The sequence below is a fragment of the Agromyces binzhouensis genome (assembly GCF_042672355.1).
GTDB classification, from domain to species: domain Bacteria; phylum Actinomycetota; class Actinomycetes; order Actinomycetales; family Microbacteriaceae; genus Agromyces; species Agromyces binzhouensis.
Genome location: NZ_JBHXVJ010000008.1, coordinates 56,364 through 97,052 on the forward strand (window position 1 = coordinate 56,364; position 40,689 = coordinate 97,052).

At 68.1% G+C, this 40,689-nt stretch carries 35 protein-coding genes (1 of these 35 cut by a window edge); 18 read left to right on the forward strand and 17 right to left on the reverse strand.

Annotated features, from left to right (window positions below; translation table 11 throughout):
* Nucleotides 1–387, reverse strand: partial view of an ABC transporter substrate-binding protein gene (locus ACFVHK_RS14310; RefSeq protein WP_376929391.1) — the 5' portion only. The gene continues 1,269 nt to the left of window position 1, outside the view; the window shows 387 of its 1,656 coding nt (coding positions 1–387); the start codon lies at nt 385–387; its stop codon lies beyond the left edge, outside the window.
* A 176-nt stretch (nt 388–563) separates the two neighbouring features.
* On the opposite strand from ACFVHK_RS14310, the gene ACFVHK_RS14315 reads away from it, so the two are divergent.
* Complete coding sequence (locus ACFVHK_RS14315; RefSeq protein WP_376929392.1) at nt 564–1,220, forward strand: TetR/AcrR family transcriptional regulator; 657 nt, start codon at nt 564–566, stop codon at nt 1,218–1,220.
* A 202-nt stretch (nt 1,221–1,422) separates the two neighbouring features.
* Here the strand turns inward: ACFVHK_RS14315 and ACFVHK_RS14320 are convergent, their stop codons facing one another.
* Nucleotides 1,423–1,788, reverse strand: a complete 366-nt coding sequence (locus ACFVHK_RS14320; protein ID WP_376929393.1) for a hypothetical protein — start codon at nt 1,786–1,788, stop codon at nt 1,423–1,425.
* 147 nt (nt 1,789–1,935) lie between these two features.
* Between ACFVHK_RS14320 and ACFVHK_RS14325 the strand changes: the two genes are divergently transcribed.
* Nucleotides 1,936–3,129, forward strand: a complete 1,194-nt coding sequence (locus ACFVHK_RS14325; RefSeq protein ID WP_376929394.1) for a hypothetical protein — start codon at nt 1,936–1,938, stop codon at nt 3,127–3,129.
* 112 nt (nt 3,130–3,241) lie between these two features.
* On the forward strand, nt 3,242–5,695 hold the full coding sequence (locus ACFVHK_RS14330) for a hypothetical protein (protein WP_376929395.1): 2,454 nt from the start codon (nt 3,242–3,244) through the stop codon (nt 5,693–5,695).
* A 238-nt stretch (nt 5,696–5,933) separates the two neighbouring features.
* Here the strand turns inward: ACFVHK_RS14330 and ACFVHK_RS14335 are convergent, their stop codons facing one another.
* Nucleotides 5,934–6,485, reverse strand: coding sequence for a TetR/AcrR family transcriptional regulator (locus tag ACFVHK_RS14335; protein WP_376929522.1), 552 nt, complete (start codon nt 6,483–6,485; stop codon nt 5,934–5,936).
* A gap of 85 nt (nt 6,486–6,570) precedes the next feature.
* Between ACFVHK_RS14335 and ACFVHK_RS14340 the strand changes: the two genes are divergently transcribed.
* Complete coding sequence (locus ACFVHK_RS14340; RefSeq protein WP_376929396.1) at nt 6,571–7,440, forward strand: alpha/beta fold hydrolase; 870 nt, start codon at nt 6,571–6,573, stop codon at nt 7,438–7,440.
* A 14-nt stretch (nt 7,441–7,454) separates the two neighbouring features.
* Here the strand turns inward: ACFVHK_RS14340 and ACFVHK_RS14345 are convergent, their stop codons facing one another.
* Complete coding sequence (locus ACFVHK_RS14345; protein ID WP_376929397.1) at nt 7,455–8,369, reverse strand: alpha/beta fold hydrolase; 915 nt, start codon at nt 8,367–8,369, stop codon at nt 7,455–7,457.
* Between the two features lie 242 nt (nt 8,370–8,611).
* Here ACFVHK_RS14345 and ACFVHK_RS14350 point away from each other — a divergent pair, with 242 nt between their 5' ends.
* Nucleotides 8,612–9,253 (forward strand): hypothetical protein, encoded by a 642-nt coding sequence (locus tag ACFVHK_RS14350; RefSeq protein ID WP_376929398.1) that lies wholly within the window; start codon nt 8,612–8,614, stop codon nt 9,251–9,253.
* A gap of 12 nt (nt 9,254–9,265) precedes the next feature.
* On the opposite strand, the gene ACFVHK_RS14355 is transcribed toward ACFVHK_RS14350, so the two are convergent.
* Both ACFVHK_RS14355 and ACFVHK_RS14360 read right to left on the reverse strand, forming a co-directional pair.
* Entirely contained in the window at nt 9,266–11,047 is a 1,782-nt protein-coding gene (locus ACFVHK_RS14355) for an ABC1 kinase family protein (RefSeq protein ID WP_376929399.1), read from the reverse strand.
* A 37-nt stretch (nt 11,048–11,084) separates the two neighbouring features.
* Nucleotides 11,085–11,672: a PadR family transcriptional regulator gene (locus tag ACFVHK_RS14360; RefSeq protein WP_376929400.1), complete on the reverse strand. Its 588-nt coding sequence runs from the start codon at nt 11,670–11,672 to the stop codon at nt 11,085–11,087.
* 122 nt (nt 11,673–11,794) lie between these two features.
* On the opposite strand from ACFVHK_RS14360, the gene ACFVHK_RS14365 reads away from it, so the two are divergent.
* Nucleotides 11,795–12,796 carry an alpha/beta hydrolase gene (locus ACFVHK_RS14365; protein ID WP_376929401.1) on the forward strand — a complete coding sequence of 334 codons (1,002 nt, stop codon included), beginning with the start codon at nt 11,795–11,797 and terminating at the stop codon, nt 12,794–12,796.
* Between the two features lie 178 nt (nt 12,797–12,974).
* Here ACFVHK_RS14365 and ACFVHK_RS14370 read toward each other — a convergent pair whose 3' ends face one another.
* The 4 genes from ACFVHK_RS14370 to ACFVHK_RS14385 form a co-directional block, all read right to left on the reverse strand.
* Complete coding sequence (locus tag ACFVHK_RS14370) at nt 12,975–14,435, reverse strand: HNH endonuclease signature motif containing protein (RefSeq protein WP_376929402.1); 1,461 nt, start codon at nt 14,433–14,435, stop codon at nt 12,975–12,977.
* A gap of 380 nt (nt 14,436–14,815) precedes the next feature.
* The gene (locus ACFVHK_RS14375; protein WP_376929403.1) at nt 14,816–15,325 is read right to left on the reverse strand and encodes a hypothetical protein; all 510 of its coding nucleotides are present in this window, start codon (nt 15,323–15,325) and stop codon (nt 14,816–14,818) included.
* Between the two features lie 132 nt (nt 15,326–15,457).
* Nucleotides 15,458–16,396, reverse strand: coding sequence for an EamA family transporter (locus ACFVHK_RS14380; RefSeq protein WP_376929404.1), 939 nt, complete (start codon nt 16,394–16,396; stop codon nt 15,458–15,460).
* Between the two features lie 179 nt (nt 16,397–16,575).
* On the reverse strand, nt 16,576–17,409 hold the full coding sequence (locus ACFVHK_RS14385) for an alpha/beta fold hydrolase (RefSeq protein WP_376929405.1): 834 nt from the start codon (nt 17,407–17,409) through the stop codon (nt 16,576–16,578).
* A gap of 112 nt (nt 17,410–17,521) precedes the next feature.
* Here ACFVHK_RS14385 and ACFVHK_RS14390 point away from each other — a divergent pair, with 112 nt between their 5' ends.
* Nucleotides 17,522–18,070, forward strand: coding sequence for a CGNR zinc finger domain-containing protein (locus ACFVHK_RS14390; RefSeq protein ID WP_376929406.1), 549 nt, complete (start codon nt 17,522–17,524; stop codon nt 18,068–18,070).
* A gap of 97 nt (nt 18,071–18,167) precedes the next feature.
* Nucleotides 18,168–19,109, forward strand: a complete 942-nt coding sequence (locus ACFVHK_RS14395) for a LysR family transcriptional regulator (protein WP_376929407.1) — start codon at nt 18,168–18,170, stop codon at nt 19,107–19,109.
* 12 nt (nt 19,110–19,121) lie between these two features.
* On the opposite strand, the gene ACFVHK_RS14400 is transcribed toward ACFVHK_RS14395, so the two are convergent.
* On the reverse strand, nt 19,122–19,586 hold the full coding sequence (locus tag ACFVHK_RS14400) for an SRPBCC family protein (protein ID WP_376929408.1): 465 nt from the start codon (nt 19,584–19,586) through the stop codon (nt 19,122–19,124).
* Between the two features lie 118 nt (nt 19,587–19,704).
* On the opposite strand from ACFVHK_RS14400, the gene ACFVHK_RS14405 reads away from it, so the two are divergent.
* Entirely contained in the window at nt 19,705–20,058 is a 354-nt protein-coding gene (locus tag ACFVHK_RS14405) for a SpoIIAA family protein (RefSeq protein WP_376929409.1), read from the forward strand.
* Between the two features lie 162 nt (nt 20,059–20,220).
* Here the strand turns inward: ACFVHK_RS14405 and ACFVHK_RS14410 are convergent, their stop codons facing one another.
* From ACFVHK_RS14410 to ACFVHK_RS14420, 3 genes are all read right to left on the reverse strand, one after another.
* Nucleotides 20,221–21,684 (reverse strand): HNH endonuclease signature motif containing protein, encoded by a 1,464-nt coding sequence (locus tag ACFVHK_RS14410; RefSeq protein WP_376929410.1) that lies wholly within the window; start codon nt 21,682–21,684, stop codon nt 20,221–20,223.
* A 353-nt stretch (nt 21,685–22,037) separates the two neighbouring features.
* On the reverse strand, nt 22,038–23,348 hold the full coding sequence (locus tag ACFVHK_RS14415) for an Nramp family divalent metal transporter (RefSeq protein ID WP_376929411.1): 1,311 nt from the start codon (nt 23,346–23,348) through the stop codon (nt 22,038–22,040).
* A 150-nt stretch (nt 23,349–23,498) separates the two neighbouring features.
* Nucleotides 23,499–24,434 carry a dihydrodipicolinate synthase family protein gene (locus ACFVHK_RS14420; RefSeq protein ID WP_376929412.1) on the reverse strand — a complete coding sequence of 312 codons (936 nt, stop codon included), beginning with the start codon at nt 24,432–24,434 and terminating at the stop codon, nt 23,499–23,501.
* A 204-nt stretch (nt 24,435–24,638) separates the two neighbouring features.
* Between ACFVHK_RS14420 and ACFVHK_RS14425 the strand changes: the two genes are divergently transcribed.
* Nucleotides 24,639–25,655 (forward strand): LacI family DNA-binding transcriptional regulator, encoded by a 1,017-nt coding sequence (locus ACFVHK_RS14425; RefSeq protein WP_376929413.1) that lies wholly within the window; start codon nt 24,639–24,641, stop codon nt 25,653–25,655.
* Between the two features lie 389 nt (nt 25,656–26,044).
* Here the strand turns inward: ACFVHK_RS14425 and ACFVHK_RS14430 are convergent, their stop codons facing one another.
* The 3 genes from ACFVHK_RS14430 to ACFVHK_RS14440 are packed head-to-tail and all read right to left on the reverse strand — an operon-like array spanning nt 26,045 to nt 28,484.
* Nucleotides 26,045–27,109 carry a thiamine-phosphate kinase gene (locus ACFVHK_RS14430; protein ID WP_376929414.1) on the reverse strand — a complete coding sequence of 355 codons (1,065 nt, stop codon included), beginning with the start codon at nt 27,107–27,109 and terminating at the stop codon, nt 26,045–26,047.
* Complete coding sequence (locus tag ACFVHK_RS14435; RefSeq protein WP_376929415.1) at nt 27,099–27,767, reverse strand: hypothetical protein; 669 nt, start codon at nt 27,765–27,767, stop codon at nt 27,099–27,101. The genes ACFVHK_RS14430 and ACFVHK_RS14435 overlap by 11 nt, the downstream gene beginning before the upstream one ends.
* Before the next feature lie 45 nt (nt 27,768–27,812).
* Nucleotides 27,813–28,484, reverse strand: coding sequence for a class I SAM-dependent methyltransferase (locus ACFVHK_RS14440; RefSeq protein ID WP_376929416.1), 672 nt, complete (start codon nt 28,482–28,484; stop codon nt 27,813–27,815).
* Between the two features lie 490 nt (nt 28,485–28,974).
* Between ACFVHK_RS14440 and ACFVHK_RS14445 the strand changes: the two genes are divergently transcribed.
* From ACFVHK_RS14445 to ACFVHK_RS14480, 8 genes are all read left to right on the forward strand, one after another.
* On the forward strand, nt 28,975–29,934 hold the full coding sequence (locus tag ACFVHK_RS14445) for a hypothetical protein (protein WP_376929417.1): 960 nt from the start codon (nt 28,975–28,977) through the stop codon (nt 29,932–29,934).
* A 145-nt stretch (nt 29,935–30,079) separates the two neighbouring features.
* Entirely contained in the window at nt 30,080–30,229 is a 150-nt protein-coding gene (locus tag ACFVHK_RS14450) for a hypothetical protein (RefSeq protein ID WP_376929523.1), read from the forward strand.
* A gap of 819 nt (nt 30,230–31,048) precedes the next feature.
* Nucleotides 31,049–32,443: an AAA family ATPase gene (locus ACFVHK_RS14455; protein WP_376929418.1), complete on the forward strand. Its 1,395-nt coding sequence runs from the start codon at nt 31,049–31,051 to the stop codon at nt 32,441–32,443.
* A gap of 4 nt (nt 32,444–32,447) precedes the next feature.
* Nucleotides 32,448–32,993, forward strand: coding sequence for a hypothetical protein (locus ACFVHK_RS14460; protein WP_376929419.1), 546 nt, complete (start codon nt 32,448–32,450; stop codon nt 32,991–32,993).
* Between the two features lie 172 nt (nt 32,994–33,165).
* Nucleotides 33,166–35,781, forward strand: a complete 2,616-nt coding sequence (locus tag ACFVHK_RS14465) for an ATP-dependent Clp protease ATP-binding subunit (RefSeq protein ID WP_376929524.1) — start codon at nt 33,166–33,168, stop codon at nt 35,779–35,781.
* A 1,045-nt stretch (nt 35,782–36,826) separates the two neighbouring features.
* On the forward strand, nt 36,827–38,065 hold the full coding sequence (locus ACFVHK_RS14470; RefSeq protein WP_376929420.1) for an esterase/lipase family protein: 1,239 nt from the start codon (nt 36,827–36,829) through the stop codon (nt 38,063–38,065).
* The gene (locus tag ACFVHK_RS14475) at nt 38,059–38,340 is read left to right on the forward strand and encodes a hypothetical protein (RefSeq protein WP_376929421.1); all 282 of its coding nucleotides are present in this window, start codon (nt 38,059–38,061) and stop codon (nt 38,338–38,340) included. Before ACFVHK_RS14470 ends, ACFVHK_RS14475 begins: the two co-directional genes overlap by 7 nt.
* Nucleotides 38,341–38,583: 243 nt before the next feature.
* A complete protein-coding gene (locus ACFVHK_RS14480) occupies nt 38,584–40,674 on the forward strand; it encodes a bifunctional lysylphosphatidylglycerol flippase/synthetase MprF (RefSeq protein WP_376929422.1) in 2,091 nt (696 codons plus the stop codon).
* Nucleotides 40,675–40,689 lie beyond the last annotated feature (15 nt).

Consider the following 40,689-nt stretch of genomic DNA (forward strand, 5'->3'; position numbering starts at 1 on the left):
GAACTGGTCGAAGGTGAAGACGATGTCGTCACCGGTGAACTCGGTGCCGTCGCTCCACTTCACGCCGCTGCGGGGCACGACGGTCAGCTCGGTGTAGTCGTCGTTCCACTCGACCGACTCGGCGAGCCACGGGGTGGTGCCGAGGTCGCCCGTCGGGTTCACGAGCGCGAGCGGCTCGAAGATGACCTTGGCGTAGCCGTACTTCGAGGCGGACGAGTCGCCGAGGTACGGGTTGTGCGATTCGGTGGTGATCGCGCCGTCGGGCTTGGCGATCGTCAGCGCTGCGCCGCTCTCCGCCGGGGTGCTGTCGGTGTTCGCGCCGGCGCAACCGGTGAGCACCAGCGTCGCGGCGATGCCGACGGCGCCGAGGGACGTACTGAGCCTCATTGCTTCTCCTTCGTGTGGGGGCACGACACCGTGCCTGCCTGAAGGGGCGACGCCGGCGTCGAGTGGGTGCGGCGTTAACTTACTATCAAGTAAGTAAGTAACGCAATGCGCCGTTCTCCGCCCGCTCGGGCGTGCGTAGACTCGTGATCCGGCAGGCGAGGAAGGGGGTGCCACCGATGACGGAATCGACGGCGGCTCAGCGTCGGCAGCCGCGATCGCGCCCCGAGACCCTCGCGAAGCGGCGTGACATCCTCGACGCCGCGGTCGAGATCTTCGGGAGCAAGGGGTTCGCGGGCGGAACCCTCCAGGAGATCGCAGACCAGGTGGGCATGACCCACGCGGGGATCCTCCATCACTTCGGGTCGAAGGACCAGCTCCTCCTCGAGGTGCTCAGCCATCGCGACGAGACCGACGTGGCCGATCTCGAGGAGCAGCACATCCCCGGCGGGATGGCGCTCTTCCGGCATCTCGTGCGGACGGCGTTCGTCAACGCCCACCGCGCCGGCATCGTGCAGGCCTACGTCGTGCTGTCGGCGGAGTCGGTGACCGACGACCACCCGGGGCGCGTGTTCTTCCAGAAGCGCTACGAGACTCTGCGCGGCGAGGTCGCCCGCGCCTTCGAGGTCGTGTGCGAGGAGCACGGCGTCGCCGAGCCTGAAACGATCGAACTCGCCTCAGCGAGCATCCTGGCCGTCATGGACGGCCTGCAGGTGCAGTGGCTGCTCGACCCGGACGCGGTCGACCTCGGTCGCGCGTCGGAGTTCGCCATCGAGGCGATCGTCGACTCGGTGGTCTCGCCGTCGCCGTCGCCGTCGCCGTCGCCGCTCGCCTGACGCGCGCAGGCACGTGGGGGCAGGCCGCCCGGTGGTGATCGCGACACGCGCGATTATCGTCGCGGACCGCAAATCATGCCCGGCAGGCCGAGTGGCGAGTCGTTGCTCACAGGCGTCGGTTCGGTGGGCTACCCGCCGCCCACCGAGGGGGACACGAGGATCCGGAGCTGTCGCGGGTGCCGTGATCGCAGGCGCCGTGATTCTAGGTGGTTGGGGCGTTGTCGGCGGGGGTGCGCCGCTCCGCGGTCGATGGCAGGTCGTGGGAGGTGCTCCTTGTGTCCGGTGTCGACGTCGGCGCTGTGCCGTTGGTGTGCTCAAGGAGCGGGATGCCCAGGCTCATCTGGGCGGCGCGCGCGGGCGTGGTCGCCCCGACGGTGAAGCCGGCCGGCAGCTCCTCGCACGAGCCGCCCCCTCCAGGGGCGGCAGCTCGGGCGGCAGGCGTGCCACGCTCCAGAGCAAAGGACGCGCGGCGATAGGTGGCGAAGCAGGAAACCGGAGTGACTCGTTCCGGTGTCTTCTCTTTGTTTCCCTTGTTCTTCCTTTTCTTTTCTTTGTTCTTGGGGGGCATCGTCGTGCGGGATCTCGTCGCGGACTTGAGGTCCGCAGAAATGAGGACTTGTCATCTTAGGGAAGGCGGAGTAATTGTGGCCTCGAATTCCCCCTGCAGAGCCATCGGCGTCGGAGGCCGGTCTGATTGCCGCGCGGAGGGGGAATCGTGATCCAGCAATGGCTCGGCGCTCGGCACGTAGCGTTCATCCCCGTTAGCAATGCACAGGTCGATGTCAACGTGCCGCCGGATTTCAGGGCGCAAGTGCTCGCAAGGGCGTTCTTCGACCCGGATCCCGTCACGGGCTTCGATCGCTCGCTGGCAGCGTATGTGCACGCGATGTCGTCCGGCAGGGCCTCCCTCACAGGAAAGGTCCTCCCTCCGGTTGTCGCGCCAGATGAGGACGTAATTGGAGCAGGGTTGAGGTCGCTCCCGTTCTTGTCGACACCCTTCTTCGACCTGAAGCTGCACCCGTTCGACTTCGCGGTGATGGTCCTCCCGCACGGATTCGGCCCGCACCGCGGCGGATATGCCTGGTATCCGGGGGACGCGGTGAATGGGATGTCGTACTATGCGCGCACGGCGCTCTACCAGGACCCCGGCCTATCAATGCGACAGAGCATCGGCGTCTGGGGCATGGAAACACTGCACATGATCACGCGAATGGGTGACCTCTACTACAGTCTTCCGCCGCTGGGTCGATACGACGTCATGTCGTGCTCCTGCGGCACCCACGCGTCAGCACATACGAAGGGCCTCTTCGGGTGGCTGGCCGACGGCTCCGTCGCGATTCACCAGATCGGCACCACCGCGACGTATCAGGTCCACGCCATTTCGCAGACTCAGCCGCCCCCGCCGGGACGGGTCTCCGCTGTCCGGCTGAAATCCAAGGTCTCACCGGGCTACCTGATGATCGAGGCTCGCGTACGCACCGATCAGTACGAGAATGCGGGCGCCGTGTCGCAGGGCATCCCCGTGGAGGGTGCGCTGATCTATGAAGTCCAAGGAGACACGAAAGTGTTTCTGAAGGCGAGCGGAATCGCGGGTACCGCGACGTTGCAGGGGGAAGGGCTCACCGTGGAGTCAAGCGCGGTACCCGGCGGCTTCGCGATCACCGTCAGATCGCGGCCGACCTCGCGCTGCGCGGAGATTCAGCGGCGACTCGAGGCCCTTCGGACCAGTTTGGAGATCGAAAACGACCCTGTGCGGCGCAAGCAGCTGATCTCGGCGATCGTGCAAACGCAGAACGAACTCCGCCAGCTCAATTGCAGGGTGCCGGACTCCGTATACGAGGGCGTGGTCGGCCGATACCTCGAGGAGCTGCACGCCGTGACTGACGACACGCAGTACGACGCCGAGTGAGGGGACGCTTATGGGAACCGATAATGGCCGGTCGACGGTGCGGTCGATAGGCGAGGGTTCTCACGCAGCTGCAACGGCGGCGTCCGAACTTGGTCGTGACGGAGACTCGCTGATGGGCGAAAGCGAGCGCGACGACGAGGTCGGCGTCGGCGTTGCCCGCGAGCCGGGGCCTCCGCGAGGCATGCCGATGACCACGAACGCGCCGATGAGCTTCGAATACGGTGATCTGTTCTCCTATGGCCTGCCGGAGGGATACGACGCGCGTTGGCAGGACTTCGTCGATCCGCTGCAGACGCTTGAGGCGCTAGTGGATGCGACGATCGAGCGGGTGTCCGAGGGGCAGGACATCGGCCGGATCCGTGCGCGTCTGATGACAGATCCCCAAGCGCTTCTCGCCCCGTCTTATGAGTCGATGCAGGTGTTCCTGTTGGCCTCGGAGGCGTACCGGAAGCGTTTGAGCCGGCGACACGAGCATCCGCTGGTTCGATGGATTGGCCTCGGGATTCTGCTACTGGGAATCGCCGGGGGAGTGGCCGGTCTCCTATTCGCGCCGTTCGCTCTCGCTGGATCGCTAGGTATATCGACACCTTGGGCGGTGGCGATCTCCGCTGGCTTCGTCGTGTCGCTCGGCCTCGCATTCTGGTTCTCGCTCGACGCGTCGATCGACTGGCCCTTCTACCTGAGCGTCGTCCTCGCTGTGCTCGCTGCCATCGCGGGCTGCGTCCTTGCCGCGATGGGAATCGTGGGGCTCTCATGGACGGGGTTCGTTTCGGGATTGGGCATCGCCGCTGTGGTGGCGGCGCTGGGAATAATCGGCGGGCGAGTCTGGTCCCTCTACAGCACGAGCGACGGCGAAAGCGTTCAGAGCGCGTACAACGCGTGGCGCGGAGAGTTGTTCCAGTCGTCGGTCCTTCCTGCGCTCAATGCCGCGATCAACAGCATCTCGACGGATGCCTATTCCCTGAACCTGGATCTGAACCGCCGAATCAATCCGGAGAGTGCCACTGCTGTAGTCGACACCGCGGCCGCGAGCTCGTTGCGCGAGTTCATGGCGGCGCGGACGAAGGGGAGCTTCGCGCTAGCAGGGCCCCGCGGCTCTGGGAAGTCGACCCTGCTTCACCGGTGGGCGTCGGGCGCCTACGCGAGCCGGAGTTCGAACGAGAAGTTGGCGAGGCGGGATCTCATCGTGGAGGTGAGCGCACCGGTTGGCTATGACCAGAAGGAGTTCCTCGTCCATCTGTTCGGACGGCTATGCGACGCGGTGGAGCGGTACGTGCGGCGCTACGAGCCTCAGGCCCTGACGAACGGCAGCGTGTTGACCGGCGCGAGAGCGCGCCGGATGGTGTCCGAACAGGACGTGCGGCAGAGCCGCCGCGAGGTCTCCGACCTCGCGGAGCTCGTGAAGATCGCCCGAGAGGAACGGGACGCGATCCGTTTCGTGCAGAGCACCACGTTCGCCAGAGAGCTCAGCGCGGGCATCGGGTACTCGGGGCTATCGGTCGGCGGCAAGGCGAGTGGGAGCGTCCGTCGCGACGATGTCCCCCTCAACTACCCGGAGCTCGTCGATGAGTTCCGCTGGTTTCTGGAACAAGCGGCACGGGTCATTACGGATGACCCGACGCACGTCAGGCGACTCAGCGCGCTCAGGCCAGGAGGCACGAGGCCGCCGAACACCGAACGGGTGAGGCGCGCTCACGTGCTGGTCGCGATCGATGAGTTGGATCGTATAAGCGACGGCGACCTGGCGCAGAAGTTCCTGAACGAACTCAAAGCGCTCTTCGGAGTGCCGAACTGCTTCTACCTCGTTTCGGTCTCCGAGGACGCCCTCGCTGAGTTCGAACTCGCAGCGATGGGGATGCGCACAGTGTTCGACAGCGCGTTCGATGAAATTATCCGTGTCGATTACCTCCGTCTCAGCGAAGCACGCGCGCTCCTCGATCACCTCATCGTCGGTCTCCCGCGGCCATTTGTTGCGCTCGCCTACGTTCTGTCGGGTGGTCTCGCTCGGCAAGTCGTCAGAATCGCGTATCAGATGGCTGAGATGGGGTACTCCTCCGAAGGCGGCGCCGCGATCGACACGGTGAGCTCCGGCCTCGTGCAGCGCCAGCTCTACCGAACGCTTCGGGCGGCAGTCGATCAACTCTTCGGCATCCTCGGCAGCGGCTCGGGGACGGCCCTTTTCCGCGTCATCGATGACTGGCCCGTTGCTGAGGTGCCCACGGGCGGCAGGCTCCGCGAACTCGAGAGCCGTCTGCGTGCGCTCGAAGTTGAATCCAACGGGAACGTGTCGATTGACGAGTCGGCGAGTGAAGGCAGGGTCGACGCCGTTCTGATCGATGGGTTGAGGGACGAGGTTGCAGCGATGTGCAACTACCTCGCAACCATCCTCGAGACCTTCGACCATGGACTGGACGAGTCAGCGTTCGAGCTCCATCTTCAGCCTGGTGCTGCGCACTTCGATGTACTGGCGCGCGCGCGACGATACCTCGGCGCGAACCCGCGCGCAGCCGATGAGCTGTTGCACGCGTTCCGCTCCGCCAGCACCGAGCGCGAACGCGTCGGGTAGTCGACTCCGCTCGCCCCGTCCAGCCCGCCGCAGCCGAACGCGCGCGAACCCCGCGTGCAGCCGTGAGCTGATCGACACCCCGAACCGGGTGAAGCAAGTCTTCAACATGCTCGTCCTTCCTCTGACCTTCGCCGGAAATCGGTGCGCTTCGGTGCGATCGTGCGTCCAATTCGGCCCGCCAGGGGTGACGGCGGCGCACGCCTCGATTGCGATCGAACGCCGCCCTGCGAAGGCGTCCTCACGCCGTCGCGGCGAGCGCCCGCACGGCGCGCTCGAAGATGGGGCGCACGTCGAGCCCGGGGTCGACGGTGAGGCGGTGCAGGATCAGGCCGTCGCCGAGCGCCATGAGCGCGCGCCCCGCCGGGAGCGGGTCGGGGATGCCGGCGGCGGTGACGAGTCGGTCGGTCCACTGCTCGAACTCGCGGCGCTGGCGCTGCAGCGGCGCGAGGAGCTCGTCGTCGGCCCCGAGTTCGAGGAAGAGTGCGTACCGGGCGCGCGTGCGCACGGCGAACGGGCCGGTCTGCGCGAGCAGCACCGCGCAGAGGCCCTCGGTGATCGTTTCGGGCGTGGGGTCGTCGAACAGCGTGGGGGAGAAGTCGGCGCGTTCCAGCTCGGCCATCCAGTCGATGATGCCGGCGAGCAGCGCCCGCCGGGTGCGGAACCAGTTCGAGGTCGATCCGGGGGGCAGCTCGGCCCGGGCGTCCACCCGGGCATGACTGAGCGCGCGCACGCCCTCCGACCCGAGCAGCTGCACGGCCGCCTCGAGCGCCCGTTCCCTCGTCGTCGGCATGGACACCGTCCCGTCTCGCATCTACTATGGATCTAGTGGATAGCACTATGAAGCTAGTATCCACCGCTGCGGAGGGGGTTCCCCGATGGACACGCCGATGCCCGAGGCATCCGGATTCGAGCACCTGACCATCACGACCCCGGGGCTCGCCTCGCACGTCGCGGTCGTCGGCGAGGGCGATCCCGTCGTGATGCTGCACGGGTTCCCGCAGCACTGGTGGCAGTGGCGCGACATCGGGCCGCGGCTGGCCGAGCAGGGCTATCGGGTGATCTGCCCCGACCTGCGCGGTGCCGGCTGGACCGTTGCCGAGAGCCCGGGGATCGAGCGCGAGACCCGCCTGCGCGACCTCGTCGCGATCCTCGATGCGATGGGCCTCGACCGCGTGCGACTGGTCGGTCATGACATGGGCGCGATGGCGGCGATGCAGCTCGCCTACGCCGACCCCGAGCGCGTCGAGGCGCTCGTGTGGCTCGCCGCGCCGCCGCCGTTCATGTCGTTCAGCCCCAAGATGCTGGGCGCGCTGCGTCACCTTCCACCGCTCGTGTGGCACCGGCCCGGCCGGTCGTTCGCGGGACTCTTCGGTCCGGAGTACGCGGCCCGGCCACTCGCACCCGGCACGGTCGAGGCGTACCTGGCGCCGATGCGACGCCCGGAGATCGACGGTGCCGTGCGCCGGCTCTACCGCGGGATGGTGCTGCCCGAGGCGATGCGCATCGCCAGGGGTGCCTACACGGCGCAGCGCCTCCGCCCCCCGACGCTCTGCGTGTTCGGCCGCCGCGACGGCGCCTACACCGAAGCCGACCTGCGTCGGCTCAGCGGCGTCCCGGCCCGGTACGCCGATCGCTTCGAGTTCGCGTTCATCGACGGGGCGTCGCACTTCATCACGGATGACGCGCCCGAGGCGGTCTCCGACGTGATCCTCGAGCACTTCATCAGGGCGGATGCCGCGGCGTGACGCCGTGGCATCGATCACACCGGACGCCGGATCCAGTCGAGCGTGAGGCTCGCGACCGCCTCGGGTGCGTCGTCGGGGAGCAGCTTGCCGGCGTCGTCGACGAAGGCGAACTCGACGTCGTCGGCGAATCGCGAGGGGTCCCCGCAGAGACGACGGATGAGCGGCTCGTCGAACCTGGTGTCGACCCGGCCGAAGGCGAAGAGGGTGGGGACGGTCAGGCGCATGCGCGTGTAGGTGCCGCGGCTCAGCCGCATCGACTCGGGGACGACCATGCCGCGATAGAGCGGGCGCACGGCGCCGTCGATCTCGGGTCGCTGCATGGGGGCGAGGTGCATGTCGATGATCTCGTCCGCCGTCGGCCCGGCGTTGTACTGGTCGGCCCAGACGCCCCGCAGCGAGGCTCCCGGACGATGCCACAGCAGCTTCGGCATGTGCCGGAACGCGGCGACGAGCTTCGGGCTGAACGAGATGAATCCGGGCGGTACCGAGAGCTGCACCGCCCGCCCCACGCGGTCGGAGTGGGTGTAGGCGAGCTGTATCGCGGTGATCGCGCCCATGTCGTGGCTGACGAGGTGGACACGCCCGATGCCGAGGGCGTCGAGCACGGCGAGCAGGTCGTGCATCCGCGTCTCGCGTTCGATGCCGGGGTCGTCGGCCTCGGTCCAGCCGGCGCCGCGGAGGTCGGGGCAGATCACGCGGTATCCCCGCTCGGCGATCCGGGGCGCGACCTCGCGCCACTGCCACCAGTGCAGCGGGAAGCCGTGCAGCATCACGATGGGCTCGCCGTCGCCGTCGCCGATGGTGGCGACGTGGGTGCGCAGGCCGGGGGTCTCGACCATGAGGTGCTCGAAGCCGGATGCCTCGGGCAGCTGCGGCGCCCGGGACGGCGTTGCGAAGGTGGAATCGCGGTGAGGTTCAGGTGCACGCATGACGACTCCTTCGTCGAGCGGATTCTACTATGTTTATAGTACCTCTGCCTGGTGGGCGTGTCCAGATGTCTTTCGGGGGCCCGTCGCCCGAGTCGACGCCATGGTGGCAGCCGCGGCGTGGTGCACTGTGCGGCGAGCGGCATGACGGGTGCGCGCTCGCGTTCCTCGCCCAGAGTCGTTGACGATCCATGCCGACGGCGTGAGTATTGGAGCCAGCGAGCATCCATACCGGATGGGTCGGCGTGACGATCACCACGATGGAAGCATCTGCCCGACGAGAGTGGACAACGCCGCTCCTGCGAGCAACCGGGGTTGCGGCGATGCTCGGCAGCGTGCTTTTCGTGCTCGCCGTCATTCTGCATTCGCTGGAGCCCGTCGGATGCATCGCCGACGAGTGCGCCACGCGGTCGATGCGCTCAGCGACCCCCATGGTCGCTGCGCTGTTGATCGCGGCCGTGCCCCTCATCCTCGTCGGCATCGCCGGCCTTCTCGTCATGGCGCGGCGGTACGGGCGCCACATCAAGCTGGCGAATGCGGGCACGGTCACCGCGGCCGTCGGATTCGCCATCCTGTTCCTCAGCGTGCTCGTTCAAGCCCTGTTCTTCGACGGTGACCTGCCGTGGATGCCATTCCTCGTCATTCCAGGGTCGATCGGCGTCATCGTCGGCTTCCTGATGATCGCGATCTTCATCCTTCGCTCCGGACTGATCCCGCTCTGGCTCGGGATCTTCTTCGCCGTGAGCAGCGTGCTGCTCCTCGCGTCCAATGAGCAGACGGCCTCGGTGCTGTTCGCGATTCCGTTCGGGCTGGCGATCGGCGCGGTGGGATTCTTCATGTGGACGAATGGCAAGCGAATGCTCCCGATCGCCCCGGGTCCGGCCTGATCGGCCGCTCGCTCACCCCGGCCCGCGCCGCCCGAACACCCCCGCGAACACCGCGTGCAGCAGCGGGATCACCGACACACCGAGCAGGATGCCGCCCCACACCGGCTCATCCGGCCGCAGCAGGATGCCGCCCAGGAACAGCCCGACGAAGACGACGGCCGAGACGATGCGCCCGGCCGTGCGCTCGAGGCGCGCCATCCGGTGCTCGATGCGGGGCGAGTTCGCGACGAGGCGGCCGTTCTCGATGCGGTCGACGACCTTGTCGAGGCGACCAGGCAGGCGCCAGGCCGTGCCGGCGACCGACATCGCCTCGCGGCCGAGCGCCTGGACGATGTTGCCGCGCTCGTCGCGGAGGAGCTTGGCGGCGTAGGGCTCGACGGCGTCCCACATGTTGAACTCGGGGTCGAGCGAGCTGCACATGCCCGAGGTCAGCGACATGGCGCGGATGATGAGCAGGAAGTTCTCGGGCAGCTGGAACGGCAGCGTGCGCATGACGTCGCTGAACTCGATCGCGAACCTACGCAGCTCGCGCTCGTCGACCTGCGCGAGCTCGGCGAAGCCCATGCCGCCGAAGCGCGCGAACAGCTCGGTCATCGCCCGCTCGAGCTCCGCGGTCTCGGCGGTCGGCAGCAGGAAGCCGACGCTGCGGAAGCTCTCGACCAGCCGCTTGCCGTCGCGCGAGGCGACCGCGATCATCAGCTGCTGCAGCGCCTGCCGCAGCCCGTCGGGCACCTGGCCCATCATGCCGAAGTCGATGAAGGTGAGCTTCCAGGCGGGCGAGGCGGGCGAGGCAGCGGATGCCGCGTCGGGCGCCGGCCCCGCGGCATCCGTCGTCACCTGCGTCGAAGCGGATGCCGCGGCATCCGTCTCGCCGGACAGCACCCCGACCGGCGTGACGAAGATGTTGCCCGGATGCGGATCCGCGTGGAAGTACCCGTCGCGGAAGAGCTGGTCGAACATGACGGCAGCGAACTGCTGGGCGACGGCCTTCGGGTCGATGCCGGCCGCGACGAGGGCCGCGCGGTCGTTGATCTTGATCGCGGTGACGTCGGCGAGGGTGAGCACGCGGCGGGTGGTGCGCTCCCAGACGACCTCGGGCGCGGCGACGCGCGGGTCGCCGGCGAAGCTCGCGGCGAACCGCTCGGCGTTGCCGGCCTCGTTGACGTAGTCGATCTCCTCGAGGCTCGTCGTGGCGAACTCCTCCACGAGGGAGGGCAGGTCGACGCGGCTCGCGACGAACCGCACGCGGCTGAGCCACCCCGCGATGCGACGCAGTGCGGCGAGGTCGGTGTCGACGATCACCTCGATGCCCGGTCGCTGCACCTTCACGACGGCCTCGTCGTAGCCCATGTCGCCGGCGTCGATGGGGGAGAGGCGGGCGCGGTGCGCCTGGCCGAGGGATGCGGCGGCCACCGGCGTCGGGTCGAACGACGCGTACGCGCGGTCGAGCGGCATGCCCAGCTCGGCCTCGGCGAGCGCGCGGATGCGGTCGAACGGCACAGGCGGCACTTCGTCCTGCAACCCGGCGAGTTCGCGCGTGATCTCGGGCGGCAGCACGTCGAGCCTCGAGGAGAGGTACTGGCCGACCTTGATCATGAGGCCGCCGAGGTCGACCGCGAGGTCATGGAAGCGCTGCGCGATGCGGGTCAGCCGCGCTTCGCGCCCGCGCGCGACGAAGCCGGACAGGCCGAACCGTGGCAGCACGAGCTCGAACCACCAGGTCTGCACCATGTATCGCGCGGCGAACCGGAGGATCCGTCGGTAGCGGGCGCGCGTGTTCCCCACATCGGGCATCCTGCCTGTCGGACGCCGACGTGTCGAGGGCACTCGGTCAGCCCTGGGCGAGGATCGAGTACAGCCGGCGGCGTGCGTCCTCCAGCACCTCGACGGCTTCCTTCACCTGCTCGGGGGTGCCGGAGCGCCCGACCTGCGCGGCCGCCTGCGCGAGCTCGATGCCGGCCTTGGGCAGTGCGCCCGACATGCCGAAGTCGCGTCCGCCGCCTCCACCGCCGCCGCCGGGCGGGGTGGGCCAGGGGGTGCGGTCAGCGGATGCCTCGGCCTCGGCCTTGCCCGCGTCGGTCAGCGTGTACGTCTTGCGCCCGCCCTCCTCTTCGGCGGTGATGAGGCCCTCGTCGGCGAGGAGCTGCAGGGTCGGGTACACCGAGCCCGCGCTCGGCTTCCACGCGCCCCCGCTGCGCTCGGCGATCTCGTTGATGATCTGGTACCCGTGCATCGGCTTCTCGGCCAGCAGCGCGAGCACCGCCGCGCGCACGTCGCCCTTGCCCATGCGCGGTGCGACCTTCTGCTCGAACATGCCGCGCAGCTGCTCCATCGCGTCCCAGATGCCCTGGCCGGGATTGCCCCTGCCCCAGTTGCCCGAGCCGCTGCCGAAGCCGCTTCCGCCGTACGAATCGCTCATGATGACCTCCCTGAAACCGGGGCCCTGATCGGGTCTCGCGATATGTCAACGATATATCGCTGAGTGCTGTACTGGTCGTGAATCTGCTGAGAGGAATCGCGTGCGCCAGAATCGGAACCACCATGACGAGCACCCGCGCGGATGACGTGCATCCCTCCCCGGCGCGCATGCGCATCGCCGACCTGCACCCGGAGCTCCGACGTGCGTACCGCTGGTTCCCTCGCCCGCAGGTGCGGCGCGGCTGGCAGCGACGGATGGCGCAGGCTGCGTTCGCCCTCATCCCGCCGCCGAAGCCGACGGCGGGCGTGCGATTCGAGCGGATCGACTTCGACGCTCCCGGCACGGGTGCCCGGGTCTTCACGCCCGACGATGCAGCGGCGTCGGGTGCGCCCGCCCGCGCGGCCCTGATCTGGATCCACGGCGGCGGCCTCGTGATCGGCGCCGCCGCGGCGGACGATCGGTTCTGCGCCGACCTCGCGGAGCGACTCGGCATCGTGGTCGTCTCGGTCGAGTATCGGCTCGCGCCGCAGCATCCGTTCCCCGTGCCGCTCGACGACTGCGTCGCGGCGTGGGAGTGGGTGCAGGATGCCGCGTCCGCTCGTGGCATCGACCCGGCGCGGGTCGCGGTCGGCGGGGAGAGCGCGGGCGGAGGACTCGCGGCCGCGCTCGCGCAGCGCCTGCTCGCCGACGGCGGACCGCAGCCCGCCGTGCAGCTGCTGTACTGCCCGATGCTCGACGACCGCACCGCGGCGCGCCGCGAACTCGACGCGGTCCGGCATTTCGCCTGGACCAACCGCGACAACCTCGTCGGCTGGTCGTCGTACCTCCAGATGCCGCCGGGCGCCGACGCCGTGCCCGACTTCGCCGTGCCCGCGCGCCGCGCCGATCTCAATGGACTTCCGCCGGCGTGGATCGGCGTCGGCGACGTCGATCTGTTCCACGACGAGGACGTCGCATACGCCCAGGCGCTCCGCGATGCGGGCGTCGAGTGCACGGTCGACGTGGTGCCGGGCGCGCCGCACGGCTTCGAGTCGATCGCCCGGGGCGCGGGCGTGACGCGCGCCTTCCACGCCCGGGCGCGGGCGTGGCTGGGGGAGCGGCTCGCGGCATCCGCCGAGCGCTGAGCACGCCGAGCGCTGAGCACGCCGAGCGCTGAGCACGCCGAGCGCTGAGCACGCCGAGCGCTGAGTACGCCGAGTGCTGAGCACGCACAGCCCTCAGGCGCAGCGCGGACGCCGCCGAACGGCGTCATGCGGCCCGGAGCGCTCATGCGGCCCGGAGCGCTCATGCGGCCCGGAGCGCTCACGCGGCACGCTCTTCGCGCAGCTCGAAGCGCGCTCGTCCGCCCAGTCGTGGCACCTGTGCCGGGTCGATGTGCGGTGGCGGGATGAACCAGACGTCGGTCGGGCCGGCGTGGATCTTCCATCCGTCGCGGTGGATCATGTGGTGGCAGAAGCTGCAGAGCAGGACTCCGTTCACGAGGTCCGTCGGGCCGGCGTCGCGTTCCCACCAGTCGATGTGGTGGGCTTCGACGTACCCGATGTTCTGGCCGCACGAGGCGCAGCCGCCGTCGCGCTCGCCGAGCGCGAGCCGCTGCACCCTGGTGAAGAGGCGAGCGGCCCGGCCGAGGTCGAGGGGGAGGCTGCCGCCGCCGAGTACGGCGGGGATGAGTTCGGCATCGGCGGCCATTCGACGGGCGGTGCCCGCCGAGATCGGCTGCTCGAGACCGTCGACTCGAGCGTGCCCGAGCCCCTCGACGAGCGCATCGAGGTCGACGCGCACGACGACCGTGGTCTTGGCGAGCGGCGTGAGGGTCTGGGTGCAGCCGAGCGTGTGGCGGGCGAGTGCGGCGAGTGCGTCGGCCTGGATCTGCGGGATCGTGCGATGGTCGTCGATGACCGGGCCGCGCCCACCGTCGGCTGGTCGGCCGTCGGCGAGCGTGCGATCGCCGAGGGCGCGTCCGCCCGATTCGCGCCTGCGCAGCGCGTCGCTGACGAGCGCCTCGATCGCCGCCTTCACCGGAGCCGCGCTCTCGGGATCGAGTCGGGCATGCAGGTGCACGATGCCGCGGCCGTCTTCCCGCATGGTCACCGAGCGCTCCATGCGCAGCTCGTCTTCGCGGGGTTCGACACCGTCTGGATCCAGCCGCGCCTCGGCCTCGCGCACGCCACGCAGGAGGGTCTCGAGCGGCACCCGCTCAGCCAGGTCGACGAGCGCACGCTCGACGACCTGGACCCGGTCGGGCTCGGATCGCATCGACGCCCGGTCGAGCATGGTCGTGATCGCGGATGCCGCCTCGAGGCTGATCCCAGCCGCCTCGACGGCCTCGGCCACGTGTGGATGCCGTGCCGGGAGCCGGTCCCCGGTGAAGGTCTGCCGCTCCGCGGTGGCGGTGCCGACCGCGATCAGCCGGCGCGCGTCGCCGAGCGACCCTCCGGTGGCCGCGGCGAGGAGGCGGGTCGGGTTGTGGAACCCCTGCGACTTGGCGAACCCGGTTTCGCCGAACTCCGGCCCGGACCGCTTCGACACCTCGGCGGCGACCCTCGCCAGCAGCGCGTCGACGTCGCGGCGAACCGTCGCCAGCGCATCGGTGACCCGCATGAGCCCGCCGTCGCTCAGTTGCTCGATCTCGACCTGCGCGCCCCCAGGCACGGCGACCCACGTCGGCGATCCACCCGCCCACACCTCGCGCAGTGCTGCGAGATCTCGCCCCAGCGCAGCGAGCGCGCCGAGCGGATGCTGCGGGGCCGGGGGTTGTTCCATGCTTCGATCCTGCACCCACCCACCGACATCCGATCGCCCCAGAAATGACGCATGACCAGCGTATTTGCCTGTGAATGGCACCGCCCGACGTGCGCCTGTGGAGGACGAGTCGTGGCGCGGCATCCGACACCTGGCATCCATCGCGCTCCCGACGTGGCGGCGCGCCGCCCGACGTGCTGCGGCGCCTCCGCGCGGAGCATCCCGAGCTGAGGGCACTGATCCGCGAGAGCGAGCCGTGGGAGACCATCGCGCTCGTCGCGTCGGGTCAGCTCGATCCCGGCACCGTGCACTGGTGGGCCAGGTTTGCGCCGCCGTGCCCGATCACCCGGTCGAGACCCCCCGTGGCCGCTCGCGGGCCGGCCGATGCGTGGGTCGGCGCCCTACCCGACCATCGGCGAGACATCCGTCACGATGTTCCCGAACCGGACCCCCTCGAAGAAGAACGGCCCAGCGCCATCCCACGACTCGAGTGAGATGCCCGCGAAGGACGCCTGCGTGATCAGGGTCCACGCGAGCACGAAGACGACGATCCCGACGACGGCGCGATCGAGGCGACGGACGGCGTCCGACTGGTCGACGGCGCGACGCAGCACTCCGGTCATCGTCGCGAACACGATGACCGCGATCACCGCGTACGCGAAGCCCGACGGCTCGAGCGTCACCGTGAGGCAGAGCGGCGCGGCATCCGTCGCCCGGCCGGCCCCATCGAGATACCCGCCGTCGCCCGTGACCCCGCCCGCGCACGTGGCCTTGCTCGCCCCGCCGATCAGGCTGTACGCGAAGGCGGCGCCGATCGCCCAGCCGAGCAGCCGCCGCACCCGCCACAGCACCGCAGCGCCGGGAAGGGTCGAGACCGTCGAGCTGGACGGCAGGGACACGGTGTCGGGCATGCGGGCCTCCGCGGTGGTAGGGGTGCGGCCATGCTGGCAGCGCCCGGGCGCGAGGTGCAAGAGGCAGGGGCGGATGTCGCGAGGCCCCGATGCCGTCGGGTCGTGCGCCGCGTCCCGTACGACCGGCCCGCGTCAGCCCGACCGCGGCCCCACGGCGTGCAGGGCGGATGCCTCCGGCGCATGCCGCGCCGGCTTCGCCCTCCGCCGCCCCGGCGCGTTCGCGACGAACACCCCCGCCACGAGCACCGCCCCGCCGACCGTCTCCCACAGGTTCGGCACCTGCCCGAGCAGCACCGCCGCCGACGCCATCGCGACGACCGGCGCGAGGAGCACCCACGGCACGACCGATGCCGACCGGTTCCGCGCCAGCAGTCCGTTGAAGATCGCGTAGCCGACGAGCGTGCAGAGGCCCGCGGTGTAGAGCGTCGACAGGATGGGCCGCCATCCGAATGCGGCGATGCCGGCGGCGATCGCGTCGGGTCCCTCGATGAGTGCCGACAGGCCGAGCGCCGGCAGCGGCACGACGAGTGACGACCACACGGTGAGCGAGAGCGCGCCGAACCGCCGCGCCGGCGCGACCGGGCCGGCCCGCCGCGCCACCACGTTCCCGATCGCCCACGAGAGCGCGGCGAGCAGGCACAGCACGACCGCGAGCGCGGGCGCGTCGCCGCCGCGCCCGAGCGCCACGACGCCGAGCCCGATCGTCCCGAGCCCGACCCCGATGACCTGCAGGCGGGTCGGGCGCTCGCGAAGCGCGAGCGCGGCGACGAGGATAGTCAGCACGACCTGCGCCTGCAGCAGCAGTGCGGCGATGCCGGGCTGCAGCCCGAGCGCGATCGACGTGTAGAGCAGGGCGAACTGGCCGAGGCTCATGAAGAGGCCGACGCCGACGACGGTCTTCCAGCTTGCGAGCGGCCGCGGCACGACGACCACGGCGAGGGCGACGACGGCGAAGCGCACCGCGACGAAGAACAGCGGCGGGATGCCATCCATGCCCCAGTCGATCACGACGAAGTTGAAGCCCCACATCGTCGCCACCAGGGCGGCCAGCAGCATGTCGCGTCTCGTCATGGGTCAAGGTTCGCCCGCGGCATCCGGAAACACCAGCGACCATTTCTGCTCCTGAATCGGTAGCATCGCTGCATGATCGATCGCAGGCGGCCGGCGGCACCGAGCGCGGAGACGCCGAGGGGCTCGGGATGACCCGAGCCCCTCGTTCGTGCGTGCCGCGATGAGGTGCGGCGTCGGTGCTACTTCTGCACGAAGTCGACCAGCACGCGGGTGACCTCGTCGGCGTGCGTCCAGAGCATGCCGTGCGGGGCGCCCTCGATCTCGACGTACTCCGCCGACGGCAGGCGCTTGGTGAACTCGCGCGCGGTGGCGTCGATCGGCAGGATCCGGTCGGCGGTGCCGTGCACGATGAGCGCAGGCACGTCGATCTTCTCGATGTCGGTGCGGAAGTCGGTGAGCCAGGACTGGACGACGGCGGAGGAGGCGAACCATCCGCTCGACGACGCGGTGTTCCAGCTCGCGCGGACCGCGGCCTCGCCGATGCGGGTGCCGAGGTTCTCGTCGAGGTTGTAGAAGTTGTGGAAGAAGTCGTCGAACCACGCGTAGCGGTCGGCCTTCGCCGCCTGCTCGATGCCGGCGAAGACCTCGGCGGGAACGCCCGCGGGGTTGTCGTCGGCCTGCAGCAGGTACGGCTCGAGCGAGGCGAGGAAGACGGCCTTCGCCACGCGCTCGCTGCCGTGGGTTCCGAGGTAGCGCCCGACCTCGCCCGTGCCCATCGAGAACCCGACGAGGATGGCGTCGCGGAGGTCGAGGGTCTCGAGCACGACCTTCAGGTCGCCCGCGAAGGTGTCGTAGTCGTAGCCGACGGTCGGCTTCGAGGACCGGCCGAATCCGCGACGGTCGTACGTGATGACGCGGTAGCCGGATGCGAGCAGGGCGGCGGACTGCTTCTCCCAGGATTCGCCGCTCAGCGGGTACCCGTGGATCAGCACGACGGGCTGCCCGGATCCGTGGTCCTCGTAGTAGAGGTCGATGTCGCTCGAGTTCTCGGTTCCGACGGTGATGAACGGCATGTATGCCAGCTCCTTCGAATCAGTGCCTAACCGGATGGAATGGTCGTGGTGGTTAGTGCGTTGACGAGTGCAACACGATAACCGGTGAGATATTCCGAGGGGGTTAGAATCGATGCAGAACGCGATCGATGACGGAGGTGGGGCCATGCCGACGGATGCCACGCACGCGGGCGCCGGATCGCTCCTGCTGGATCTCGTGAACTCCCGGCTCGAGTTCGACGACCACGTCGACGACGAGCTCGCGACGGATGCCGAGGCCGCGGCATGGCTCGTCGCCCACGGCGGCACGGGCGACGACGACGAGATCGCCGACGCCCGCGCCGCCCGCCCGCTGCTGGCGAGGTTCCTCCGGGGCCAGGCTCCCATCGAGGACCTCGAGCCGTGGACCGGTGCGATCACGCGGCGTCCCGCCTTCGGTCCGGATGGCGCTCGGTGGCGCGAGGACCTCGCCCCGGGGCGGCGGATCGGCGCGCGCGCCATGCTCGAGTGGGCCGACCTGCAGGGGCCCGAGGGCTCGCGCATCCGGCCGTGCGCGGCATCCGACTGCCAGCACTTCTTCATCGACACCAGCCGGGCGAACACCCGTCGGTGGCACTCGATGGAGACCTGCGGCAACCGCGCGAAGGCACGCCGGCACTCGGCGCGCGCCAAGCTCGGCTGAGCCGCTCGCTGCATCGTCCTTCCGGGGGTCATGGGTCGCCCGCGGCATCCGGAAACATGAAGGACTATCTCTGCACCCGAATCGGTAGCATCGCTGCATGATCGATCTCGAAGCCGTGGTCGCGCTGCGCGCGGTCGCCACGAACGGCAGCGTCGCGGCGGCGGCCGACGCGCTCGGGTTCACGCCGTCGGCGGTGTCGCAGCAGATCAAGCGCCTCGAGCGCGGCACGCGGGTGGCGCTGCTCGAGCGGGCCGGTCGCGGGGTGGTGCTGACGGATGCCGCCCGCCAGCTCGTCACGTCCTCGGCGACGGTGCTCGCCGACCTGGAGCGCATCGAGGCCGACCTGCATCTCGCGAGCAGCGCGACGGGGGCGGATGGCGCGGCCGCGCGCCGCATCACCGGCGAGGTCCGCATCGGCGCCTTCTCGACCGCGGTGCGGGGCCTGCTGGTCGATGTATTGCCGCGGCTGCGCGCGGAGCATCCGGAGCTGCGGGTGCCGATGCGCGAGAGCGAGCCGTGGGAGACGATCGCGCTCGTGGCATCCGGTCAGCGCGACCTCGGCATCGTGCACCGGTGGGGCGGCGTCGCGCTCGCGATGCCCGATCACCTGATCGAGACGCCCCTGTTCACGGATGTCGCGGACGTGATCCTGCGCCGCGAGCACCCGCTCGCCAGCCGCACCGAGCTGACCCCGGCCGACCTCGCCGAGGAGGAGTGGGTCGCGACGTTCGACTCGACCATCTGCCGCCAGTGGCTGCGGCGCCTGTTCGACGGCGTCTCGAACGCGCCGCGCATCGTCCACGAGTCGATGGAGTTCGAGAACCACCTCGAGCTCGTGCGTGCCGGTCTCGGGGTGGCGTTGGTGCCGCGCCTCGGGCGGTCGCCGCTGCCCGACGATCTCGTGGCGATCCCGACGGTCGAGCCGGCGTCGGTGCGCGGCGTCGCGGCCGTGCATCGCCGGAGCCAGGCCGACTCGCCCGCGCTGCAGGCGGTGCTCGATGCGGTGCGGGTCGGGGCGGTGGGTCGCGACGCCGCGTGAGGTGCGCCCAGCTCAACCGATCTCTGCGGCGCCGCTCAGCCGAGCTTCGAGGATCACCGCACGCGCCAGCTGCACGCTGCGCGCCTGTCCCGCCGCGAAGCGCATGAGGCCGAACGGCGCTCGCAGGTCGAGTTCGTCGACGACATGCGAGCCGGCGCCGCTGGCGGTGATGTCGAAGCGGTAGCGCATTCGCACCCAGCCGGGGCTGCGCACGTCGCCGCCGACGGTGAGCCCGGCCGGGTCGCCGTCATCGCGGCGCAACGTCACACGGATGTGGTTGTCGAGGTGACGCCCGAACGGCAACGGGAAGCGCTCGACCGCGGTGTAGTGCGTCGTGCCGTCGACGTCGGCGATGTCGCGAACCTCGACGATGAGCGGCGACAGGCCGAGGTAGTTGCGGGGGTCGGCGAGGTGGTCGGCGATGAGGTCGGGCTCGACGGCGAGGTCGAACTCGTGACGGATGATTCGGCGGGGCATTCGGGTCCTCTCGGTGGCACCACCGTAGTGGGGGCGGCTCCCGGGACCAACGCCCCCTCGACGCCGACGCCCCAGCACGCAAAGCTGGGCAGCGAAGCCGACAGAACGGAGCATTCCGATGACGATCACGAAGTCCGACCGCAGCACCGGTGACACCCTCGGGTTCGTCGTGTCCGGCGAGGTGACGAAGGCCGACTACGACGTGATGACGCCCGCGGTCGAGGCCGCGGTCGTAGAGCACGGCACGGTGAAGCTGCTGCTCGACGTCACCGACTTCCGGTGGGAGAAGGTCGGCGCGTGGGGTGCCGACCTGCACTTCGGTCACGAGTTCCACGAGAAGGTCGCGCGCATGGCGCTCGTCGGCAACAGGAAGTGGGAGGAGTGGCTCGCCCACCTCGCCACCCCGTTCTACGCGAAGGAGGCGGCGTACTTCGAAGACCCGGATGCCGCCTGGGCCTGGCTCAAGAGCTGACCCCCGGGATGCGGCGGACCTCAGAGCTCAGCCGTGGCTCGGACGCGCGGCTCGGTGGCGCCGTGAGCGTGATCGGAGCAGGCTCGCCGAATTCCGGGTGCGATGGTGCGCAGCCGCAGCGTCGCAAGGTCACCGAGGATCCTGGGCCCGGGCTCGTGCTGCTCATGCCGCCCGGTCTTCGCGCAGCGCGAATCGCGCCTTGCCTCCGAGGCGTGGGACTTGAGTTGGGTCGATGTGGGGTGGCGGGATGAACCACACGTCGGTGGGGCCTGGCCGGATCTGCCATCCGTCGCGGTGGATCATGTGGTGGCAGAAGGAACACAGAAGCACGCCGTTCGAGAGGTCGGTCGGGCCGGCATCTCGCTCCCACCAGTCGATGTGGTGCGCTTCGACGAAGCCGATGTTCTGGCCGCAGGACGCGCAGCCGCCGTCGCGCTCGCCGAGGGCGAGCCGTTGCGCTTTCGTGAAGAGGCGGGCGGTGCGGCCGAGGTCGAGCGGGAGGCTCTCGCCGCCGAGCACGGCAGGGATGATCTCGGCATCGGCGGCCATTCGGCGGGCGGTCGCTGCCGAGATCGGCTGCTCGAGGCCGTCGATCCTGGCGAGGCCGAGTCCGTCGACGAGGGTGTCGAGGTCGAGGCGCACGATCATCGTCGTCTTCGCGAGCGGCGCCAGAGTCTGGCCGCAGCCGAGCGTGTGGCGGGCGAGCGCGGCGAGGGCGTCGGCCTGGATCTGCGGGATGGTGCGATGGTCGTCGACGACCGGGCGCAGCCCACCGGCGCCCATCGCCGCTCCGTCCGGGCCGCCGCCCGTGGCTTCGCCGGGTCGGCGTCGTCGCAGCGCGTCGCTGACGAGCGCTTCGATGGCGGCTTTCACGGGCGCCGCGCTCTCGGGGTCGAGCCGGGCGTGCAGGTGCACCACACCCCGCCGGTCTTCCCGCATGGTCAGCGAGCGCTCCATCCGGATTTCGTCTTCGCGCGGCTCCACCCCGTCGGGATCGAGCCGAGCTTCGGCCTCGCGCACGCCACGTGTGAGCGTCTCGAGCGGCACCCGCCCGGCCAGATCGACGAGGGCGCGCTCCACGACCTCCGCCCGGTTCGTCTCGGCGCGCCTCGACACTCGCTCGAGCATGGTCGTGATCGCGGATGCCGCCTCGAGGCTGATCGTCGCCGCCTCGACGGCCGCGGCGACGTGCGGGTGCCGCGCCGGCATCCGGTCACCGCTGAACGACTGCCGCTCGGCCGTCGCGGTGCCGACCGCGATCAGCCGGTGCGCGTCGGCTCGCGAGCCGCCGGTCGCTGCCGCGATCAATCGCACCGGATTGTGGAAGCCCTGCGCCTTGGCGAGCCCGATCTCCCCGAACTCCGGCCCCGATCGCTTCGTCACCTCGGTGGCGAGTCTCGCGAACAGGGCGTCGACCTCGCGCCGGACCTTCGCGAGCCCGTCGACAACCTGCATGAGCCCGGCATCGCCCATCTGCTCGGCCTCGACCTGAGCCGACCCGCGGGACGCGCCCCACGCCGGCATTGCGCCGACCCACGCTTCGCGAAGCTCAGCCAGATCGCGCTCCAGTGCCACGAGCGCACTCGACGCCGGAGGCGCATCGGGCTCGAGTCGCAGGGGTTCCATGTCTCCATCCTGCAGGCACCCACCGACATCCGATCGCACCGGAAAGCCGCCACGATCAGGGATTCTACCTGTGGATGAATCCGATCGATCAGCACGTGTGGAGGAGGAATGCACGACGTGCTGCCGGCAGGGCGACATGCGCCGACGAGGCGCAGCGCGACATCCGGCGGGCCAGGAGACATGCGCCGACGAGGCGCTGCACGACATCTTGGGGGAAGGGTGGCATCCGCGGGCGGCTTGGGCCCAGCTCCGGAGCCGACGTCGACACGACCCTGCCCCCTCACACCGCCCGGCGCACGCAGCAGGGCGACCGGGGTCGCCCCCGGCCGCCCTGCCGCGACATCCGCCCGCGCCTACCCGCCGGCCAGGCTCAGCACCAGCCGCACCGAGAGCGCCACGACCGACACCAGCCCGATGACGCCGAGCACGTTCTGCCACCAGCGGTTGCGCATCTCGCCCATGAGGCTGCGGCGGTTGGCCATCACGATGATGAGCACGGCGAGCAGCGGCGCGACGAGCACGGTGAGCGCCTGGGCGATCACGATGAGCTGCACGGGCGCCTGCTGGAAGACGAGCGCGACGGTGACGCCGAAGGCGAGGATGGCGGCGCTCACGATCTTCGCGGTCCGCGAGCCCGACGAGGCGCCGCGGCCGAGTCCGTCGGACAGCATGGTGCCGCCCGCGGTCGCGTTGGCGATCATCGACGAGAACGCGGCCCCGAAGAACCCGAGCGCGAAGAGGGTCGATCCGATCGGTCCGGCGAGCGGCTCGAAGATCCCGCCGAGGGCGACGATGGTCGCCGCGGCCTCGCCGGTCGAGCCGAGCACGGCGGCGGCGACGACGATGACGAGCGAGGTCATGATGCCGGGGGCGACGATGCCGGGGATGGTGTCGACGATCGTGACGTCGCGGTACTGCTCCTCGGTGCGGCCGCGTTCCTTCGTGCCGTACGAGGTGTAGAAGGCGGCGTTGACGCTGAAGTTGGTGCCGACGAGCGCGACGATCAGCAGCCAGGCGCCGTCGGGCGCGGTCGGGATGAGGCCCGACGCCGCCTCGACCCAGTCGGGGTTGGCGATGAACGCGCTGATGATGAACGCGACCGACATCGCGGCGACGGCGACGACGAGCACCTTCTCGATGACGCGGTAGACGTTGCGGAAGAGCAGGAGCGCGGCGACGCCGACCGTGCAGATCACGGTCCACATGATCGGCGCGCCGCCGAGCATCATCGAGAGGCCGAGCCCCGCGCCGACCGCATTGCCGACCGAGAACATGAGCGTGATGAGGAACACGCCGATGCCGGCGAGCACGCCCACGGGCGTGCCCAGGTGGTCCTTGATCGACGAGATGAGCGACACGGGCGACTTGATGCCGAGCCGCACGCTCATGTCGGTGAGGAAGATCATGAGGACCGTCGACACGACGACGACCCAGATCAGCGTGTACTGGTAGCCGCTTCCGGCCTGCACGGCGGTGGTGAGGTTGCCGGGCCCGAACTGCCAGGCGCCGGCGACGAACGCGGGGCCGATCAGCGCGAGCTGCTGCCAGAACGATCGGCGCCGGCCGCTCGATTCGACGATGGCGCGCATCGACTCGGTCGAGACGCGGCCGTACCCGGTGCCCGGGGTCGTGGTGGTGTGGCGGGTCTTGGTTCGCTCACTCATCGCGAGCCTCCTTCTTCGGAGTGCGGCGCCTGGCCGCGCAGTCGTCATTGACTCGGGTGCCGCACTTCGACGGCGACGATCCTACGCCTCGTCGGCCGGGATCGGTGGGGGCGGGCGGGGGCCGGATGTCGCCGGCCCCCGCCGCGGGGATCAGACGGTGACGCCGACCTTCTCGAGGCCGGCCGACGCGAAGGCCGCCGCGATCTCGGCGTCCGCGCCATCCGGCAGCGGCAGCAGCGGGGTGCGCACGGTGGCGTGGTCGAGGATGCCGCGGTGCACGAGGCCCCACTTCAGGGCGACGGTGCCCTCCATGTGCGAGCCGCGGTGGTACACGTTCTTGGTGACGGGCAGCAGTCGCTCGTGGATGGCGTGGGCGCGCGGGTAGTCCTGCGCCTTGCCGGCCTCGATGAGCTCGATGAGCGCCTCGGGGGCGATGTTGCCGTAGCCGACGAGCAGGCCGTCGACGTCGAACATGGTGGGCAGCAGGTACTCGTCGTGGCACGAGAGGATCTGCAGCTCGGGGTACGCGGCGCGCAGGGCGGGGATCTCGGTGTACCAGCGCCGCATGTTGCGGACGCCGTTCTTGGTCGCGAACACGCCCTCCTGGCCGGCGATCTCGAGCTGCGTGTCGAGGTCGTAGGTGGCCTTGGTGTTGTCGGGGTACTGGAACAGGATCGACGGCAGGCCGCTCGTCTCGTAGATCTCGCGGTAACGGCTCTGGGGGGCGCCCTGCTGGTAGCCGAAGCGCAGCCAGCCGTGGGAGGGGTAGACCAGGCCGGCGGAGGCGCCGGCGGCCTTGGCGCGCTCGGCCTCGAGCGCAGCGACCTTATTGCCCTCGCCCGTGATGCCGGCGATGACCGGCACCCGGCCCTCGGTCGAGTCGACGAACGCGCGGATCACGTCGAGCTGCTCGTCGACCGTCAGGAAGGTGCCCTCACCCGCGTGGCCGAGCACGACGAGGCTCTTCACGCCGTCGATCGAGCCGAGCCACGAGCCCAGGCGCTGGATGGCGGCGAAGTCGATGTCGCCGTCGGTGGTGAACGGGGTCACGGGTGCGGGGTTCAGTCCGCGAAGGTCGAGTGCCATCGTCCGACTCCTTGTCTTTCTCTTCGTCGAGACCCGCGGTGTGGAAACGATATCGGGAACGTTTGCGGGAACGTTTGCAAGTATGCTTCATGACGTGAGCGACTGTCAACACCCGATTCCGGATGCCGCGTGGCGCGCGCCGTCGCATGGCGCCCGATCCCGCCGGTCGCCCGCCCGTAGACTCGCGGTGGCAGGAGGTTGAAGGTGGAGCGCACGCACGCCGGTGGGCCGGTCACGCTGAAGGATGTCGCGCAGGCATCCGGCGTGAGCATCTCGACCGTCAGCCGCATCCTCGACGACCGCACGCCGGCGTCCCGCAGCGAGACGGCGCAGCGCGTGCGACGGGTCGCGGAGGAGCTCGGGTACCGCCGCAACATGTTCGCCGCGAACCTCCGGCGCGGTGCCACGGGCACCATCGGCGTGCTCGTGCCGCGCCTGACCGACACCGTGATGGCGCTCATGTTCCAGGCGATCGAGGAGGCCGCCGGCCGGCGCGGCTACTTCGCCGTCGTCGCGACCTGCGGCGACGAACCCGACCACGAGCGCCGCGCCACCGAGACCCTCCTCGATCGCAACGTCGACGGCGTGATCCTCGCCACCGCCCGCCTCGACGACGAGCTCCCGGCGTCACTGCGCGCCCGCGACATCCCCCACGTCCTCGTGCTCCGCACCGACCGCATCAGCCCCTCGTCGCTCGGCGACGACGAGACCGGGGGATACCTCGCGACGCGCCACCTCATCGACCTCGGGCACCGCGACATCGGGATGGTGACCGGGCCGTGGTTCACCTCGAGCGCCCGCGACCGCCGCGCCGGCGCGGAGCGCGCCCTGCGCGAGGCCGGGCTCCCGATCGACGACGCCCGCATGCTCTCGGTCGGCTACGGCGTCGACGACGGCATCGAGGCGGGCACGCGCCTGCTCGACCGCCCCGACCGCCCGACGGCGGTCTTCGCCGCGAACGACAACCTCGCGATGGGCGTGCTCACCGCGGCGAGCGGCCTCGGCCTCCGCATCGGATCCGACCTCTCGATCGTCGGCTACAACGACATCCCCCTCGTCTCGCGCCTGCCGGTGGCGCTCTCCTCGGTGCGCACGCCGTTCGAGCAGATCGCCTCGACGGCGCTCGAGCTGCTGCTGTCGCCGGGGGAGGGGGAGCGGGGGATCCGGATGGCGCTGCCAACGCTGATCCCGCGGGCGTCGACGGCGGCGCGGGGGCGCTGACGTCGAGGAGCACGGCACGGTAGCTCCTCGTCTCTATTGGCAGGTCTACCACCATCTCGCAGAACTTTCCTCCGCACGCACCCCGATGCCAAGTGGCGGATGTATCGGGCTCGACTCCAATCTCGGCAAACCGATGCGTGGGGCGGCTGCATGGATCTGTGATACCTGAGATTGCGTGCCCTGCTGGGCAGGCTAAGTGGATGTCTTCGTGCCTGATGGTTAGGCTCCATCACTACAAGCATCAGCGACCCCACACCGGCATCGGCAGATCAACCCCAACAGACCGCGTTCACAACCTCACGGGGAACTACAGCGAGCGCGTCGGGTGGTCGCGTCCCCCGTAGCCCGCATATCGCAACGCGGCTTCGCGCCGAAGCTAGAGGCCCCGACTAGATCGGAGGCTCCGTACTCCTAACCCCGGCGAGCGGATCGGGCTGATGTGTCCACGCAACCCCTGGCAGCGGCTCGCTCCGAGGAATGGCGTCGGCGAGATCGCGCGCCGTTCCGATTCTTATGCAACTCGACGGAAGTTCGCTCACGCGGTCGGGGTGAACGGTGAAGAGAAGCCGAAAGTCGACGGAGCCGCCGAAGACGATCTGGTAGGGATCACGTCCGGCTAGATTCGCGACGCGTTCGACTACTGCGGGAACAGGAACCGCACTAAGGTCAACTTCGAACCGGACGTTGCTGGCGGTGCCCAGTTGCTCAACGGTCGCACGCAGCCCGTCAGACGTGTCTTGACACGCTGTTGCCAGACCACGCTCGGACAAGAACTGCCCGAGATCAACGTGTGGCTCTACTCGGCGCCAGGAATGGAGTAGCTCTTCTTCATCAGAACCCGCGAGAGACCACCCCTGACGCTCCTTGCCCTCGAAATAGACCATCGCAGCCAGCGCGACACCGGTGGGACCACTCAGCATTAGAGCATCGCCTACCTTGGCGCCGGTCCGTGTTAGGGCGGAGCCTTCCCGCACCACTCCAACGGCGGCGGCAGAAAGAATCAATCTGTCGGACGTCCCGATGTCGCCGCCAACATTTGGGCACTTGAACCGACTAGTGCACTCCCGGATTCCCAGCATGACATCGCGGAAATCTTCGTCGGAGAATTCCTTCGGGTATCGCACCACGGTAGTCATCGCCAGTGGAACCGCTCCCATCGCGGCGAGGTCACTAATGTTCGCCGCGGCGAGATAGTATCCAACATCGAAGTTCCCGAGGTGGCCAAGCTCGTAGAGCAGAAATCCTGCACCTCGAACGTAGTCAGAACCGAAAACCAGTGTCCCGCGACCGTTGAAGTCGAACCACGCGCAATCGTCACGTGCATCAGCTCCGCCTCTCAGGATGAAAGAGAAATCTCGATCAATGACGCTGTGCGCGTCGCTCTGGTGTGCGAACAAATCGGAGGTGATCATTTCAACACGCTCCGGTTCTGAAGACCACGCTTCACCGGTCATCTGCAGCTCCCCAATCGGCAAGTGACGCTCGAACAATCGACGGATTAAGGCATTTGTCTGACCAGGTGCTGTCGAGCGAGAGTCCGGTTGCGCGGCCGACCAGGCTCCGGGCGTACTGCCTGTGAGGAGGCGCCCAGTCGATCGCCAGCTGCATACTCTCCAAGTTCCCGACCATTACATATTCGCGACCGAATGCGTGATCGGTCACTTCGCGAAGGCCGAGTGGAGAAGACACGCGGATGCCAGCTTCAGCCCGAAAGATGTCCAACACGGCAGCTGCGTCGACGCTGAACAGATGGATGTGAGCATGCGTAACGCACGACGGGTCGCGCTCCAGGCTCGCAGTCGATCCATGCTCGATGAGGGTGACCGTGCCAAACTGAGAACGGTACTCCTCAATGAATTCGATCACTTCTGCGGTGCGCGCATCGCGATCCTCGCTTAAGAAGTCAGCGAAGCTCAGGAAGTGCGAGGTCGCGAACAGTAGGCAATGGTTTGGGTGGAGGGGTGCGAGATCAGGTACGAGCGCCAATCGGCTGTTACGTCTCAGAACTCGGCCGGTATCGGGAACCCCCCACACCGCGTAATATTCTGGCTGCACGCCTCCGCCAAGTTCAATGCAAATCTCGCAATCCGACGGCGATGTGTAGCCACTCATGTAGTCCCCATTACCGAGTGATTGAGGCCCGAGGTTTGGTGTGTTCTAAAACAGTGCAGGTAAGGCTCGCCGAGCGACGACATTTATCCAGCGGCTCGAACTGCGCAACGCGCCCGTTACCTCAAGAAACTCAACGTCGAACCCGGACATCTTCAAGTAGTCGCACAGCTCGTCGGTTGGCCACTCCGAGAACTCCCGGACGTCGCCAAGGCGATCTTGCGGTGACGAGGACTTGTACTTGGCCCCGTACTTCGTGGAGAAGGACAGCGTTCCTTCCCATTTCAGAGAACCGCGCGCGCGCCTTAGGAACTCTCGGAACTGATCTTTCTCGAAGTGGCACACCACTGCGTTAGCGAAGATCACATCGAGGTCCATAGGAAATGGATCGCGGACCGCGTCGATAATCTCTGCATGGTGCCCCATCGAGCGCAGTCGCTCCACGAAGGGGCGTGCGACATCTGAGCGCTGAACGGTGAACCCGAGCGACTCAAAGTAGGCGGCGTCGCGGCCGCTGCCCGAGCCAAGTTCCAGGATGCTCGCGTCGCAGGCGAGGTTACGGACTGTCGCGTCCATCCATACCTTCATGCTGCCTTCGACTTGGTCGGGCGTCGTCGCGATGTACTCGTCGGAGCGTCGCTCGTAGACCCTTCGTAGGTCATCCAGCCGCTCACGGCTCGCTTCGCGTAGCTGCGCGTGGCCACCGACGGGAGAAGTCATGCATCCAGTATGTTGCCTCCGGCGGTGACTTCGCAGGGGGATTGCCATGAGTACGCAAATTCGTACCAAGTGGGGCACTCGGACGCGCCGCTCGAGCGGCCCTCGTGTGACGCAAGTGACGTCAGCCATCGAGCGCATCCATCGGTCGGTTGAGGACAGTCGTCGTGACGGGCCTGGGGGAGGGACCTCGGCCTGGGGACAGTTCCTCGGGCCTGCGGTCGGCTCTGCGCAGGTCGGCATCTACGGAACCTCGGCAGCGATTCAGATGCTCTGCAGGTACTCGGGTGGGCGAGTCAGTGCAGCACGGGCCATCGCCGTCCTCCCCGGCCTCCCCACGTCCGATCCAACTCACTCGCTGGATGCCGGCGACCTAGCGCTGACCTTGAAGTGCTGCGCCGTCGTGGACGCGTACACAAGCTTTGCGGCTTCGACCGCGGTAGCGTTCAAGGGTTCCGGCGATGATCGCGTTGCCGTAGACGCAGCAGTGCAAGTGGATACCGAACAGCTGCTGCTCAGCTCGGCGATCGTCTCATCCACGACTGCTGGACTGGATTCATTTGTGCAAGATCCGTCGTCGTATGCCGGGTGGGATCTAGTTACGGACCACGCATCGATCGACTTCCGCGATGCGAGGCCGAAGCTGATGCCGACCGCCATGGTTCTTGCCACGTTGCGCCGTGCGAACATCCCGCACAAGTTGCCCCCGACGCAACGCGAGCGAGCCGAGGAGTTGTTTGCCCATGCGGTCGCATGGCTCGTCCGTGAGTTCGACTCCGACTTAGCGCGAAGCCCGGTGGAGTCTGCATTGGTCCTGTTTGCGCTCCACGAGTTCAGCGGTGCAGACGCAAGCTATCTAGGCCAAGACCCGTCGGACTCGATAAGAACCGTGCGGGAGCGGATTGACCAGGAACTGCGCGGCGGTTCGATAGGTTCGTTGCCCGACTCGGAGCCCTGCTTTTATACGATCGCCCGTCGTCCTGAGGTCTACGAGAACCACTACGTGACTTTTCCCGTCAGGCCGATCTTGTCGTCTGCGTTGGTCGCTACCGGGAATCGTCGGCGCATCGACCGATGGCGCGAGATCCTCGATGTCTGTGACGAGGTGTGCGAGGTCGTTGATCGGGAAGGGGCTGTCGTATCCGCGGCAACTGGTGCCAAGAGCATCACCGACTCGATGTATGCACTCGAATTCCTAACTGAAGTGCTGCCGCTGATCAGGGTTCGTGAGGCCCGTTGGTGGACCCGTCGAGGTCAGGCGCTCTCGAAGGTCATCGCCGCGTCGGCTGCGTCAGCGGCGGTATTCGTGTCAGCCGTTCTCCTGGGTACCTTCTCGTTGGGCACAGACGACCAAATGCAGCGTGGCGCTGCGCTCGTGGGTGCAAGCACGTTGCCCCTCTTGGGTGTTTGGCTGGGGCGTCTGGCCTTACGAATATGGCGACGGGGATCGTGAGGCTGTACTACGGCGCGATGCGGGCCGAGCCGGAAGGGATCATGTCGTCATTCGGGTGACCTTGTTCACGGTGATCGAACGGTGCGACCCCAGGCGCATCTCGATCGTCGGCTGCAACGACATCCTGCTGGTGTCGCGGCTGCCGGTGGCGCGCTCCTCGGTCCGGACGCCCTTCGAGCAGATCGCCTCGAAGGCGCTCCAGTTGCTGCTGTCGCCGCAGGAGCGGGATCGTGGCATCCGGACGGCCTTGCCGACGCTCATCCCGCGGGGGTCGACGGCGCCGCCGAGTCCCTGAGGTCGGCTTCGCCCTGGGATGCACGCGCGTGAAGCTGATGCTCGACCTCACCGCGTCGGTGGGAGAAGGTCGGCGCGTAGGGCTCCGATCTGCACTTCGGTCGCGAGTTCTACGAGAAGGTTGTGTGCAAGACGATCGTCGACCTAGAGAAGTGTAAGGAGCGCGCCCATCTCACCTCGCCGGCACATGCCATAGAAGGTGGCGCGCTTCGAGGCCAGGATGCCGTGTGGGCCTGGCCGCGCGGCTGACGACGAGTGGGCAGCCGATCGCGACCGGTCCAGCCGCAGACCTGACGCCGGGCGACGTTGGTCACTTCGCGGCCGCGGCTCAAGATATCTAGCAGCTCAAGGGCCGCCCGCAGTGCGCGTGTTACGCGAGTGCGCCCCATCAGCCAATGTAGATGGAAGGTAACGCAGGCTCGTCGCAGAATGGTTGGACAGAGAGTCTGAGCTCCAACCGAGCGATGAGAAGCCGCCGCGCCAGCCGTGAAGAATCCCGGGTCCGATATCGACGACAACGAGCGAATGCATGATGCGAAGTTGGGTCGCGACTCAGATAATGCCGGTGGAGTGTTCGAGTGAGGACTTCCGCGAGGGTCGGGTGACTTCATTGTGGTGCATCACGTCGCGCCCGATCAGATTGTTCCGCCCGTATGCGGTCCACAGGGAAATCCGAGAGTGTGGACTGGCGCACCGATGTTGAGCCGTGGAGTCCGAATATGTGGACTGGCCCGCGGGCCCAACAAGATATTGGTGCAATAGTGGTTGTCAGGCCCGGCGGTGATCCGCGGTCGATCGTAGACGCAACGAGGAGGGCTACGTGGCGGACAAGACGAGTGGGAGCGCTCGCCGCAATAAAGTTGGGCGCCGAGGCGCAGGGGACCTCTGGCTCACCGTGGAAGGCTACAAGACGGTTCGGGACCCTCGCACACTGCGCGTGGCGCCGCTCACGATCATTGCCGGGGTGAATAGCTCTGGGAAGTCGAGCTTCATGCAGCCGTTCCTTATGTTGAAGCAGACTCTAGATTCCGCGTTTGATCCGGGGCCGCTTCTGCTTTACGGCCCAAACGTGAAGATCACTGACTATGCTCAACTGTTGAGTCGGGGAAAGGCGAAGAACGACATCGTGCGCCGGTTCACAGTTGGCATGAGGCGCGGAAACCAGAGTCGCATAACCACATACGCCGAAAAGGGTCAAGGTCTGTCTGTCGAGTCCGACATTTTGAGCGCGGGCGAAGCGTCCCTCGAATTGACCGACAATCCGAGCCCGTCAGGTCGAAAGAAGCTTCGCGAGGCCGCAGGTTCGCGTGCAGCTTCCTATGTGAAGGTCTTCGAAGATCAGCCACGTTTTAGTTCAGCGGCCGACGGTGGCGTCAAATGGGATCTCGAGGTTTACCGCAACAGGTGCTTTCTGGAGTTGCGATTGGTCATCGAAGCCGGCGGCATTTCTCCGCTGCGAATTCCGATTAGTGATGAAATCGCCGATGACGATCAGTGGGTGAACTTGCTGAGGGGAATAATTCATGTTCCGGGACTTCGAGGCAATCCGGAGAGGGCATACAATCGCTCGGCGGTGGGGGCTACGTACCCAGGAACATTTGAGACTTATGTTGCCAGCTTGGTTTATGAATGGTCGATCTCCAATTCTGCAAGGCTAGGCCGCCTCTCGTCTCAGTTGGAGGATCTCGGCCTCACATGGAAGCTAGCGCCGCGTAAGTTGGACGATGCTTCAATTGAGTTGACGGTTGGACGCATGCCGCATGCGCAGCAGGGTGGGGCGCACGATCTCGTCAGTGTTGCAGATGTGGGATTCGGTGTGAGTCAAACATTGCCCGTACTCGTGGCACTTCTGGCGGCGAACACGGGGCAGATTGTCTACATTGAGCAGCCCGAAATACATCTCCATCCTCGAGCGCAACTCGCCCTAGGGGACATTCTTGTCGAGGCCGCAAATCGAGGCGTTATGGTGGTGGCTGAGACGCATAGTTCGCTGGTGATTCGCGGTATTCAGACCGCAGTTGCGCAAAATCGACTAGCTGCCGCCGATCTCTCATTGAACTGGTTCGGTCGCGATGCTTTCACAGGATTCCAAACAATTACTACCGCCGAGATTGATGAGGCGGGTCGATTCGGCGATTGGCCGCTCGACTTCGACGATGTTTCGCGAGATGCCGACTGGGCGTACTTGGATGCAATTCAAGGACGCGAGAACTAGTTCGATGGGCGTTCTCTTGAGCCACATTATTGTTGATGCCTCGGTCGCCAGGAGTGTTAGCGACCCCGCGGGTAACTCGACGGCGATTGCGTGTTTGACTCTGGCGCGGATGTTGGAGAGTAAGGGCTGTCAAACAGGCGCGCTGATGACACCAATGCTTCACGAGGAGTGGAAGAAGCACGCGCCCCGCATCATGACGTCTTGGCTGGCAAGCATGGAGTCTCGAGGACGAGTGCGTAGAGAGCCCGATAGGCCTGTACGAGACCTCCGGGATGCAATAGCGATAGTGAAGGACGGGGGAATTCGGACGGCGCTGGAGAAGGACCTTCATCTCAGTGAAGGGGCGATCATTAACGCCCTGCCCGTCGCGTCCCGCGACGACAAGCAGCGACGATACCTCGCTGACCTTGAAGGCGCATACGAGCGCGTTGGCAGGATTCAATGGCTGAATCCCGAGACGTCGAGTCCGCAAGACTGGGGTCCGTGGATTGAGAGCGGTTGTACGGACAGCACTGTCTACGTCATCGGCGGTGGAGGTGGCGGTGCGTAGCCATCATGCGATGGGGTGAGCATGCACCCTGAGCAGTTCAAGTGCCGCGGGAGCGTGCCCCTTGAGTCCTGGGCTCTTGCTCGTGTGCGGCGTACCTGTGCTCGGCTGGAATAGGGAGCACCCTTCAGCGTTGAACTTGAGCGTACCCAACTCAAGTTCCCAGGAGGACCAGGTGCCCGACAACTTCAACGAGGCCGGCGCGAGCTCGTTCGACGAGTTTCTCGCCCGCTACCTCGCGGGTGAGCAGGCCAGGCAGGCGCGGTCGATCGACCTCAGCCGGTTCCTGACCTCGCGCACCCAGAGCATCCTGCAGCGTGCCGGACGCTTCGCGCTCGAGCGCGGACAGACCGAGCTCGACGCGCTGCACATCCTGCGCGTCATCGTCGAGGACGAGTCCGTCGCGCAGGCGATCACGCGCGTCGGCGCGTCGCCCGAGCGCATCATCACGGCGACCGAGGCGCGGCTGCCCGCGGCATCCGACACGGCCGACGCGAACGCGGCGACCATCACGCCGTCGGCCAGCCGCGCGCTGTTCCACGCGTACCAGGTCGCACGCTCGAGCGGGTCGACGTACATCGACCCCGAGCACCTCTTCTTCGCGCTCGTGCTCGGGCAGGACGCCCCCGCCGGGCAGGTGCTCGCGCGCGCCGGCGTCACCGCCGAGGCGCTCGCGGCCGGACTGGGGGAGCACGTGGCATCCGACCCGTCCGCCGGCCCCGAGATGGGCGGCATGGGCGAGCAGACGGATGCCGCGGCATCCGCCACGCCCATGCTCGACAAGTTCGGCCTCGACCTCACCGAGCGCGCCGCGAACGGCGAGCTCGACCCCGTGATCGGGCGCACCGACGAGATCGAGCAGACCATCGAGATCCTCAGCCGCCGCACGAAGAACAACCCCGTGCTGATCGGCGAGGCCGGCGTCGGCAAGACCGCGATCGTCGAGGGCCTCGCCCGCGCGATCGTCGAGGAGAACGTGCCCGAGGCGCTGCTCGGCAAGCGCGTCGTCGCGCTCGACCTGCCCGCGATGCTCGCCGGAACCCGCTACCGCGGCGACTTCGAGGAGCGCCTCACCAAGACGATGGAGGAGATCGCCGAGCACAAGGGCGAGCTGATCGTCTTCGTCGACGAGGTGCACTCCGTCGTCGGCGCCGGCGGTGCCGGTGAGGGCATGGACGCGGGCAACATCCTGAAGCCCCGTCTCGCCCGCGGCGAGCTGCACCTCGTGGGTGCGACCACGCTCAAGGAGTACCGCACCATCGAGAAGGACCCCGCGCTCGAGCGCCGGTTCCAGCCGGTGAAGGTCGGCGAGCCCTCGATCGAGGACGCCGTGCTCATCATGCAGGGCCTGCGCCCCGCGTACGAGGAGCACCACGGCGTCACCTACACCGACGAGGCGCTGCGCGCCGCCGTCGAGCTCTCCGCGCGCTACCTCACCGACCGCGTGCTGCCCGACAAGGCCATCGACCTCATCGACCAGGCCGGCGCGCGCCTGCGCCTCAAGCTGGGTGTGAAGGTGGATGTCTCCGCCCTGATCTCGCGGTTGGCCGACCTGGAGGCCGACAAGAACGCGGCCGTCCGCGCCGAGCACTACGAGGAGGCGTCGCGCATCCGCGACGAGATCGAGAAGGTGCAGGAGCGGCTGGACGAGGCGACCGAGAAGGCTGCGGCGCAGGGCCGTGCGCTGGCATCCGCCTCGGCGGATGGCGCTGCCGCCGACTCGACCGTCATCGACGAGCCGCAGATCGCCGCCGTGATCTCGCGGGCCACCGGCATCCCGGTCAATCGGGTCACCGAGGGCGAGCGCGAGCGCCTCGCGAACCTCGAGGGCGAGCTGCACGCCCGGGTCATCGGGCAGGACGACGCGGTCACCGCCGTCGCCCGCTCGGTTCGGCGCAACCGCACCGGCATGGGCGACGCGAAGCGGCCGGTGGGCTCGTTCCTGTTCCTCGGACCGACCGGTGTCGGCAAGACCGAGCTGGCGCGTGCGCTGGCGTCGTCGCTGTTCGACGACGAGGGCGCGATCATCCGCTTCGACATGAGCGAGTTCGGCGAGCGGCACACCGTGTCGCGGCTCGTCGGTGCCCCTCCCGGATACGTCGGCTACGACGAGGCCGGGCAGCTCACCGAGCGGGTGCGGCGCAACCCGTACTCGATCGTGCTGTTCGACGAGATCGAGAAGGCGCACCCCGACGTGTTCAACCTGCTGCTGCAGGTACTCGACGACGGACGCCTGACCGACGGCCAGGGTCGCACGGTCGACTTCCGCAACACGGTGGTCATCATGACCTCGAACCTCGGTTCGGAGTTCCTCGCGTCGCGGTCGGGTGCGCTCGGCTTCGTGGCGTCGGCGGATGCTGCGGCCAACGGCTTCTCGTCGATGGATGACGTGCGACAGCGCGTGATGGGCAAGGTGCGCGAGGCCATGCGGCCGGAGTTCCTGAACCGCATCGACGAGATCGTGCTGTTCCAGAAGCTGTCGTCGTCGGAGATCGCTGAGATCGTGCGCCTCATGCTGGGTGCGACCTCGTCGCGGCTGGCCGCGCGTGAGATCGGCTTCGAGGTGACGGATGCCGCGGTGGCGCTCCTCGCGGAGCGCGGCTACGAGCCCGAGTACGGTGCCCGTCCGCTGCGTCGCCTGATCCAGCGCGAGATCGACGACCGCATCGCCGACCTGTTCGTCACCGGCGCGCTCGGCGACGGCGAGGGCGTGCGGGTGGATGCCGCCGACGGCGAGTTCGTCGTGGCATCCGTGCCGAACGCGACGGTCGACCTGTCGCAGGCGGCGTAGGCGCGCGCCGGCGGGCCCTCGACCCGAGCGCCTGCCGCCGCGGCGGCGTCCCCGCGCCACGCGGCTGTCGTCTGATCAGTTGTTGCGGGTCCGGCTTCGCCGACGCCCGCAACAACTGCCGTCGCGCGAGACGGATTCGTCGAGTGGACGAATCTCAGCGCCCGGCCGGCCGGGGTCGACGACATCCGCCGATTCGATTCAAAGACCCGGCGCTGCCAGTTGCCAAGCCGCTCCATGCCAGGGTTCGGCGCCGCCCGTCCGCCGGGGGCCCCGACGCCGTCCGACTCCGCACGGCGCCTCGGCACCCGGCCGAGTCTTACCCTTCGTCTCCATCCCCGCTTCCGGTACCGAAGTACCGAAGTACCGAGGGATCGGTCGAGTGGCGGTGCGCCGCCAATCGGGCACGGCCAGCGGCGCTGGTCGCGACATCCGGCCCGTCAAGCGGGAGATCTCTGGGGCGTGCCGGAGGAGCGATCCCGGAATCCCGTGAGACTGATCGAATGAGGAGTGCCGCTCCCGATGCTTCAAGGCGACTTTCGCGCTACGGATGAGCCCCGTTCGCGGGGGCGCTACCGCCTAGTCGCGGCAGTAGCCTGTGCGCATGTTCCGAGTAGTGATCTCGGGTCCGGAGATGGATCCGGTAGTTCGGTCTGCTCATCTCGTCTCAGAGGCCTCGCTGGGAGTGTCACCGCAAGACGATGGGCGGAAGCCCCAGCCGAGTGGGTCGAGCTGGTCGGAGTTGCCGCGCATGGGTCGATCGGAACGCCGGATCTGGTCGGAGGCGCCCAGATCGCGCGCATTGTGGCGTCGACTCCTGCATGAGGGGGCCACCTCAGACCTATGGGCAGGGGACACTCCAGAGACATGGAGCCCCCTAGGTAAGGCCGACAACGCACGGTTTGCCGCGCTTCGGGAAGGGACGACGGCAGCGATCACATCTGGTGGGCATCCCGAAAACTGGGACGCTCGAGCCACTCCGCTGTTCGAGGAAAGGGACAAGGTTCAGATCCTTGGTCTTCAGGACGACGCTGGACTGATAGGCGCGATGACCATTACGCCGTTCGCGTTCATTGTGCCGATCGATCCCGGTGCGGTGGAGGCCGTGCTGGAGACCGACTCTGGCACTGACACCGAGGAGTCCATCCGCACAGACACCGCGCTTCGGGCTCGCGAACTTCGCGGCCTCCTTCAGGACGAGCCGATCGAGTCCGTGATTCTATGGAGGCTGTACCGGGGCAGCAATTCAAGCGCTGTCGATGGCCTCTGCGCAGCACGCGACGGCGTTTATCGCATCGGGCTCGGGGTCGTCGAAGGTGCCGCCTATCTCGTCGGTCGGCTCGCAATGACGGTCAATAGAAGAATGCGGCGTCCGGAGCGAGACCCGTGGATGCACGGTCGACTGGACCGCGCAATTTTCGACGATCTGATGCTCAAGCGAAAGACCGCGGAGGAATGCCCCGAACTGCGCCATCTCCCTCCCGGTGGAGTGGGCCCAGCAGCGATCATTGCCGTGCACGGCACCATGGCCTGTGGGATTCCGCTCGCGCGGTCGCTTGCCGTCGACATGGCGGGAAGCGGTCCGATACTCAGGTTCGAGCACGACACTTGGAACGCAATCCCCGAGAACGCTCGCGATCTTGCTGACGGCATTCAAGCTGCCGGGCTACGAAAAGTACTTCTCGTCGCCCATTCGCGCGGCGGCCTGGTATGCCGTCAAGCGATGGGCTACCTCCGTGACGCCGACCCTGAGATCGACGTGAGGCTTGTCGCGGTGGGCACACCATTCGCAGGAACCCCGATGATCGGGGCTGCTGAATCCGGATTGCTCGGAATGAGGGTGGCGCTCGGGGCACTGCGACTGCTGACGGGCCCCGTCCTCGACGGCGTGAGTCGGTTGGCCGGAGTCCTCATCAAGGGCCATCTGCCACGCGGACTCCGGGACATGCATCCTGATGAGACCTACCTGAAAGCATTCGCTGGAACCTCCACATCGGAGATCTTGGCAGTGGCCGGGCACGTCGACCCGAACGGGCCACATGACAGCTATGGCGTCGCAACGGCTGCAGCGAGCGGATCGGCGGGCGGGATCTTCCTTGACCCGGCAACTGGCGCTGAACTGCTCAACGACTACGTTGTGCCAACCGAATCGGCTTCTCATAGAATTCCGACAGAGAGGACCCTCCGGGTCGAGTGCGACCACTTCAGCTTCTTCAGTCACCCGGAGGTACGTGTGCTCCTCCACAACGCGGTACTGCGCAGTACTGACGAAGGCCTGACGTGGTGAGGGGTCGCCTCTCGTCGCGGCTGGCCGCTTGCGTGATCGGCTTCGAGGTGACGGATGCCGCGGTGGCGCTCCTGGCGGAGCGCGGCTACGAGCCCGAGTACGGTGCCCGTCCGCTGCGTCGCCTGATCCAGCGCGAGATCGACGACCGCATCGCCGACCTCTTCGTCACCGGTGCCCTCGGCGACGGCGAGGGCGTGCGGGTGGATGCCGCCGACGGCGAGTTCGTCGTGGCATCCGTGCCGAACGCGACGGTGGACCTGGCGCAGGCGGCGTAGGACCCCCCACCTCGCCGTTTGGACGAAAATGGGCGCCCGGCATCCGCCGTGACCGCCACATTTCGTCCAAACGAGCAACGAAGGCCCGGCACCCAGGTGCCGGGCTTCGTCGTACCCGGATGCGGCGTGCGGCAGCGTCAGCGTTCCGGCCCGAGAACGCATCGCGCGAGCCGGCGCCGTCACCCCGCGCGCGGGGAGCATCCCGCTAGGGTCGGGGGAGGCGAGCGCGACCCGGGGGAAGCCATGGCGACGACACAGGCGAGCGATGCCGCGACACCACGGCGGTTCGCCGCGATCGTGACGAAGGCGCCCGCGACCCTGGTGACCGTCGCGGCGATCCTCATCGCAGGCCTCGCCACCGGAGCGCTGTGGTCGCCGTTCGTCGACCATCCCCTCTTCGAGAGCGTCGCCTACGGGCTCCCCGCCTTCGCCGAGGGCAAGTTCTGGACGCCGCTCACCGGGACGTTCTTCGTCGACCACCCCGTCGTCTACGTGTTCGCGATCGCGAGCTTCGCGGGCATGGCGTTCCTCGAGATCCGGCGTGGCACGCGCGTCGCGCTGGCGTACTTCTGGATCGGGCAGGTGTTCGCGATCCTCGCGAGCGCGCTGTTCCTCTGGCTCGCCGCCCTGCTGCCGTGGCCGTGGGCGCAGCTCGAGGCCACCGTGCTCGATGTGGGGCCGTCGGGTGGCACCGTGGCGTGCATCGCCGCCGCGATCGGGCTGTTCGTGCAGCCCTGGCGGGTGCGGGCCTGGCTGGTGCTCATCGCGATCAGCGCGGTCACGCTGCTCTTCTGGGGGAGCCTCGCCGACCTCGAGCACGCCTTCGCCGTGGGCCTCGTGCTGGTCGTCGACCGGTCGCTGAAGGTCCAGCGGACGACCGTGCACGAGCAGCGGATCATCGCCGGCATCGCGAGCCTCGCTCTCGGCGCCATCCTGCTGTTAACGACGCTCGCACCCACCTTCGGTCCGTTCGGGCGCACCGAGCCGGTGGGCGGCTCGCTCCTCGACCTCGCCCTCGACGTCGCGATCATCCTCATCGTCTCGTACGGTCTGGTGCGCGGTCGACGCTGGGCATGGGTGCTGACGCTCATCTGGGGTCTGGTCAACGTGCTGGTGTCGCTCGCGCTCGTGGTGCTGCTCCTGGCGGTGCTCCGCGATGCAGAGGCCGACGCCGTGATCGGCGGCGATCCCAGCGTCGCGATCGCCACGGGCGTGCTCTGGCTGCTGATGGCCGTCTACCTGATCGTGGTTCGCCGGGCGTTCGCGGCGAGGCGCCGGCCCGAACTCGGCATCGCGCCGCCGCCGACGCGCGCCGACGTCGTGCGGGCCCTCCGCACGCACGGCGGCGGCACGTTGTCGTGGATGACCACCTGGCCCTACATGCAGTACGCCCGCACGTCGGCCGGCATCGTCGCCTACCAGCGCCGTGCCGGCGTCGCGCTCATGCTCGCCGACCCGCTCGGACCGGACGGATCGCGCGACGAGTCGGTGGTGGAGTTCATCGACATGGCCGAGCACGCGGGCCTCGTACCGTGCTTCTTCAGCTCGGGCGACGCCACCCGAGCGGCCGTTCCCGACGGATGGCGCAGCCTGGTGGTCGCCGACGACACCATCGTCGACCTCGAGGGGCTCGCGTTCTCGGGCAAGCGGTGGGCTGCGGTGCGCGGCGCGCTGAACCGAGCCGAGCGCGAGGGGATGGAGTTCCGCCTGACGCGACTGGCCGACGAGAGCTGGGGCATCCGAGCCCAGCTGCGGGCCATCAGCGAGCAGTGGGTTGGCGACAAGGACCTTCCCGAGATGGGCTTCACCCTCGGAACGCTCGACGAGGCCACCGACCCCGAGGTGCGGCTCGCGCTCGCGATCTCGCCGAAGGGGGATGTCGACGGGTTCCTGTCGTGGCTGCCGGTCTACGGCGACTCCGGCATCCGCGGATGGACGCTGGACCTCATGCGCCGCCGCGAGAACGGATTCGGGCCCGTGATGGAGTTCCTCATCGGCTCGTCGGCGCAACGCTTCGCCGAGGAGGGGGCGGCGATCATGTCGCTGTCGGGGGCGCCCCTGACCCACGACTACCCGGCGGACGCCGGGAGGATCGCGGAGCTCTCCGAACTGCTGGCGAGGGTGCTCGAGCCCGTCTACGGTTTCCAGTCGCTCCATCGGTTCAAGGGCAAGTTCAATCCGCGCTTCGAACAGCTGTACCTGCTCTACCGCGACGAGGCCGACCTCACGCGTATCGGAGCCGCCCTGACCCGGGCGTTCCTGCCCGACGCCAGCGTTCGTCAGTTCGCCGGCGCGGGCCTTCAGCTGGTTCGGAGGCCCGACGGCGCACCCTGAAATTGTGGTACCGGA

What these genes read in the sequence shown, in the direction of transcription:
- ACFVHK_RS14395 (WP_376929407.1), top strand. Translation starts at nt 18,168, where the DNA reads ATGATCGATCTCGAAGCCGTGGTCGCGCTGCGCGCGGTCGCCACGAAC.
- ACFVHK_RS14365 (WP_376929401.1), top strand. Translation starts at nt 11,795, where the DNA reads ATGACGAGCACCCGCGCGGATGACGTGCATCCCTCCCCGGCGCGCATG.
- ACFVHK_RS14460 (WP_376929419.1), top strand. Translation starts at nt 32,448, where the DNA reads ATGGGCGTTCTCTTGAGCCACATTATTGTTGATGCCTCGGTCGCCAGG.
- ACFVHK_RS14345 (WP_376929397.1), bottom strand. Translation starts at nt 8,369, where the DNA reads ATGCGTGCACCTGAACCTCACCGCGATTCCACCTTCGCAACGCCGTCC.
- ACFVHK_RS14440 (WP_376929416.1), bottom strand. Translation starts at nt 28,484, where the DNA reads ATGACTTCTCCCGTCGGTGGCCACGCGCAGCTACGCGAAGCGAGCCGT.
- ACFVHK_RS14480 (WP_376929422.1), top strand. Translation starts at nt 38,584, where the DNA reads ATGGCGACGACACAGGCGAGCGATGCCGCGACACCACGGCGGTTCGCC.
- ACFVHK_RS14430 (WP_376929414.1), bottom strand. Translation starts at nt 27,109, where the DNA reads ATGACCGGTGAAGCGTGGTCTTCAGAACCGGAGCGTGTTGAAATGATC.
- ACFVHK_RS14330 (WP_376929395.1), top strand. Translation starts at nt 3,242, where the DNA reads ATGGGCGAAAGCGAGCGCGACGACGAGGTCGGCGTCGGCGTTGCCCGC.
- ACFVHK_RS14420 (WP_376929412.1), bottom strand. Translation starts at nt 24,434, where the DNA reads ATGGCACTCGACCTTCGCGGACTGAACCCCGCACCCGTGACCCCGTTC.
- ACFVHK_RS14315 (WP_376929392.1), top strand. Translation starts at nt 564, where the DNA reads ATGACGGAATCGACGGCGGCTCAGCGTCGGCAGCCGCGATCGCGCCCC.
- ACFVHK_RS14320 (WP_376929393.1), bottom strand. Translation starts at nt 1,788, where the DNA reads ATGCCCCCCAAGAACAAAGAAAAGAAAAGGAAGAACAAGGGAAACAAA.
- ACFVHK_RS14390 (WP_376929406.1), top strand. Translation starts at nt 17,522, where the DNA reads ATGCAGAACGCGATCGATGACGGAGGTGGGGCCATGCCGACGGATGCC.
- ACFVHK_RS14335 (WP_376929522.1), bottom strand. Translation starts at nt 6,485, where the DNA reads ATGCCGACGACGAGGGAACGGGCGCTCGAGGCGGCCGTGCAGCTGCTC.
- ACFVHK_RS14370 (WP_376929402.1), bottom strand. Translation starts at nt 14,435, where the DNA reads ATGGAACAACCCCCGGCCCCGCAGCATCCGCTCGGCGCGCTCGCTGCG.
- ACFVHK_RS14410 (WP_376929410.1), bottom strand. Translation starts at nt 21,684, where the DNA reads ATGGAACCCCTGCGACTCGAGCCCGATGCGCCTCCGGCGTCGAGTGCG.
- ACFVHK_RS14470 (WP_376929420.1), top strand. Translation starts at nt 36,827, where the DNA reads ATGACCATTACGCCGTTCGCGTTCATTGTGCCGATCGATCCCGGTGCG.
- ACFVHK_RS14375 (WP_376929403.1), bottom strand. Translation starts at nt 15,325, where the DNA reads ATGCCCGACACCGTGTCCCTGCCGTCCAGCTCGACGGTCTCGACCCTT.
- ACFVHK_RS14340 (WP_376929396.1), top strand. Translation starts at nt 6,571, where the DNA reads ATGGACACGCCGATGCCCGAGGCATCCGGATTCGAGCACCTGACCATC.
- ACFVHK_RS14435 (WP_376929415.1), bottom strand. Translation starts at nt 27,767, where the DNA reads ATGAGTGGCTACACATCGCCGTCGGATTGCGAGATTTGCATTGAACTT.
- ACFVHK_RS14400 (WP_376929408.1), bottom strand. Translation starts at nt 19,586, where the DNA reads ATGCCCCGCCGAATCATCCGTCACGAGTTCGACCTCGCCGTCGAGCCC.
- ACFVHK_RS14360 (WP_376929400.1), bottom strand. Translation starts at nt 11,672, where the DNA reads ATGAGCGATTCGTACGGCGGAAGCGGCTTCGGCAGCGGCTCGGGCAAC.
- ACFVHK_RS14415 (WP_376929411.1), bottom strand. Translation starts at nt 23,348, where the DNA reads ATGAGTGAGCGAACCAAGACCCGCCACACCACCACGACCCCGGGCACC.
- ACFVHK_RS14380 (WP_376929404.1), bottom strand. Translation starts at nt 16,396, where the DNA reads ATGACGAGACGCGACATGCTGCTGGCCGCCCTGGTGGCGACGATGTGG.
- ACFVHK_RS14355 (WP_376929399.1), bottom strand. Translation starts at nt 11,047, where the DNA reads ATGCCCGATGTGGGGAACACGCGCGCCCGCTACCGACGGATCCTCCGG.
- ACFVHK_RS14405 (WP_376929409.1), top strand. Translation starts at nt 19,705, where the DNA reads ATGACGATCACGAAGTCCGACCGCAGCACCGGTGACACCCTCGGGTTC.
- ACFVHK_RS14385 (WP_376929405.1), bottom strand. Translation starts at nt 17,409, where the DNA reads ATGCCGTTCATCACCGTCGGAACCGAGAACTCGAGCGACATCGACCTC.